General features: G+C 70.2%; 55 protein-coding genes, 1 pseudogene and 1 riboswitch (1 of these 57 only partly in view). Of the genes and pseudogenes, 34 read left to right on the forward strand and 22 right to left on the reverse strand.

Features of this window, described 5'->3' with window-relative positions; all coding sequences use genetic code 11:
• The 3 genes and pseudogenes from AB0J91_RS04570 to AB0J91_RS04580 all read left to right on the forward strand — a co-directional run.
• Positions 1-166 (forward strand): annotated as a pseudogene (locus AB0J91_RS04570) (Crp/Fnr family transcriptional regulator); the annotation flags it as partial.
• A 62-nt stretch (positions 167-228) separates the two neighbouring features.
• Positions 229-1,608 carry a family 2B encapsulin nanocompartment shell protein gene (locus AB0J91_RS04575; protein ID WP_363864129.1) on the forward strand — a complete coding sequence of 460 codons (1,380 nt, stop codon included), beginning with the start codon at positions 229-231 and terminating at the stop codon, positions 1,606-1,608.
• A gap of 16 nt (positions 1,609-1,624) precedes the next feature.
• Entirely contained in the window at positions 1,625-2,668 is a 1,044-nt protein-coding gene (locus AB0J91_RS04580) for a family 2 encapsulin nanocompartment cargo protein polyprenyl transferase (protein WP_363864131.1), read from the forward strand.
• Between the two features lie 103 nt (positions 2,669-2,771).
• On the opposite strand, the gene AB0J91_RS04585 is transcribed toward AB0J91_RS04580, so the two are convergent.
• Both AB0J91_RS04585 and AB0J91_RS04590 read right to left on the reverse strand, forming a co-directional pair.
• A complete protein-coding gene (locus tag AB0J91_RS04585) occupies positions 2,772-4,100 on the reverse strand; it encodes a cytosine permease (RefSeq protein ID WP_363864132.1) in 1,329 nt (442 codons plus the stop codon).
• A riboswitch (TPP riboswitch) is annotated at positions 4,091-4,204 on the reverse strand. Its footprint overlaps the gene before it by 10 nt.
• Before the next feature lie 36 nt (positions 4,205-4,240).
• The gene (locus AB0J91_RS04590) at positions 4,241-5,758 is read right to left on the reverse strand and encodes a helicase HerA-like domain-containing protein (RefSeq protein WP_363864134.1); all 1,518 of its coding nucleotides are present in this window, start codon (positions 5,756-5,758) and stop codon (positions 4,241-4,243) included.
• Positions 5,759-5,999: 241 nt separating this feature from the next.
• Here AB0J91_RS04590 and larE point away from each other — a divergent pair, with 241 nt between their 5' ends.
• The 4 genes from larE (at position 6,000) to AB0J91_RS04610 (ending at position 9,122) form a co-directional block, all read left to right on the forward strand.
• A complete protein-coding gene (gene larE, locus AB0J91_RS04595) occupies positions 6,000-6,818 on the forward strand; it encodes an ATP-dependent sacrificial sulfur transferase LarE (protein WP_363864136.1) in 819 nt (272 codons plus the stop codon).
• Positions 6,815-7,477, forward strand: coding sequence for a nickel pincer cofactor biosynthesis protein LarB (gene larB / locus AB0J91_RS04600; RefSeq protein ID WP_363864138.1), 663 nt, complete (start codon positions 6,815-6,817; stop codon positions 7,475-7,477). Before larE ends, larB begins: the two co-directional genes overlap by 4 nt.
• Positions 7,474-8,610, forward strand: a complete 1,137-nt coding sequence (gene larC, locus AB0J91_RS04605) for a nickel pincer cofactor biosynthesis protein LarC (protein ID WP_363864140.1) — start codon at positions 7,474-7,476, stop codon at positions 8,608-8,610. The genes larB and larC overlap by 4 nt, the downstream gene beginning before the upstream one ends.
• Before the next feature lie 77 nt (positions 8,611-8,687).
• Positions 8,688-9,122 (forward strand): VOC family protein, encoded by a 435-nt coding sequence (locus AB0J91_RS04610; protein WP_363864142.1) that lies wholly within the window; start codon positions 8,688-8,690, stop codon positions 9,120-9,122.
• Positions 9,123-9,176: 54 nt separating this feature from the next.
• On the opposite strand, the gene AB0J91_RS04615 is transcribed toward AB0J91_RS04610, so the two are convergent.
• From AB0J91_RS04615 to ligD, 4 genes are all read right to left on the reverse strand, one after another.
• Positions 9,177-11,270: a xanthine dehydrogenase family protein molybdopterin-binding subunit gene (locus AB0J91_RS04615; RefSeq protein ID WP_363864144.1), complete on the reverse strand. Its 2,094-nt coding sequence runs from the start codon at positions 11,268-11,270 to the stop codon at positions 9,177-9,179.
• Positions 11,267-12,253 (reverse strand): xanthine dehydrogenase family protein subunit M, encoded by a 987-nt coding sequence (locus AB0J91_RS04620; RefSeq protein ID WP_363864146.1) that lies wholly within the window; start codon positions 12,251-12,253, stop codon positions 11,267-11,269. Before AB0J91_RS04620 ends, AB0J91_RS04615 begins: the two co-directional genes overlap by 4 nt.
• Complete coding sequence (locus tag AB0J91_RS04625) at positions 12,250-12,735, reverse strand: 2Fe-2S iron-sulfur cluster-binding protein (protein WP_363864148.1); 486 nt, start codon at positions 12,733-12,735, stop codon at positions 12,250-12,252. The genes AB0J91_RS04620 and AB0J91_RS04625 overlap by 4 nt, the downstream gene beginning before the upstream one ends.
• Before the next feature lie 64 nt (positions 12,736-12,799).
• Positions 12,800-13,651 carry a non-homologous end-joining DNA ligase gene (ligD, locus tag AB0J91_RS04630; RefSeq protein ID WP_363864150.1) on the reverse strand — a complete coding sequence of 284 codons (852 nt, stop codon included), beginning with the start codon at positions 13,649-13,651 and terminating at the stop codon, positions 12,800-12,802.
• A gap of 163 nt (positions 13,652-13,814) precedes the next feature.
• On the opposite strand from ligD, the gene AB0J91_RS04635 reads away from it, so the two are divergent.
• The 3 genes from AB0J91_RS04635 (at position 13,815) to AB0J91_RS04645 (ending at position 16,352) form a co-directional block, all read left to right on the forward strand.
• Positions 13,815-14,039, forward strand: coding sequence for a hypothetical protein (locus tag AB0J91_RS04635; RefSeq protein ID WP_132624037.1), 225 nt, complete (start codon positions 13,815-13,817; stop codon positions 14,037-14,039).
• A 38-nt stretch (positions 14,040-14,077) separates the two neighbouring features.
• Positions 14,078-14,878: an exodeoxyribonuclease III gene (locus AB0J91_RS04640; RefSeq protein ID WP_363864152.1), complete on the forward strand. Its 801-nt coding sequence runs from the start codon at positions 14,078-14,080 to the stop codon at positions 14,876-14,878.
• Positions 14,879-14,939: 61 nt separating this feature from the next.
• Positions 14,940-16,352: an amidase gene (locus AB0J91_RS04645; RefSeq protein ID WP_363864154.1), complete on the forward strand. Its 1,413-nt coding sequence runs from the start codon at positions 14,940-14,942 to the stop codon at positions 16,350-16,352.
• Between the two features lie 19 nt (positions 16,353-16,371).
• Here the strand turns inward: AB0J91_RS04645 and AB0J91_RS04650 are convergent, their stop codons facing one another.
• Positions 16,372-17,031 carry a hypothetical protein gene (locus tag AB0J91_RS04650; RefSeq protein WP_363864156.1) on the reverse strand — a complete coding sequence of 220 codons (660 nt, stop codon included), beginning with the start codon at positions 17,029-17,031 and terminating at the stop codon, positions 16,372-16,374.
• Positions 17,032-17,267: 236 nt separating this feature from the next.
• Between AB0J91_RS04650 and AB0J91_RS04655 the strand changes: the two genes are divergently transcribed.
• Complete coding sequence (locus tag AB0J91_RS04655) at positions 17,268-18,719, forward strand: MFS transporter (protein WP_363864158.1); 1,452 nt, start codon at positions 17,268-17,270, stop codon at positions 18,717-18,719.
• 10 nt (positions 18,720-18,729) lie between these two features.
• The gene (locus AB0J91_RS04660) at positions 18,730-19,305 is read left to right on the forward strand and encodes a TetR family transcriptional regulator (RefSeq protein ID WP_363864160.1); all 576 of its coding nucleotides are present in this window, start codon (positions 18,730-18,732) and stop codon (positions 19,303-19,305) included.
• 213 nt (positions 19,306-19,518) lie between these two features.
• On the opposite strand, the gene ssuE is transcribed toward AB0J91_RS04660, so the two are convergent.
• The gene (ssuE, locus tag AB0J91_RS04665) at positions 19,519-20,079 is read right to left on the reverse strand and encodes an NADPH-dependent FMN reductase (protein ID WP_363793695.1); all 561 of its coding nucleotides are present in this window, start codon (positions 20,077-20,079) and stop codon (positions 19,519-19,521) included.
• Between the two features lie 311 nt (positions 20,080-20,390).
• On the opposite strand from ssuE, the gene AB0J91_RS04670 reads away from it, so the two are divergent.
• From AB0J91_RS04670 to AB0J91_RS04685, 4 genes are all read left to right on the forward strand, one after another.
• Positions 20,391-21,641, forward strand: coding sequence for an aspartate aminotransferase family protein (locus tag AB0J91_RS04670; protein WP_363864162.1), 1,251 nt, complete (start codon positions 20,391-20,393; stop codon positions 21,639-21,641).
• A gap of 375 nt (positions 21,642-22,016) precedes the next feature.
• Positions 22,017-22,526, forward strand: a complete 510-nt coding sequence (locus tag AB0J91_RS04675) for an ATP-binding protein (RefSeq protein WP_363793699.1) — start codon at positions 22,017-22,019, stop codon at positions 22,524-22,526.
• A gap of 144 nt (positions 22,527-22,670) precedes the next feature.
• A complete protein-coding gene (locus AB0J91_RS04680; RefSeq protein ID WP_363864525.1) occupies positions 22,671-24,536 on the forward strand; it encodes a transketolase in 1,866 nt (621 codons plus the stop codon).
• Positions 24,537-24,593: 57 nt separating this feature from the next.
• A complete protein-coding gene (locus AB0J91_RS04685; RefSeq protein ID WP_363793703.1) occupies positions 24,594-24,794 on the forward strand; it encodes a DUF2795 domain-containing protein in 201 nt (66 codons plus the stop codon).
• Between the two features lie 4 nt (positions 24,795-24,798).
• Here AB0J91_RS04685 and AB0J91_RS04690 read toward each other — a convergent pair whose 3' ends face one another.
• Positions 24,799-25,077 carry a DUF3040 domain-containing protein gene (locus AB0J91_RS04690; RefSeq protein WP_363864164.1) on the reverse strand — a complete coding sequence of 93 codons (279 nt, stop codon included), beginning with the start codon at positions 25,075-25,077 and terminating at the stop codon, positions 24,799-24,801.
• Positions 25,078-25,254: 177 nt separating this feature from the next.
• A complete protein-coding gene (locus AB0J91_RS04695) occupies positions 25,255-26,271 on the reverse strand; it encodes an MBL fold metallo-hydrolase (protein WP_363864166.1) in 1,017 nt (338 codons plus the stop codon).
• A 201-nt stretch (positions 26,272-26,472) separates the two neighbouring features.
• Between AB0J91_RS04695 and AB0J91_RS04700 the strand changes: the two genes are divergently transcribed.
• The 5 genes from AB0J91_RS04700 to AB0J91_RS04720 all read left to right on the forward strand — a co-directional run bounded on the left by AB0J91_RS04700 (position 26,473) and on the right by AB0J91_RS04720 (position 32,538).
• Positions 26,473-27,126, forward strand: a complete 654-nt coding sequence (locus AB0J91_RS04700) for a FadR/GntR family transcriptional regulator (protein WP_363864168.1) — start codon at positions 26,473-26,475, stop codon at positions 27,124-27,126.
• A gap of 49 nt (positions 27,127-27,175) precedes the next feature.
• Positions 27,176-29,029 carry a CocE/NonD family hydrolase gene (locus AB0J91_RS04705; RefSeq protein WP_363864170.1) on the forward strand — a complete coding sequence of 618 codons (1,854 nt, stop codon included), beginning with the start codon at positions 27,176-27,178 and terminating at the stop codon, positions 29,027-29,029.
• A complete protein-coding gene (locus AB0J91_RS04710) occupies positions 29,026-29,871 on the forward strand; it encodes an arpA protein (RefSeq protein WP_363864172.1) in 846 nt (281 codons plus the stop codon). The genes AB0J91_RS04705 and AB0J91_RS04710 overlap by 4 nt, the downstream gene beginning before the upstream one ends.
• A gap of 103 nt (positions 29,872-29,974) precedes the next feature.
• Entirely contained in the window at positions 29,975-31,738 is a 1,764-nt protein-coding gene (locus AB0J91_RS04715; protein WP_363864174.1) for a choline/carnitine O-acyltransferase, read from the forward strand.
• Positions 31,735-32,538: a class I SAM-dependent methyltransferase gene (locus AB0J91_RS04720; RefSeq protein WP_363864176.1), complete on the forward strand. Its 804-nt coding sequence runs from the start codon at positions 31,735-31,737 to the stop codon at positions 32,536-32,538. Before AB0J91_RS04715 ends, AB0J91_RS04720 begins: the two co-directional genes overlap by 4 nt.
• 276 nt (positions 32,539-32,814) lie before the next feature.
• Here AB0J91_RS04720 and AB0J91_RS04725 read toward each other — a convergent pair whose 3' ends face one another.
• The 4 genes from AB0J91_RS04725 to AB0J91_RS04740 all read right to left on the reverse strand — a co-directional run bounded on the left by AB0J91_RS04725 (position 32,815) and on the right by AB0J91_RS04740 (position 37,956).
• The gene (locus AB0J91_RS04725; protein WP_363864526.1) at positions 32,815-34,578 is read right to left on the reverse strand and encodes an acetyl/propionyl/methylcrotonyl-CoA carboxylase subunit alpha; all 1,764 of its coding nucleotides are present in this window, start codon (positions 34,576-34,578) and stop codon (positions 32,815-32,817) included.
• Positions 34,579-34,648: 70 nt separating this feature from the next.
• The gene (locus AB0J91_RS04730) at positions 34,649-34,888 is read right to left on the reverse strand and encodes an acyl-CoA carboxylase subunit epsilon (RefSeq protein WP_363864178.1); all 240 of its coding nucleotides are present in this window, start codon (positions 34,886-34,888) and stop codon (positions 34,649-34,651) included.
• 23 nt (positions 34,889-34,911) lie between these two features.
• Complete coding sequence (locus AB0J91_RS04735; RefSeq protein WP_363793721.1) at positions 34,912-36,552, reverse strand: acyl-CoA carboxylase subunit beta; 1,641 nt, start codon at positions 36,550-36,552, stop codon at positions 34,912-34,914.
• Between the two features lie 222 nt (positions 36,553-36,774).
• Positions 36,775-37,956, reverse strand: coding sequence for a TetR family transcriptional regulator (locus tag AB0J91_RS04740; protein WP_363864180.1), 1,182 nt, complete (start codon positions 37,954-37,956; stop codon positions 36,775-36,777).
• A gap of 306 nt (positions 37,957-38,262) precedes the next feature.
• On the opposite strand from AB0J91_RS04740, the gene AB0J91_RS04745 reads away from it, so the two are divergent.
• Positions 38,263-39,609, forward strand: a complete 1,347-nt coding sequence (locus tag AB0J91_RS04745) for a DUF2252 domain-containing protein (protein WP_363864182.1) — start codon at positions 38,263-38,265, stop codon at positions 39,607-39,609.
• 79 nt (positions 39,610-39,688) lie between these two features.
• On the opposite strand, the gene AB0J91_RS04750 is transcribed toward AB0J91_RS04745, so the two are convergent.
• The 3 genes from AB0J91_RS04750 to AB0J91_RS04760 form a co-directional block, all read right to left on the reverse strand.
• On the reverse strand, positions 39,689-41,068 hold the full coding sequence (locus tag AB0J91_RS04750) for a glutamine synthetase family protein (protein WP_363864184.1): 1,380 nt from the start codon (positions 41,066-41,068) through the stop codon (positions 39,689-39,691).
• Positions 41,069-41,170: 102 nt separating this feature from the next.
• Positions 41,171-41,773: an FMN reductase gene (locus AB0J91_RS04755; RefSeq protein ID WP_363864186.1), complete on the reverse strand. Its 603-nt coding sequence runs from the start codon at positions 41,771-41,773 to the stop codon at positions 41,171-41,173.
• Entirely contained in the window at positions 41,770-42,876 is a 1,107-nt protein-coding gene (locus AB0J91_RS04760) for an LLM class flavin-dependent oxidoreductase (protein ID WP_363864188.1), read from the reverse strand. Before AB0J91_RS04760 ends, AB0J91_RS04755 begins: the two co-directional genes overlap by 4 nt.
• 197 nt (positions 42,877-43,073) lie before the next feature.
• On the opposite strand from AB0J91_RS04760, the gene recQ reads away from it, so the two are divergent.
• Positions 43,074-44,939 (forward strand): DNA helicase RecQ, encoded by a 1,866-nt coding sequence (gene recQ / locus AB0J91_RS04765; RefSeq protein ID WP_363864190.1) that lies wholly within the window; start codon positions 43,074-43,076, stop codon positions 44,937-44,939.
• An 89-nt stretch (positions 44,940-45,028) separates the two neighbouring features.
• Positions 45,029-45,796 (forward strand): SAM-dependent methyltransferase, encoded by a 768-nt coding sequence (locus AB0J91_RS04770; protein ID WP_363864192.1) that lies wholly within the window; start codon positions 45,029-45,031, stop codon positions 45,794-45,796.
• Between the two features lie 7 nt (positions 45,797-45,803).
• Here AB0J91_RS04770 and AB0J91_RS04775 read toward each other — a convergent pair whose 3' ends face one another.
• Positions 45,804-45,935, reverse strand: a complete 132-nt coding sequence (locus AB0J91_RS04775) for a hypothetical protein (protein WP_363864194.1) — start codon at positions 45,933-45,935, stop codon at positions 45,804-45,806.
• A 555-nt stretch (positions 45,936-46,490) separates the two neighbouring features.
• On the opposite strand from AB0J91_RS04775, the gene AB0J91_RS04780 reads away from it, so the two are divergent.
• Positions 46,491-46,682, forward strand: coding sequence for a hypothetical protein (locus tag AB0J91_RS04780; RefSeq protein WP_363864195.1), 192 nt, complete (start codon positions 46,491-46,493; stop codon positions 46,680-46,682).
• Positions 46,683-46,749: 67 nt separating this feature from the next.
• Here AB0J91_RS04780 and AB0J91_RS04785 read toward each other — a convergent pair whose 3' ends face one another.
• Positions 46,750-46,911: a DUF4236 domain-containing protein gene (locus tag AB0J91_RS04785; protein ID WP_363793745.1), complete on the reverse strand. Its 162-nt coding sequence runs from the start codon at positions 46,909-46,911 to the stop codon at positions 46,750-46,752.
• Between the two features lie 318 nt (positions 46,912-47,229).
• On the opposite strand from AB0J91_RS04785, the gene AB0J91_RS04790 reads away from it, so the two are divergent.
• Positions 47,230-47,847 carry an acyltransferase gene (locus AB0J91_RS04790; RefSeq protein WP_363864197.1) on the forward strand — a complete coding sequence of 206 codons (618 nt, stop codon included), beginning with the start codon at positions 47,230-47,232 and terminating at the stop codon, positions 47,845-47,847.
• A 59-nt stretch (positions 47,848-47,906) separates the two neighbouring features.
• On the opposite strand, the gene AB0J91_RS04795 is transcribed toward AB0J91_RS04790, so the two are convergent.
• Positions 47,907-49,142: a DUF445 domain-containing protein gene (locus AB0J91_RS04795; protein ID WP_363864199.1), complete on the reverse strand. Its 1,236-nt coding sequence runs from the start codon at positions 49,140-49,142 to the stop codon at positions 47,907-47,909.
• Positions 49,143-49,221: 79 nt separating this feature from the next.
• Entirely contained in the window at positions 49,222-50,037 is an 816-nt protein-coding gene (locus AB0J91_RS04800; protein ID WP_363864201.1) for an Abi-alpha family protein, read from the reverse strand.
• Between the two features lie 357 nt (positions 50,038-50,394).
• Between AB0J91_RS04800 and gvpJ the strand changes: the two genes are divergently transcribed.
• The 8 genes from gvpJ to AB0J91_RS04840 are packed head-to-tail and all read left to right on the forward strand — an operon-like array spanning position 50,395 to position 53,987.
• Positions 50,395-50,814 carry a gas vesicle protein GvpJ gene (gene gvpJ, locus AB0J91_RS04805; protein WP_363793753.1) on the forward strand — a complete coding sequence of 140 codons (420 nt, stop codon included), beginning with the start codon at positions 50,395-50,397 and terminating at the stop codon, positions 50,812-50,814.
• Positions 50,811-51,587 (forward strand): GvpL/GvpF family gas vesicle protein, encoded by a 777-nt coding sequence (locus AB0J91_RS04810; RefSeq protein WP_363864203.1) that lies wholly within the window; start codon positions 50,811-50,813, stop codon positions 51,585-51,587. The genes gvpJ and AB0J91_RS04810 overlap by 4 nt, the downstream gene beginning before the upstream one ends.
• 1 nt (position 51,588) lies before the next feature.
• The gene (locus tag AB0J91_RS04815) at positions 51,589-51,834 is read left to right on the forward strand and encodes a gas vesicle protein GvpG (RefSeq protein ID WP_363864205.1); all 246 of its coding nucleotides are present in this window, start codon (positions 51,589-51,591) and stop codon (positions 51,832-51,834) included.
• Positions 51,835-51,840: 6 nt separating this feature from the next.
• Positions 51,841-52,275 (forward strand): gas vesicle protein GvpO, encoded by a 435-nt coding sequence (gene gvpO / locus AB0J91_RS04820; RefSeq protein WP_363864207.1) that lies wholly within the window; start codon positions 51,841-51,843, stop codon positions 52,273-52,275.
• A gap of 15 nt (positions 52,276-52,290) precedes the next feature.
• Positions 52,291-52,674 carry a gas vesicle protein gene (locus tag AB0J91_RS04825; RefSeq protein ID WP_363793761.1) on the forward strand — a complete coding sequence of 128 codons (384 nt, stop codon included), beginning with the start codon at positions 52,291-52,293 and terminating at the stop codon, positions 52,672-52,674.
• Complete coding sequence (locus AB0J91_RS04830) at positions 52,667-53,446, forward strand: GvpL/GvpF family gas vesicle protein (RefSeq protein ID WP_363864209.1); 780 nt, start codon at positions 52,667-52,669, stop codon at positions 53,444-53,446. Before AB0J91_RS04825 ends, AB0J91_RS04830 begins: the two co-directional genes overlap by 8 nt.
• Positions 53,443-53,661: a gas vesicle protein gene (locus AB0J91_RS04835; RefSeq protein WP_363864211.1), complete on the forward strand. Its 219-nt coding sequence runs from the start codon at positions 53,443-53,445 to the stop codon at positions 53,659-53,661. The genes AB0J91_RS04830 and AB0J91_RS04835 overlap by 4 nt, the downstream gene beginning before the upstream one ends.
• Positions 53,658-53,987, forward strand: a complete 330-nt coding sequence (locus tag AB0J91_RS04840; RefSeq protein ID WP_363864213.1) for a gas vesicle protein K — start codon at positions 53,658-53,660, stop codon at positions 53,985-53,987. The genes AB0J91_RS04835 and AB0J91_RS04840 overlap by 4 nt, the downstream gene beginning before the upstream one ends.
• Positions 53,988-54,090: 103 nt before the next feature.
• Here the strand turns inward: AB0J91_RS04840 and AB0J91_RS04845 are convergent, their stop codons facing one another.
• Positions 54,091-55,383, reverse strand: the 3' portion of a protein-coding gene (locus AB0J91_RS04845) for an acyl--CoA ligase family protein (RefSeq protein WP_363864215.1). 195 nt of this gene lie beyond the right edge of the window; the window shows 1,293 of its 1,488 coding nt (coding positions 196-1,488); its start codon lies beyond the right edge, outside the window; the stop codon is at positions 54,091-54,093.

Genomic DNA, 55,383 nt, shown 5'->3' on the forward strand with positions numbered 1-55,383 from the left:
GACCGGCCTTCCCGACGAGTACCGACCCGGGTTGTCGGTGCGGTTCATGGGGGTCAACGAGCAGGCGGTCATCTCCTACCTGGTCAGCGCCTACTACTCGGCGGCGGTGATGGTCCCGGACGCGCTCGGCGTGCTCGAGCACGTCGAACTGGGCCGCGAGAGCTGAACGCGCGGGCCGGCCGAGCACGCCGGCCCGCACCTCTCCCCGATCAGAGGAGCTGAAACATCTTGACCGCCACCGAGAACCCTGCTCTGAGCCTGGGCACGCAGGCTGCGCGCAGGCTTTCCACGACCACCAAGACGCAGCCGCAGATGCAGGGCAAGTCCTCCCGCTGGTTGCTGAGGATGCTGCCGTGGGTCGACATCGAGGCAGGCACGTACCGGGTCAACCGGCGGCTGACCTGCGCCTCCGGCGACGGCCTGATCAACTTCACCAACGCCGGCGACCAGGTGCGCGTGATCCCCCGCGAACTCACCGAACTGCCGCTGCTGCGCGGCTACGACGACGATTCGGCGCTCAGCGCGCTCGCCGACCGGTTCGTGCAGCGCCACTACGAGCCGGGCCAGCTGATCTCGGTCCGCGGGAACCCGGCGACGGAGGTGGTGCTGATCGCGCACGGCAAGGTCGACAAGATCCGAAGCGGCGAGTACGGCGAGGACTCCGTCACCGACACGCTGGCAGGCGGCAGGTTCTTCGGCTCCCAGGTGCTGGCGACCGCGCAGTCCACGTGGGACAGCACCTACCGCGCGGTCACGCCCTGCATCGTGCTCACCCTCGACCGCGTGGCGCTGCACGAGGTCACCAGGCAGTTCGACGAGCTGCGCGCGCACGTGGCCGCCGAGTACGCCTCGCCGGCACCTCCGACCAACAAGCGCGGTGAGATCGACATCGCGCTGGCCTCCGGACATTCCGGCGAAACCGCGTTGCCCGGAACGTTCGTCGACTACGAGCTCGCACCGCGCGAGTACGAGCTCAGCGTTGCCCAGACCGTGCTGCGCGTGCACAGCCGCGTCGCCGATCTCTACAACCAGCCGATGAACCAGACCGAGCAGCAGCTCCGGCTCACCGTCGAGGCGCTGCGCGAGCGCCAGGAGCACGAACTGCTCAACAACCGCGACTTCGGCCTGCTGCACAACGCCGACCTGCAGCAGCGGCTGCACACCCGCACCGGGCCACCCACCCCGGAGGACCTCGACGAACTGCTCTCACGACGCAGGAAGTCGCGGTTCTTCCTGGCGCATCCGCGCACCATCGCCGCGTTCGGCCGGGAGTGCAACAAGCGCGGCGTGTACCCGCAGACCACCGAGGTGCAGGGGCACGCGGTCCAGGCCTGGCGCGGCGTGCCGATCCTGCCCACCGACAAGATCCCGATCAGCGGCAAGGGCACCACCTCGATCCTGTGCATGCGCACGGGCGAGGACGACAGCGGCGTCGTCGGGCTGCGCCAGACCGGGATCTCCGGCGAGCACGAGCCCGGGCTCTCGGTGCGCTTCATGGGCATCAACGAACAGGCGGTCCTCTCCTACCTGGTCAGCGCCTACTTCTCCGCCGCGGTGCTGGTCCCGGACGCGCTCGGCGTCCTGGAGAACGTCGAAGTAACCCGCTGAGCGAAGGGAACCCGCGATGACGACGTTGGAGCAGGACGAGAACCGCGCCGGTCAGGCCTTCGAGGCGCTGACCAGCAGCCGAACCATGGTCGAGCCGGCGCTGCGAGCGGCGGTGGACCGGCTTTCGGACCGGATGCGCCAGGTCGCCGGCTACCACCTGGGGTGGCTCGACGAGCGCGGAAACCCCGTGCGCGCCGACCGCGGCAAGGCGATGCGGCCGACCTTGGTGCTGCTCAGCGCCTCGGCCGTCGGTGGCGATCCGGCCGACGCGGTGCCCGCCGCGGTGGCCGTGGAATTGGTGCACAACTTCTCGTTGCTGCACGACGACGTGATGGACGGCGACGTCACGCGCCGACATCGACCGACGGCGTGGACGGTGTTCGGCAACGCCACCGCGATCCTGGCCGGGGACGCGTTGCTCACCCTGGCGGCCGATGTGCTCGCCTCGTCGCAGCACCCGGAGGCGGCGAGCGCGGTGCGGATGCTCAGCAGCGCGACGCTCGCTCTCACCGACGGGCAGAACTCGGACCTGGAGTTCGAGACGCGCGCCGACGTGGACGTCGCCGCGTGCCAGCGGATGGCCCGCGACAAGACGGGTGCCCTGCTGGGGTGCGCGTGCGCGCTCGGCGCGCTGCACGGCGGCGGCTCACCGGAGCAGATCACCAGGATGCGCAGCTTCGGCGAGCGGCTGGGACTGGCGTTCCAGCACATCGACGATCTGCTGGGGATCTGGGGCGATCCGGCGATGACCGGCAAACCCGTGTTCTCCGATCTGCGCACCCGCAAGAAGACGTTGCCGGTGGTCTCCGCGCTGACCTCGGGCTCCAGCGCGGGCCAGCGGCTGGCGTCCCTCTACTACCGGGAGCAGCCGCTGGTCAGCGGCGAGCTCGCCCAGGCCGCCGAGCTCGTCACGCTCGCCGGCGGGCGGGCGTGGAGCCAGGCCCAGGCCGATGAACTGCTCGCCGCGGCCTTGACCGATCTCCGCAGAGCGGAGCCGGAGGAGGACGCGGCGGAAGCGCTCACCGCACTGGCCCACCTGGTGACGCGCCGGGACCACTGAATCCCGGCGCCCGGAAACGACGGCTCCAGCCACCACCGCCGCCCCTCCTGGCTGGAGCCGTCCCCGGTCACCGGGTGGTTCGCCGCGAGGCGAACCACCCGGTTTAGGAGGCCTTCCGGCGGCTGCGGGCGAGCAGGCCGATGATGCCCGCGGCCAACGCGGAGATGACGAACGAGGTCAGGGCCGCGCTCATCCAGGTGGGAACGGTGAAGCCGATGGCCTCGCGGGCGCCGGTCCACAACTCGGTCCACCAACCCAGTTCGCCGGGGTTGATCAGCTGGAAGGTCGCGAAGCCCAGCAGCCAGGCGATCAGCATCCCCCAGCGGGAGGGGGCCTGCGCCGAGACGTCCCACTCGCGGTTGCGGGCGTTGTAGAAGTAGTCCACCGCCAGCACGCCGAACATCGGCACGAACACCGATCCGATCAGCAGCAGGAAGTTGGAGAACTGCTCGATGTCCATCGTCAGCGCGGCCAGGGTGCTGATCACACCGACGATCAGGCTCAGCAGCCGCCGATCCGTGCTGGGACGCAGGTTCTGGATGGACACCGCGGTCGAATAGGTGTCGGCGAAGGACTGGTCGACCTCGCGCAGCACCAGCACCGCGAAGAACAGCACGCCCAGCGGCGCCGCCAGCAGCGGGTCGAACGCCTTGTCCCCGTCGAACCCGACCAGCGCCAGACCGAGCAGACCCAGCAGGTAGCAGGCGATCTGGGTGACCGAGTAGCCGACGGTCGCCGCGGTGAACGCGCCGCTCGCCGACCGCGAGTGCCGCGAGTAGTCCGAGGCGACCGGAAGCCACGACACCGCGACGGCCAGCGCCGCGTCGGCGCCCGGCCAGAACCCCTCCCAGGACCCGTCGTTCATCGGCGGCAACGGCTGGCGCAGGAGCTGCACGAAGAAGTAGACCATCGCGATGAGCACCGCGATGCTCACGTAGCGGCGCAGCAACCGCAGCGCGCCCAGGGGGCGCAAGGTCAGCGCGGTGGTGAGGGCCCCGGCGATGAGCACGTACAGCCACTGCGGTCCGCCGCCGAACAGCGCCTCGGTTCCCTGGGCGATCACCAGCAGTTCGAAGGTCCCCCAGCCGACCAGCTGGAGGATGTTGAGCACGGTCGGCACGTAGGACAGCCGGGTGCCGAACAGGCCGCGCAGCAGCATCATCGCCGGTGCGCCCGTGCGGGCACCGGGGATGGCCGCGATGCCGACCATCAGGCTGCCCAGCACGGTCCCGACGACGGTGGCCGTCACCGCGGCCGCGAAGGACAGCTGCGGCACCCCGGCGGGCGCGAGCACCGCGAGCGCACCGCTGAAGCCCAGCAGGCTCACGCCGAGGTTTCCCCAGAAGGCTCCTTGGTCGAGCACGCCCAGCGTTCTGGGGGCCGGTTCGTCCAGGGTGTTCGGAACTTCGGACCGTTCGACGTCAAGCGCCATCGACAGCTCCCTACGCCGGCATTATCCGGACAGGTTCTGCGGTCGGTGGCGCGATGCGTGCCACCCTCTCAGCCCGATCCGCCCGAGCTCCCGCGTGGATAAGTCGGGCAGACCTTACCTGATCGAGTGAAGCGGGTCGGTCAGCGCCTCCTGTTGCCGAACAGCCCGCGGGTGACCTCGCGGCCGACGGCGCTGGCGGCGGAGCGGAAGAACGAGCGCACGGCGGGGTTCTCCATCGCCTTCTGGAACATCCCCGCTTCCTCGCGCGCACCCTTCTGCTGCGGGACCTGCCCTTCCGGGGCAGCCGGCTCGGCGACCTTCTGGGCGAGCTTCTCGTAGGCGGACTCGCGATCGATCGTCTCGGAGTACTTGGCGTGCAGGTCGGAGGACCGGGCGGAGGTGCGGACCGCGTCCTCGCCGATGGTGCCCATCAGCGAGCGCGGTGGGCGCAGCCGCGTCCAGGCCACCGGCGTCGGAGCTCCGGTCTCCGACAGCACGGTCACGATCGCCTCCCCGATGCCGAGGCTGGTCAGCGCCTCGTCGAGCCGGTAGTGCTCGGTGGTCGGGTAGGTCTTGACGGTCTTGGACAGCGCCTTCTGGTCCTCGGGGGTGAACGCGCGGATCGCGTGCTGGACGCGGGCGCCCAGCTGCGACAGCACCGCGTTGGGCAGGTCGGTGGGCAGCTGGGTGCAGAAGAAGACGCCGACTCCCTTGGAGCGGATGAGCTTCACGGTCTGCTCGATGCGGTCGAGGAACGCCTTGGAGGCGTCGTTGAACAGCAGGTGCGCTTCGTCGAAGAAGAACACCAGCTTCGGCCGGTCCAGGTCACCGGCTTCGGGCATCTCCTCGAAGAGCTCGGCCAGCAACCACATCAGGAACGTGGAGAACAGCACCGGGTTGGTCTGCACGTCGTCGAGCTCGAGCAGGTTGACCACGCCCTTGCCCTCGGACTGCCGGAGCAGGTCGGCCACTTCCAGCTCGGGTTCGCCGAAGAACTCGTCCCCGCCCTGGGCCTCCAGGTTCGACAGGGACCGCAGGATCACCCCGGCGCTGGCCGCCGAGACACCGCCGATGCCCTTGAGATCTTGCTTGCCCTCGTCGCTGGTCAGGTACTGGATGACCGACCGCAGGTCCTTGGTGTCCAGCAGCGCGAGTCCGCGCTGATCGGCCCAGTGGAAGATCAGCCCGAGGGTGGACTCCTGGGTGGCGTTGAGCCCGAGCACCTTGGCCAGCAGCACCGGCCCGAAGCTGGTGATCGACGCCCGGATCGGCACCCCGCGGCCTCCGGTGCCCAGCGAGAGGAACTGCACCGGGTAGGTCGCGGCCTGCCAGTCGTCGCCGACGTCCTGGGCGCGCGCGGTGAGCTTCTCGCCGCCCTCGCCGGGCTGGGCGAGTCCGGACAGGTCGCCCTTGATGTCGGCGAGCACGACGGGCACCCCGGCGTCGGAAAGCTGTTCGGCGAGCAGCTGCAGCGTTTTGGTCTTGCCGGTGCCGGTCGCTCCTGCGACCAGGCCGTGCCGGTTGAGCGTGGCCAGCGGGATGCGCACCTGCGCCGCGGCGTCCGCCTCGTTGTCGATGACCACCGCCCCGAGGTCGACGGCGGCTCCGCCGGAGGTGTATCCGTCCGCGATCTGCTGGGCGGCGTCGTTGTCGGTCACCGCAGTCTCCTCCCGTCGGCACGTTCCCCTCGGAAGGTAGGTCGATCCCGCCGCCGAGCTGGGGAGTGCCACTCGGTCGAGGGACAAGCGGGCGCGTCCGCACTAGCACCCCGAACGAGCCGCCAAAAGGCTCGTTGACCACCGGAAAGATCTCCTTCGACGGCATGGGATGGATCGCTCGTTGGAGTTAGAGTCTGGTCGGACCACATGGCTGTGATCGAGCGTGCGTGAGGAGTGCGTCGTGACCGGATTGGACCGCCTGCGGGCGCGCGTCAGAACCGAGGATTCCCTGGTCGTGGCGTTCTCCGGCGGCGTGGACTCGGCGCTGCTGGCCGTGGTGGCGCACCAGGAGCTGGGAGCGCGGATGCTCGCGGTCACCGCCGTGTCCCCGAGCCTGGCCGCCGAGGAGCGCAGGCGGGCCAAGCGCTTCGCCCGCGAGAACGGCCTCGCCCACGTCGAGGTCTGCACCGACGAGGCCGACCGGCCCGAGTACGCCGCCAACGACGGGAACCGCTGCTACCACTGCAAGTCCGCGCTGTTCGACGCGGTGGAGCCGCTGGCGGCGACGATGGGCGCGAGCATCGCGCTGGGCACCAATGTGGACGATCTGGGAGATCATCGGCCGGGTCAGCGCGCGGCGGCGCAGCGCGGCGCGATCGCGCCGATGGTCGACGCCGGCCTCACCAAGGCCGACGTCCGCGAGGCCAGCGCCGAGCTGGGTCTGTCCACTGCGGACAAACCGGCGGCAGCGTGCCTCGCCTCCCGCGTCGCCTACGGCGATCCGGTCACCCCGGAGGTGCTGGCCCGCATCGAGCGGGCGGAGGAAGCCGTGCACGCCCTGGGGTTCCCGGTGTGCCGGGTCCGCGCGCACGGTCAGGGCACGGTGGCGCGCCTGGAGGTGCCCGCCGAGGACATCGACCGCGCCGCAGCGCACCACGCCGAGCTCGACGCCGCGGGCCGGGAGGCGGGCTTCGAGTTCTGCGCGCTGGACATGGCCGGTTTCTCCAGCGGCCGGATGAACGTGCTGCTTCCGCTGCTGCCCACCAGGACGGCATCATGACCGGCTTCAGCGATCTCGGTTACGCCAGGGTCGACACCGACCGGGAATCCCGCCAGGGGCTTCCGGAGGTGGTCTACGGGCCCGGCAAGCGGCCGGAGGAGATCACCGGCATCGTGACCGAGCTGCTGGCGCGCAGCACGGGCCCGGTCCTGGTCACCAGGGTGGAGCCCGAGGTCGCGGCAGCGGTGCGGGTGCCCGGCGGCGACTACGACGAGACGGCGCGGCTGCTGGTGTGGCGACCGGCGGAACAGCGGGATTTCCGGTTGTGCGTGGCCACGGCGGGCACGTCGGACTGGCCGGTCGCGGCGGAGGCGGACGCGGTGGCCTCCGCGATCGGCCTGCGCACCCACGTGGTCCGCGACATCGGTGTGGCCGGCATCCACCGGCTGCTCGCCGCGAGCGAGGACCTCGAGCAGGCCGACGCGGTGGTCGTGGTGGCGGGCATGGAGGGCGCCCTGGCCAGCGCCGTCGGCGGGCTGGTGTCGTGCCCGGTGATCGCGGTGCCGACCTCGACCGGGTACGGCGCCGCGCTGGAGGGCGTGACGGCGCTGCTGGCGATGCTCACCTCGTGCGCGGCCGGGTTGACGGTGGTCAACATCGACTCGGGCTTCTCCGCCGCGATGGCCGCGCACCGGCTGGCCGCGGTGGCCCGGCGATGATCCTCTGGCTCAACCCCGCGACCGGGCTCTCCGGCGACATGCTGCTGGGCGCGCTGCTCGGACTCGGCGCCCCGCTGGAGGAGGTGCGGGCGGCGATCGAGTCCACCGGCCTGCGGGGGTGGTCCCTGGACTCCGAGCGGGTCCAGCTGGACGGGATCGCGGCGACCAAGGCGGTCGTTTCCGCCGACGACGACGTGCCCGAGCGGCACGCGGCGGACCTGATCGAGCTCGCCTCCCGCGCGCGGCCGGAACCCGTGGCGCGGATGGCGGTCTCCGCCCTCGAAGCGATCGCGCGGGTGGAGGGCCGGCTGCACGACCGCGATCCGGCGGAGGTGCACCTGCACGAGGTCGGCGGTCTGGACACCATCGTGGACACCGTCGGGGTGGCGGCGGCGTTGCACGAACTGTCGGTCACCGCAGTGCATTCCGCTCCGATCGCGCTGGGATCGGGCACGGTCCGCTGCGCGCACGGGGTGCTCCCCGCACCCGCTCCGGCGACGTTGCGCCTGCTGGAAGGCGCGGCGGTGGTCGGCGCGGACCTCGCCGGGGAAACGGTCACCCCGACGGGCGCGGCCCTGGTCTCGGCGATGGGCACCCGCTTCACCCCTCCCCCGGCGATGACGCTCGGCGCCACCGCCTACGGGGCCGGGACCAAGCGCTTCCCGCAACGCCCGAACGTCCTGTCGGCCTCGCTGGGGTCCTCCCCCTCGGAGGCGCAGACGATGGTCGTGGTGGAGTGCAACGTCGACGACGTCACCGGCGAATCCCTGGGCCACGTGGTCGAACGGCTGCTCGACGCCGGGGCCGCCGACGCGTGGACGAGCCCGGTGACGATGAAGAAGTCCCGCCCGGCCCACGTGCTGCACGTGCTGTGCGCCCCCGGTGTCGAGGCGGCGCTGACCGAGATCGTGCTGGCGGAGACCGGCACGCTCGGCACCCGTCGGCACGAGGTCCAGCGCACCGCGCTCCCCCGCCGCACCACGACCGTTTCCGTGCGGGGACATCGGATCCGCGTCAAGCACGGCCCGCACCGCAGCAAACCCGAGCACGACGACGTCGCGGCCGCGGCGAATGCCCTCGGCCTGCCGCTGCGCACCGTCACCGACATGGCCCTGGACGAGGCGCGCGACTGAGGACCCGCCCGAACCCGTTCAGTCGAATCCCGGTTCGTCACCGGAGCCTGTCGGCCCGACTCGGTACCATCCGACGCATGGCCATCAAGTTCGAGAACGTCGGCATCGCCGTGCGCGATCTCGAAGCGACGATCTCCTTCTTCACCGATCTCGGTCTCACGGTCGTCGGCCGCACCACGGTCAGCGGTGAGTGGACCGACACCGCTGTCGGCCTCGACGGCAACCACGCCAACGTCGCGATGCTCGAGACGCCGGACGGCGGGCACGTCGAGCTGTTCGAGTACATCCACCCGGAAGCGATCGAGACGGCGCCCACCCGTCCCCACGAGATCGGCATGCACCGCATCGCCTTCTCGGTCGACGACATCGACGAAGCCCTCGCGACAGCCGCGAAGCACGGATGCCATCCGCTTCGGGGCGTGGCGACCTACGAGGACGTCTACAAGCTCACCTACGTCCGCGGCCCCAGCGGCATCCTCGTGATGTTCGCCGAGGAGCTGCAGAAGAGCTGACGGCCGGGGCGATCACCGAACTGCCACTGGCACCGCCGAGCAACGCAATTGCTCCTAGAGGAGCCCGACGAGCTTGTCCGGCGTGATGGGCAGGTCCCGGATGCGGATTCCCGTGGCGTGGTGCACGGCGTTGTCAACGGCGGCCGCCGTTCCCACGATGCCGAGTTCACCGATCCCCTTGGAGCCCATGGGATTGACGTAGGGGTCCTCCTCGGTGATCCAGTCGACGTCGATGTCGCCGACGTCGGCGCAGGCCGCGACGTGGTACTGCGCCATGTCGCGGTTGAGCACGTGACCGAAGCGGGGGTCGACGTGGGCCTGCTCGTGCAGGGCCATCGACAGGCCCATGGTCATGCCTCCGAGCAGCTGCGAGGCGCCGGTCGTGGCGTTGATGATGCGACCGGCGGCGAAGATGCCGAGCATGCGCGGCACCCGGACCTCGCCGGTGTCGGCGTTGACCCGAACCTCGGCGAACTGGGCTCCGAAGCTGTGCATCGCGAAGCGCCCGCGGTGCGGGTTGTCGGGCATCCGGCCGGTCACCGACACGCCTTCCTCCGGCACCGCACCTCCGTTCGGCAGCTCCATCTTCAGCCGCCGCGCGGCGTCGACGATCGCCGAGCCCCAGCAGGTCGTTCCGCTCGACCCGCCCGCGCCGGAGGCCCACGGCAGGTCGGTGTCGCCGATGCTCAGCGTGACCCGGTCCAGTTCGGTGTCCAGGGCGTCAGCGGCGATCTGGGTCAGCGCGGTCCACGCGCCGGTGCCGATGTCGGCCGCTCCGATCAGCACCCGGTACCGCCCGTCGGGCCGCGCGTGGATGGTCGCCCGCGTGCCGGGCATGGACACGACCGGGTAGGTGGAGGCCGCCACGCCGGTGCCCACCAGCCAGGGCCCGTCGCGGTGGCTGCGCGGTGCCGGGTCGCGATCGGCCCAGCCGAACCTGCGGGCGCCTTCGCGCAGGCATGACACCAGATTCCGGCTGGAGTAGGGCAGCCCGGTCTCGGGATCGGTGTCGGGCTCGTTGCGGATGCGGAACTCGACGGGGTCCAGCCCGCAGGCGATGGCCATCTCGTCCATCGCGGTCTCCAGGGCGTACATCCCCGGGCACTCGCCGGGCGCGCGCATCCACGTGGGGACCGGGATGTCCAGCCTGGCCAGGCGATGGGTGGTCCGCCGGTTCGCGGCCGCGTACATCATCCGCGCGGGAATCCCGGCCTGTTCGGCGAACTCCTTGATCCGCGCGGTCTGGGCGACGACGTCGTGGCCGACGGCGGTCAGGCGCCCGCTGGAGTCCGCTCCGAGCCGCACCCGCTGGATCGTGGCGGACCGGTGCCCGGCGATCGGGAACACCTGCCTGCGGGTGAGCACCAGCTTCACCGCGCGCGGTTCGACCCGGCGCGCGGCGAGGGTCGCCGCCACCAGGTGCGCGTGCGCGGGCCCCTTGGATCCGAACCCGCCGCCGACGTGCGGTGCGACGACGTGGACGTGCTCGCGGTCGATGCCGAACAGCTCGGTCAGCGCGTCGCGGACCCAGTGCACTCCCTGCGTGGAGTCGTAGACGGTGAGCTCGCCCTCGGACCACGCGGCGGTGGTGGCGTGCGGTTCCATCGCGATGTGGTGCTCTTGCGGCGTGCTGTAGACGGCGTCGTGCACGATCGCCGCTCCGGCGATCCCGCTGTCGAAATCACCCTGCTCGCTGTCGGTTTCGAATCCGGCGTTGACCCGGTCGGGCCGGACCAGGTCGGTGCGGTCCGCGGACAGCACCACGTCGTGCTCGGCCTCGTCGTACTCCACGCGCACGAGACCGGCTGCGGCGCAGGCGATCTCGGAGGACTCCGCCAGCACGACCCCGATGGGTTGTCCCCGGTAGCCGATCTCGGGCGATTGCAGGACCGCGAGTTCGGCGTCGGCGGTGGAGGCCAGTGCCGGCGCGTTCTCGTGGGTCACCACGTCGAGGACACCGGGTTCGGCGAGCGCCGCCGCGGTGTCGATGGCGGTGATGCGGCCCCTGGCGACGCGCGACTGCACCAGGTGGGCGTGCACCGGCGCTTCGACGGGGTGCTCGGCGGCGTAGAGGGCGCGGCCCCGGACCTTCGAGTCACCTTCGAGGCGTTCGACCGGGGCGCCGATGATGCTGGTGGCGGTGCTCATCGCGGCACCCCCGCCAGGTCCGACAGCACCCCGGTGATCATGTTGCGCACCAGGGGGACCTTGAACTCGTTGCCGGGCAACGGGTCCGCCGCTTCCAGCTCGGCATCGGCGGCCCTGCGGAAGGACTCGGCGGTCGCGGTCGCACCGCGCAGCGCGTCCTCGGCCGCGACGGCCCGCCAGGGCTTGTGCGCGACCCCACCCAGCGCCAGCCGCACGTCGCGGACCGCTCCGCCATCGACGTCGAGGGCCGCGGCCACCGAGACCAGCGCGAAGGCGAAGGAGGTCCGGTCGCGGGCCTTGCGGTAGCGGGAGGTGGAGGCGAACCCGAGCGGCGGCACGTCCACCGAGGTGATCAGCTCGCCGTGTTCGAGCACGGTGTCCCGCTGGGGTTCGTGGCCGGGCAGGCGGTGCAGGTCGACCAGGTCGATGCTGCGGCTCCCGCTCGGCCCGACGGTGTTGACCACGGCGTCAAGGGCCACCAGCGCGACGGCCATGTCGGACGGGTGGGTGGCCACGCACTCGCGGGAGGCGCCCAGGATGGCGTGCTCGCGGTGGAACCCCTCGCGCGCCGGGCAGCCGCTTCCGGGCTCGCGCTTGTTGCACGGCGTGGTGATGTCCTGGAAGTAGCCGCACCGGGTGCGCTGCAGCAGGTTCCCGCCGGTGGTGGCGAGGTTCCGCAGCTGTGCCGAGGCCCCGGCCAGCACCGCCTGGGACAGCACCGGGAAGCGCTCCCGCACCAGCGGGTCGGAGGCCAGGGCGCTGTTGGTCACCGAAGCGCCGATCCGCAGCCGGCCGTCGCAGTCCTCGATCCGGTCCGAGGTCAACTTCCGCACGTCGACGAGGACCTCCGGCGCGGCGACCTCCAGCTTCATCAGGTCGACCAGGTTGGTGCCGCCCGCCAGGAACTCCGCGCCGGGGGTGTCGGCGAGCACGCTCACCGCCGAGTCGACGTCGCTGGCGCGCTCGTAGTGGAAAGGTCTCATCGGGTCACCACCTCGCCGACGGCGCGGACGATGTTGGCGTAGGCGCCGCAGCGGCAGATGTTGCCGCTCATCCGCTCCCGGATCTCACCGGCGAGGTCCGCGCCCTCCGCCGTGACCGCGCTGGGTTCGCCGGCCTCCAGCTCGCCGATCGCGCCGACCGCGGAGACGACCTGGCCCGGCGTGCAGTAGCCGCACTGGAAGGCGTCGTGCCGGATGAACTCGCGCTGGACCGGGTGCGGCTCACCGAGCCCGTCGGCGGTGCGCAGATGAGCGCCGTCGTGCGCCACGGCGGGCATCAGACAGCTGTTGACCCGCCGGTCCTCCAGCAGCACGGTGCAGGCGCCGCACTGGCCGTGGTCGCAGCCCTTCTTCGTGCTGGTGATCCCGAGTCGTTCGCGCAGCGCGTCGAGCACGGTCGTGCGGGTGTCCACGGTGAGCCGGTGCTCGGTGCCGTCCACGAACAGGGTGATGTCGGCGTCCACGATCCCTCCAACGTCGTGCGTCCACCTCGCTTACCCGAACCCGCACCGACCCATGCACGACCGATCAGTGCAGGTCGCGCCACGGGTCGGATTTCTGGGCGAGGCGGCGGGCCATGTTGCTCAACCCGTACGAGCGCGGGTTCGCCCGGCCGAGCTCGTCGAGGTCGAGCGGGGTCGCCGCCGGCGCTCCGGGGCGTGCCCGCAGCGAGTAGGGGGCGATCATGGTCTGGCCGTAGGCGTTGCGGTTGGTGTCCAGGAAGATCCGGTCGCCGCGCTTGTTCTTGCGCTGCTCGGTGGTCAGCCGCTGCGGATCGTCGCGCGCCGCGCGTTCGGCCATCTCGCGCACCTGGGAGCGGACCTCGTCGAACCCGCGGTCCCCGTCCAGCGGTGCCGCGACGTGGAATCCCTTGCCGCCGGTGGCCTGCAGGTGCGGAGCGAATCCCTCGTCGGCGAAGCACCGGCACATCGTGCGCACCACGTCCCGCAGCGCGGCGATGCCGACGTCCTCCGGCGGGTCGAGGTCGAGCACCGCGAGCACCGGGTGTTCCAGGTCTTCCACTGTGGACAGTGCGATGTGGAGTTCCAGGCACGCCTGGTCGGCGAGGTAGAGCAACGTCTCCTCGTCGTCGACGAGCACGTGGTGCACCGGAGGCTCGCCGCTGCGCTGCGGAACCGAAGCGCGCGGGATCCGGTCCGGGAAGTGCCTCGACGCCTCCTTCTGGAAGAAGCCCTCCGCCCCGATCCCGTCCGGGAACCGGCGCAGCGTCACCGGCTTGTCCCGCGCGTGCGCGATCAGCTGACCGGACACCGCCCGGTAGTAGTCGAACACGTCCTGCTTCTTGAAGGAGTCCTGCGGGTAGAGGACCTTGTCCGGGTTGGACGGTCCGGTGCGGTCCTGCGTGTCGTTTCGCGGCATGGCAGTGCTGTACCCAGGCATCGGAACCCCTATTCACCTGGACGTGAGCAGCGTTCGCAGCACGCCGTTAAAACATTCGGGTGACAACGGGAACCGGCGGCCGTTGTTTTTGTTCCTATTGGCTGTAAGCGAGTTGCGGCGAACGCCGAGCAAGGAGATCTCGATGGAGCAACACGTGCACGCAGAGCTCATCGGCGGCCCGGAAGACGGCCGGTCGTTCATCATCCCCGCCGTCGACGCGGACTTACCCATGGGCGAGTTCGCCTTCCCCTCGCCCCGCGACGGAGAAGACCCCTGCTCGCCCTACGCCTGCTACAACCGGCGTGACCAACGCGCCGACGGCGTGTGGCGCTACCAATACGCCGGCGAGCAGAACGTCGCCCCCTAGCCCGTCCGGCCGTCAGAGGGCTGTGCCAAGCTGCCGCCATGCGGATCGCCACGTGGAACGTCAACTCGGTAGGAGCCCGGCTGCCCAAGCTGCTGGACTGGCTCGGCACGGCCGAGCCGGACGTGCTGTGCCTGCAAGAGCTCAAGTGCGCCGAGGACGCCTTCCCGTTCGACGAGGTCGGTGAGCTCGGCTACGAGATCGCCGCGCACGGGACCGGCCGCTGGAACGGCGTCGCCGTGCTCTCCCGCGTCGGCCTGACCGACATCCGCCGAGGACTGCTCGACCAGCCCGGCTTCCAGTCCGACGGCTCCCTGTTCGAGGCGCCCGAACCCCGCGCGGTCGCCGCGACCTGCGGCGGGGTCCGCGTCTGGTCTGTCTACGTGCCCAACGGTCGCGAGGTCGGGCACGCCCACTACGACTACAAGCTGCGCTGGCTGGACGCGCTGCGCGCCACCGCGGTCGAGGAGCTGGCCGCCGACCGCCCGTGGGCGGTGCTGGGCGACTTCAACATCGCCCCCCACGACGAGGACGTGTGGGACATCGCCGCCTTCGAGGGCAGCACCCACGTCACCCCGGAGGAGCGCAAGGCGCTCACCGCGCTGACCGAGTCCGGCCTGACCGAGGTGTACCCGCGGGCTCTGAAGTACGACGTACCGTTCACCTACTGGGACTACCGGGCGCTGCGGTTCCCGAACAACCAGGGCATGCGCATCGACCTCGCCTACGGCAACGAGGCGTTCACCAGCGCGGTCACCGACTCCTACGTCGATCGCAACGCGCGCAAGGGCAAGGGCACCTCCGACCACGCCCCGGTGGTCGTCGACCTCGACCTGGGCTGATCCACCCGGCACGTCCGGGCGGCTATCTTGCGTGGCGAACCACGCCGAGGAGGAGCCAGACGTGCCGGAATCGCTCTGCCACCGCACCGCCACCGACCTGTCCGCGCTGATCCGGGCGCGGGAGGTCTCGGCGCGCGAGGTGATGCAGGCCCACCTGGACCGCATCGAGCTGCTGAACCCGAAGGTCAACGCCCTGGTCTCGCTGGACCCCGAACGGGCGCTGGCCGCTGCGGCCTCCGCCGACGAGCGGCTGGCCTCCGGCGCCCCGGTCGGTCCGCTGCACGGGTTGCCGATCGCGCACAAGGACACCCACGACACCGCGGGCCTCCGCACGACCTACGGCTCGCCGCTGCTGGCCGATCACGTCCCGGACCGCGACGAGCTCGTCGTGGAACGGCTCAAGGCCGCGGGCACGATCGCGATGGGCAAGACGAACGTGCCCGAGTTCGCGGCCGGTTCGCACACCTTCAACCCGGTCTTCGGCACCACCGCCAACCCCTACGCGCTCGACCGCTCGGCGGGTGGCAGCAGCGGTGGCGCGGCGGCCTCGCTGGCCTGCCGGATGCAACCGCTGGCCGACGGCAGCGACATGGGCGGCTCGCTGCGCAACCCGGCGTCGTTCTGCAACGTCGTGGGCCTGCGACCGGCACCGGGCCGGGTGCCGACGTGGCCGGACCTCGCGGCGTGGTCGACGCTGTCGGTGCAGGGCCCGATGGCGCGCACCGTCTCCGACGTGGCGCTGATGCTCTCGGCGATCGCCGGGCCCGACGACCGCAGCCCGATCGCGATCAGCGAGCCCGGCTCGGTGTTCCAGGGCTCCCTGGATACCGACCTGGCCGGGCTGCGGGTGGCGTTCTCGATGGACCTCGGCGGCGAGCTGGCGGTGGACCCGCAGGTGCGCGCGGTGCTCGAACCGGCCGCGCAGGTGCTCACCGACATCGGTGGCGTCGTGCAGGAGGCCGCGCCCGACCTGACCGGCGCGGACGAGGTCTTCCGGACGTTGCGCGCCTGGCAGTTCGAGCTTGCCCTCGGCGAGCTCCGCGACGCCCACCCGGACCGGATCAAGCCGAGCCTGCGCGACAACATCGACGCAGGACGAGCGCTGACCGGTGCCGACGTGGGGCGCGCCGAACGGCTCCACACCGAGCTCTACCACCGGGTCCGCGAGTTCTTCGGCCGCTTCGACGTGCTCGCGCTCCCGGTGAGCCAGGTGCCGCCGTTCGACATCGACCTGGAGTTCCCCACCGAGATCGGTGGCGTGACCATGCCGTCCTACCTCGACTGGATGCGCTCGGCGTACTGGATCTCGGCCACCGCCTGCCCGGCGATCTCGGTCCCGGCCGGATTCACCCCGCAGGGCCTCCCGGTCGGCCTCCAGCTGGTGGCCCCGCACCGCGGCGAACGCCGGCTGCTGGAGATCGCCCACGCGTTCGAGCGAGCGACGCAGCACGCCGCCGTCCTCCCCCAGCTCTGACCCGGCCACGGCCGCCGCATCAGTCGCGGTCGGCGGCCGTGGCGTGGTCGTAGTAGCCGAGGACGCCGGTGGCGCCGTGCAGGGCGAAGCCCGCTTCGGGCGTGGCGGGCTCGCCCGCGGTCTCGATGATCCGTCGCATCGTGGTCCCGACGAGCGCGTCGAGGTCCCGCCAACGTCGCGCCGGGTCGCCGCCGGCCGTTGCGTCCTCGGCGAAGTCCTCGGCGCACCGGTCGAGCCCTTCGCGCAGAAGCTGCGCGTGCTTCATGAACTCACCCCGACCCCAGCCCGGAGCCAGGTCCTCGGCGTGCGCGGCGAGCAGACCCACCATGTGGGCGATGTCATCGACGTGGTTGCCGAGCCACTTGCGGCGCCGGTGGATCGATCCCAGCTCCGGCCACCTCTTGCGCGCGGCCTGCCGGGTCCTCCCGGTCACCGCGCTCAGATCGGCCAGGCTCGCGCCCAGCCATACGCTCTCGGCCGACGCCGCCTCGGTCTGCTGAGCCGCGGCCTCGGCCACGAGCTCTTCGGTGGCCAGCGCCGCCTGCAACCGCGCGAGCGATGCCGCCCGTCGCTGCTGCTCATCGCCCACGTCGGAGCCCTTGGGGCCGGGATCGTGGACCTCCACGCTCGCCTCTGCAGCCAAGCGCTCGACGAGCCGAGCGGCTTCCTGTGCCGACATGATTCCGCCTTCCTGTAAACCGTTGGTTCACAGTAGCAGTGTGAACCTGAGGTTTACAACCTGGAGTCCTCAGGGCTCGACCGGGAGGCGCTGCATTAGCTGTCCACTGTGGACTTCAGGCGGGTGAATTTTCGTGACTACCACGCAAAATCGGACATACGGCGCCTTGCATCCAGTGGTGAACACAGGTTTACTCATGTGGTGAACACGAGTTCACGCTGGGAGTGAGGAGTCTGATGAGCGTCGCCGGGTCCGCTTCGTCCGCAACGCGCAGTTCGAAAGTGGTCATCCTCGTGCTCGCCTCGTGCGGGATCGCGGTATCGCTGATGCAGACCCTGGTCGTCCCACTCCTCCCCGAGTTCCCCCACCTGCTCGGCACCACGGCCGCCAACGCGGGCTGGCTGGTCACCGCCCCGCTCGTCGCCGGCGCGGTGTGCGCGCCGGTCACCGGACGACTGGGCGACATGTACGGCAAGCGCCGGATGCTGCTGTTATCCCTGGCCACGATGGCGGTGGGCAGCGCGATCGGAGCGGTCAGCGACGACTTCACCGCGGTGCTGGTCGGCCGCGTGCTGCAGGGCGCGGCCGTCGGCGTGGTGCCGCTGGGCATCAGCATCATGCGCGACGAGCTGCCCGAGGAGCGCGTGGGCTCCGGAGTGGCGCTGATGAGCGCGACGCTGGGCATCGGCGGTGCGGTCGGACTGCCGATCACCGGCGTGGTCGCCCAGGAGCTCAACTGGCACTGGCTGTTCGCCGGGGCGATGGTCTTCGCCCTCGTCGAGATCGCCCTCATCCTGCGGGTGGTGCCCGAATCGTCCCTGCGCACGGGCGGGAAGTTCGACTTCGTCGGCGCGCTGGGGCTCTCGGCTGCGCTGACCTGCCTGCTGCTGGCCATCTCCAAGGGCAACGAGTGGGGCTGGTCGAGCGCCCTGGTGCTCGGCCTGCTCGCCGGAGCGGTCGTCGCCCTGCTGCTGTGGGGCGCCTACGAGCTGCGGACCGCCGCTCCGCTGGTGGACCTGCGGGTGTCGGCCCGGCCGACCGTGCTGCTGACCAACATCGCGTCCGTGCTGGTGGGCATCGCGATGTTCACCGGCTTCCTGGTCGGTTCGCAGCTGCTGCAGGCCCCTCCGGAGACCGGCTACGGGTACGGCCTGTCGCTGGTGGTCGCGGGCCTGGTCCTGCTGCCGATCGGTGCCGCGATGGGCCTGTTCTCCCCCGTCTCGGCCCGGATCTCCCGCCGCTACGGTCCGCGCACCACGCTCATCCTCGGGGCCTGCGTGCTGGCGGTGGGCAACCTCGGCGGTTCGATGCTGCACGACCCGCTGTCGGTCGTGGTGGTGAACCTGACGATCTCCTCGATCGGTGGCGCCCTGGCCTACGGCGCGCTGCCCGCGCTGATCATGCGTTCGGTGCCCACCACCGAGACCGCCGCCGCCAACGCGCTCAACAGCCTCGCCCGGTCGATCGGCACCTCCGGGTGCAGCGCAATCGTGGTCGCGCTGACCACCGGTTCCCTGGTGCACGTGGCCGGCGGGACCTACCCGTCGATCAACGCCTACTCCTGGGTTTTCGTGGTCGCGGGCGGCGCGGGTCTGGTGGCCGCGCTGATCGCCGCGGCGACCCCGGCACCACCTCGGTACGAGGCTGTTACCCATCGGGTGGCCTTCGCGGTGGGGGGCTCGCGCTAGCCTGAGGTGCATGCCCACCACGGGGTCGATCGAGGAGCAGCGCCGCGATGCGTGCGCCACGCGGGAAACCATCCTGAAGATGGCGAGGCGGCGCTTCTCCTCCTGCGGTTACGCCGACGTGACGTTGCGCGACATCGCCGCGGACGCCGACGTCAGCGCAGCGCTGGTGGTCAAGTACTTCGGCAGCAAGGAGGACCTGTTCGCGCAGGCCTCGGGTTTCGAGCACGACGCCGAGAGGCTGCTGGACTGCGAGCTGCCGCACCTCGGCGAGCACCTGGTGCGCACGCTGCTGGACTACCACGATCGCACCCAGGGCGATCCGCTCGTGCGCGCGGTGTTCACCTCGTCGCGCCCGGCGGGCGGCCGCTTCCGCGACAACTTCGAGTCCCAGCTGGTCACCCGGCTCGCCGATCGGCTCGACGGGCCCCGGGCGCGACTGCGCGCCGAGCTGGTGTGCAGCCACCTGATGGGGCTCGGCGCCGCGCGCCTGGTGCTGCGCACCCAGGCGATCAGCGCCGAGCCCACCGAAGAGCTCGTGGCCCTCACGGCACCGCTGATCCAGCGGTGGATCGACGGTCCGCTCTAGGGACTGTTGAGGAATTGCTCTTGCGTAGCGGTGCGGGTAGCAGAACCTGAGCGGTTCCGTGGACTCCGTGCGCCACGACTTATGTATTCCGCTTACCCAGGGGGTGGACATCGGCGTCGCGGCGTACTCGCCACGAAACCGCTCAGAACCTGCGGCGGTGCCAACTGAGTCCCACACCTGGAACAGCGGCTCCGCCGCATTCCTGAACAGCTCCTAGGCCGAGCGCCCCAGCACCGTGGCGTGCGGGATGCCGTCGAGCGCCTTGCTGAACTGCTCGATGACGTCGGCCAGCGGTCCCGCGCTGTCGTCGTGCACGGCGAGCTCCTCATCGACCAGCGAGAGGTGCTTGTCGAGCAGGAAGAAGCTCTGCACCGCGTGCCGGGCGCCCAGCGAGTGCACCACCGGACGCAGCGCGTAGTCGATGGCCAGCACGTGCGCGACGCTGCCGCCGGTGGCCAGCGGCAGCACGGCCTTGCCCGCGAAGCCGAACTGCGGCAGCAGGTCCAGGAACGACTTCAGCAGACCCGAGTAGGCGGCCTTGTAGGTGGGCGTGGCCAGCACGATGCCGTCGGCCGCCGCCACCTGCTCGACCGCCGAGGAGATGGCCGGGTCGGAGACGTCGGCGCTCAGCAGCGCCTCGGCGGGCAGGGTCCGAACCCGGAGGTGTTCGGTGGTGCGCCCGGCCGCGGCCAGCCGCTGCGCGATGTGCTCGCCGATCTTCTCCGTCTTCGAGGTGCGCGACGGGCTTCCGGAAATGACCAGGACGGTGGACACGAGCTGCTCCCTGAATCTGGTCCGCTGCGGACCGTTACCGGGTTCGGCCGGATGCGGCGTCACCCCTGACTTCGTGGTTTCGTCAGGAGCGACAGCCCTGCGCCGTCACGCGCCGCAAGTCGACGTGCATCCGCCTGCTGAGTCTCGGAGTGGTCACGGATCCCATCGTCTTGGCGGTGCGCTCGCGGTGTCAACGAACGGTCGCCGGATCTCATCTGGCGGACGCCGGGAGCCGAACTCCCCGTTGCGCAGCTCTGGCCATCGAGGTGTCCGGAAGACGAAGCTGTCGGATGAACAACGAAGGAGGATTCATGTCATCAAGCCAGACCGCGCTGTGGCACCCGTTCGCGGACATGTTCGAGGTCAAGAGCAGCAGCTTCTGCGTCACCAAGGCCGAGGGAGTCTGGATCTACGACGACTCCGGACGCCGCTACCTCGACGGCACCGCGAGCCTCTGGTACGCCAACGCCGGGCACGGCCGCACCGAGATCGTCGAGGCCGCCGCCGCGCAGATGCGGGAGCTGGAGTCCTACTTCGTCTTCAACGACTACACCAACCCGCCCGCCGAGGCGCTGGCCACGCGGCTGTCCGAACTCGCCCCGATGCCGGGCGCCAAGATCTTCCTGACCACCGGTGGCGGTGAGGCCATCGACACCGCCGCGAAGCTCGCGCGGCAGTACTGGGCGCAGCGCGGGCAGCCGCAGCGCACCCACATCCTCAGCCGGGGCAACGCCTACCACGGCACCAACGGCCTGGGCACCAGCATCGGCGGCATCGAGGCCAACCAGGCCGGGTTCGGTCAGCTGGTTCCCGAGACGGGCCGCGTCGCGCACGACGACGCCGAAGGCCTGCGCGAGGCCATCGAGCGCATCGGCGCCGAGAAGATCGCGGCGTTCTTCGCCGAGCCGGTGATGGGCGCGGGCGGTCTCTACCCGCCGGAACCGGGCTACCTGGAGGCCATCGCCAAGATCTGCGCCGAGCACGGGATCCTGTTCGTCGCCGACTCGGTGATCTGCGGCTTCGGCCGGGTGGGCACCTGGTTCGGGGTCGAGCGCTGGGGCCTGCAGCCCGACATGATCACCTTCGCCAAGGGCGTGACCAGCGGTTACCTGCCGCTGGGCGGTGTGGTCGTGGCCGAGCACGTCGCCGAGCCGTTCTGGGAGGAGCCGGGCCGGGTGTTCCGCCACGGCGCCACCTACTCGGGCCACCCCACGGTCGCGGCTGCGGCCATGGCCAACCTCGACATCCTGGAGCGCGAGAAGCTCATCTCGCGCTCCGATGAGCTGGAGCAGCCGCTGCACGACGCGCTCAGCAGCGTCGCCGACCACCCGGCGGTCGCCGAGGTTCGCGGTGGTGTCGGCCTGCTCGGAGCCGTCGAGCTCACCGCGGAGGCGCTGCAGGCGGGCGGTCTGCCCAAGCTGCAGAAGAAGATCCGGGAGCTCGGTGTGATCGTCCGCCCGCTGGGCAAGGCCCTGGCCGTCTCGCCGCCGCTGATCATCACCGAGGACGAGATCGGCCTCATCGGCAAGGCGTTCGCGGAGGGCCTCGACGCCCTGGCCTGACGCGCGGGCGTCGTCGGAGCGGCCTCGACACGCGCGGCCGCTCCGACACGCGCGGCGCCCGATCGCCGTTCATCCCCTCGGCTATTACAGAGGCCATCCGTCTGGAACTTCCCCGTTGTGGAACCGATACGTCCGGAGGTGGTCCCGACCTGCTTTCGTCACGTACGTTTTTCACCAGATCGTGCGTCGTCGCAGATGGAGAAGGCTGTCGACGGCGGTTGCGATGTTCGCGGCGGCCCGCCGATCCCGGGCCGATCGGTGAACGGCAAGGCCGAAAGCAAAAGGGGCCCCTGCGCACAAGCCACCCAGTAGAGTTGGCAAAATACGGCTTCCGGGTGATCGACGCAGTGGGGGCGGACGGAGGAACTCAACCAGGTGAACACTCAGACCGCACAAGTCGACGACCTTCGACTGATCGCGCTTCCGAGCGCGGTGAACTGCACCGAGATGTTCGTGCGGTTCTCCCTGGCCGAGTGGTCTCTGCGCGAGATGACCGACATCGCCACGCAGCTCACCGGCGCCCTGGTGACGGCGGCCGTGGACGCCGCCGACCAGAAGAACCCCGGTTTCATCACCGTCCGCCTGCGCTTGAGCGGTGAGAGCCTCGTCGCCGAGGTCCAGGACGAGCAGGCCACGGTTCCCCCGCAGCTCGCGCCCGGTTTCGCCGAAGGCCGCTGCGGTGCGACCGCGCTGCGCACCGGCGGCACCCTGGTGTGGTGCGAGATGCCGCTGCCCAGCGGTGTGAAGGCCGATTCCGTCCCGCTCCCCCGCCGCTCCCGCAAGAAGAACGCGATGGCACCGCAGAACACCGAGGAGACCGCCGAGGTCGACCCCGAGGTCATCAAGCGCCTGCTGTCCGGACTGAGCAACGGCGGCTTGGACTGAGAACCGCCGAGTGGTCACCCTGCTCGGCGGTGCGGTAGCGGAAACCCGCGGTCAAGGCGCAGCGGCGGTGTGCCGGCCGAGACGCACGCCTGAAACGACGGCTCCGCCGCGCTCCTGAACCGGCTCCGGCGCAAGCAGGGTGACCTGGGCCTTGTTTCGCACGCCCGCACCCCGGGCACCTTCCGGGGCATGGACCAGGCAATGTTCCGCTCCGAACTGGCGCAGCAGCTGCGGGTGGACTCGGTTCGGGCCAGCACGGCCGCCGGTTCCGGGCACCCCACCTCGTCGATGTCGGCGGCCGACCTGCTGGCGGTGCTGCTCGACGGACACCTGCGACTGGATTTCGACCGTCCGGACAATCCGGCGAACGATCACCTGATCTTCTCCAAGGGCCACGCCTCGCCGCTGCAGTACGCCGCGTTCAAAGCGGTCGGCGCCATCGAGGACGACGAGCTGCTGACCTTCCGCAAGTTCGGCAGCCGGCTCGAAGGCCACCCGACCCCGGTCCTGCCGTGGGTGGACGTGGCGACCGGCTCGCTGGGCCAGGGCCTGCCCATCGGGGTGGGCCTGGCGCTGGCGGGCAAGCGGCTCGACCGGCTGCCCTACCGGGTGTGGGTGCTCTGCGGCGACAGCGAGATGGCCGAGGGCTCGGTGTGGGAAGCCCTGGAACACGCCGGGCACGAGCAGCTCGACAACCTGACCGCGCTCATCGACGTCAACCGCCTCGGCCAGACCGGACCCACGATGCACGGCTGGGACCTGTCCTCCTACTCCGCCCGAGCGCAGGCGGCGGGCTGGCGCACCATCGAGATCGACGGGCACGACCTCGACGAGATCGAATCAGCGCTGACCCAGGCCGAGGACGGCGACGGCCGCCCGGTCGCGATCCTGGCCGCCACCCAGAAGGGCAAGGGGGTCGCCGAGGTCGCCGACAAGCCCGGTTTCCACGGCAAACCGCTGGCGCACGCCGAGGAGTCGATCGCCGAGCTCGGCGGTCTGCGCGACCTGCGGGTCACACCCGCCAAGCCCGACGCCGACGCCAAGCCGCACGTGTTCGACACCGGAAGCGGCGGACTGCCCGCCTACGAGCAGGGCACCGAGCTGGCCACCCGCAAGGCCTACGGGCAGGCGCTGGCGGCGCTGGGCGACCGGCGCGGGGACGTGGTGGCGCTGGACGGCGAGGTGTCGAACTCGACCTTCGCGGAGCTCTTCCGCGATGCCCACCCGGACCGCTACTTCGAGATGTACATCGCCGAGCAGCAGCTGATCGCCGCAGCGGTGGGCATGCAGGTGCGCGGTTGGTGCGCGTTCGCCTCGACCTTCGCAGCGTTCCTCTCCCGCGCCTACGACTTCATCCGGATGGCCGCGGTGAGCCGGGCCGATCTGCGGCTGATGGGTTCGCACGCCGGCGTGGCGATCGGCGAGGACGGCCCGTCGCAGATGGCGCTGGAGGACTTGGCCGCGTTCCGCGCCGTGCACGGCAGCACGGTGCTCTACCCGTGCGACGCCAACCAGACCGTGCAGCTGGTGACGGCGATGGCGGATCTGCCCGGCATCAGCTACCTGCGCACCAGCCGCGGTGTGATGCCGGTGATCTACCCGCCCGGCGAGCAGTTCCCGATCGGCGGCTCCAAGGTGGTCCGCGACGGGAACGACGTGACGTTGGTCGGCGCCGGGGTCACGCTGCACGAGGCGGTCAAGGCCGCGGACGTCCTGGCGCACGAGGGAATCGAGGCCCGGGTCATCGACCTGTACTCGGTCAAACCCGTCGACTCCGGCACGCTGCGGCGCGCCGCGACCGAGACGGCGGGGCTGGTCACCGCCGAGGACCACTGGCCCGAAGGCGGTCTCGGCGAAGCGGTGCTCAGCGCGCTGACCGACCACCCCGCGCAGGTGCGCACGCTCGCCGTGCACGAGATGCCCGGTTCAGGTCAGCCCGCGGAGCTGCTCGGCCAGGCCCGCATCGACGCCACGGCCATCGCCGAGAAGGCCCGCGAACTGGCGTCCTGAGGTTTCCGCGCGTTCGGCCCGGGTAAGCGGTGGGCGAAGTGCTCGAACGGAGGAATCATGGTTCTGGCCGATCGCGCGGAGATGCTGCAGGTGCTCTGCCACGTCCGGTTCCCGGCGACCAAGCGGGAGATCGTGCAGCAGTGCGCGGAGCTCGGGGCCGGTCCTGAGCAGATGGACCGCCTCGACGAGTTGCCCGAGGGCACCTTCGTCGAGGCCGACACGGTGCTGCAGGCCCTGCCGCACCCGATGCACGACTGACGAGTCACGTCTCCTTGTGCCGGCGGCCGGTGAAGCAGACCGCGATCGCGCCGGCGGCCGTGATCATGCCCAGCGCGGCCGAGGTCCACACCAGGCCGCTGGCCAAGGACAGCAGCGACAGCATCGCGGTCAGCGTGAGCGCGGTGAACACCAGGACGCGGCGCATCATGCCCCAGCCCCGGTCACCTTCGAACCGCTCGAACTTCTCCGCGAGCTGAGGGTCTGCGGACTCCAGCGCCGTTTCGATCTCGGCGAGCATGTCCCGCTCGTGCTTGCTCAACATGACGAGCTCCTAGTGACGTCCCCTTTGACCCCAACGAGGTACTCGCTCCTCAACTGCCGCACGCGGCCCGTGGAGCTCATCCAGGCTCGCACGTGATCGCCTGCCGCCCCTACTCTGCAGTCGGGTGAATTTCGGCCCGCCGATGACCACCCGGTGATCACGCTCCGTCGCCGAAGACTACGAGTAGTGCAGAACTCCTTCGACGCGCTGCGCGCCGAGCTCGCCCTGCAGCACCAGGACGTCCAGGTGCGCGGCGGTTTCCAGCACCGCCATCATCTGGTTGAACACGTCGAGGTCGTCGAAGGCGCGCTCGCGACGGGTCCAGGTCAGCGCACGAGCGGCCTCGTAGGCCGTGCTCGCTCCGGCCGCGACGACCGCGGCGGTGGCCACCAGCCGAGCGTCGTGGTGGGCCAGCAGCTCGTCGACCCGGTCGTGGACGCTGTCGGTGACGGGCCCGTGGGCGGGCAGCAGTCGCATGTCCGGCAGGCCGCGCACCAGCCGCAACGAGGCCAGGTAGTCCCGCAGCGGGCTCGCGGTGGGCGCCTGCTCGAAGCCGATGGACGGGGTGATGTGCGGCAGCACGTGATCACCGGCGAACATCAACCCGGCCTGCTCCTCCAGGAACACCAGGTGGCCGCGGGTGTGCCCGGGCGTGGGCAGCGCGCGCAGCTGCCGGTCGGTCAGCCCGAGGTCGGTGGCGGCGTTGATCCACGTGTCGGGCTTCTCCCAGACGTGGTGGCGCGGCTCATCGGATCGCAGGCCCAGCAGCGCGTCGCGGACCGGTTTGGCGCCGTGCTCGGCCAGCAGTTCCAGCTGGCTGTCCATGGACCGGTGGTCCGGGGACATCAGCTGGTCGAGGGTGTCCCGCTCCTCCTCGCCGAGCATCACCTCGGAGCCGAACTCGCGGCGCAGGGTGAGCGCCTGCGTGTAGTGGTCGCGGTGCGCGTGGGTGACCAGGAAGCGGGTGATGTCGCCCGCGCCGGCGCCGATCCGGGCGAGGGCGGCGTCGAGCTGCTGGCGGGACTCCTCCAGGGCCCAGCCGCCGTCGACGAGGGTCAGCGAGTCACCGTCGGCGATGGCGTAGACGTTGACCGCGCGGAGGCCGTCGTTGGGCAGCGGCAGCGGGATCCGGTGCACGCCCGGAGCCACTTCGAACGCCCCCGGTTCCATCCACTCGTACCGCGACTCATCCATGCGACACCTCCAGAGACCCGATCTACCAGCTCTACCACACATACCAACCGGTTGGTGTGTGGCAACGCTCACTGGTGCAGTACACTCCCCGGATCCGGATCACCCGCGCGTCCACTGTGGACACGGGAGCGGACCTTGACCTTGTCGGCGCGAGAACCGCGGGTTCTCGCGGTGTGCAGATCGCGAACGGGCGGAGACCGCGTGTCGTTGCCGGAAGAGCTGTCCGAACAGCTTCTCGGGTCGATCATCGACGGGACCTACCCGCCCGGCGCCTGCTTGCCCTCCGAACCCGAGCTCGCCGAGCTGTTCTCGATCAGCCGGTTGACCGTGCGCGAGGCCGTCAAGGCGCTGCGGGTGCAGAACGTCGTGCGCATCGAACGCGGACGCGGCACCTACGTCAATCCACCGGCCGAGTGGACCTCGCTTCACCCGATGATCCGCGCCGCGACCTCCCCCGGTGCCGATCCCGAGGTCGTCGCCGGAATCCACGAGGCGCGGCGGATGCTGGAGTCCGGAATCGCCGAGCTCGCCGCGATCAAGCGCACCGACGCCGATCTGCGGCGCCTGCGCGAGCAGCTGCGGAACATGCGCGAGGCCGGCACCCCCGAAACGCGTGCCAACGCCCACATCGCGTTCCACCAGGCGATCGTGCGCGCCACCGGCAACGCCTTCGTCCCGCTGCTCTTCGAACCGTTCATGCGGCTGCTGTCCGAGCTGCCGGTGGAGACCGACCGCGGGGCGGTCGTCCGCCACGAGCGGCTGCTCGCCGCGATCGAAGCCGGTGACCCGACCGAGGCGCGCCGAGTCATGGCCGCTCACCTGCGTTCTCAGCAGAATCGCCCGCGAACCGCGTAACCTCGGCTGCGCATGATCGTTGATCTCCCGGAATTCCCGGGAGGTCTGAATGCGTCGCTCATTGCTGGCCCTGCTCCTCGCGCTGTTGACCGGGCTCGCCGGTCTCACCGCGGCCCACGCCGCACCGACGTCCGGGTGGACGGCCCGAGCCGAGGACCACCCGAGCTCGGTGACCGAGACCGACGTCGAGGTCCCTATGTCCGACGGCACCGTCCTGCGCGCCGACGTGCGGCGCCCGGCCGACGCCGCGGGCAACCCGGTCGAGGGCCGGTTGCCCGTGCTGCTGACCATCACCGCCTACAACAAGTCGGCCATCAGCGGCCCTGGCGCCGCGGCGATCGGCGGTGAACCGGACTTCTTCGTCGAGCGCGGCTACGTGCACGTCACGGTCGACGCGCGCGGCACCGGCTCCTCCGGCGGCGACTGGCAGGCGTTCAGCGCGCGGGAGAACACCGACTCCGGCGAGATCGTGAACTGGGCGGCTTCACCGGAACGGCCGTGGAGCAACGGCTCGGTCGGCATGCACGGCGCCTCGTACATGGGCATCAGCCAGCTGTTCGCGGCGGGCAACCGGCCGCCCGGCCTCAAGGCGATCTTCCCGCAGGTCCCGGCGGTGGACACCTACCGCGACGTGGTCGCCTCCGGCGGTGCGCTGGACGTCGGCTTCATCCCGCTGTGGATGGGCCTGGTCACCGGAACCGGGCTGATCCCACCGGATTACGGCCCCGCCGAGCCGGACAACGCGCTGCAGATGTACCTCGACCGCGTTCAGGGCACCACGAGCTTCACCGCGCCGACACTTCTGGAGGCCACCCTCGGCCTCAACGCCGCCTTCGACGGCCCCTTCTACGCCGAGCGCTCCCCCGCGAGCGTCCTCGACCGCATCGACGTCCCGACCTTCCTGGTCGGCGGCGAGTACGACCTGTTCCAGCGCGGTACGCCGATGGTGTTCGACCACCTGCGGCAGCGCGGCGTCCCGGTGAAAATGATCTTCGGTCCGTGGGACCACCTGCAGGGCAGCGGGGACGGCGTCGCCGAGGCCGGGTACGGCACGCTGCAGGAGCTCCAGCTGCGCTGGTTCGACCACCACGTGCGCGGACAGGCCGATCCGTCGCTGGACACCGACATCCCGCCGCTGACCTACCACGAGATCGGCTCCGGGCAGTGGTTCAAGACCGACCAGTGGATCGGCGAGCAGCGGGCCCGCAGCTTCCAGCTCTCCGGCACCTCGCTGCCCGGACTGCCCGGCGGGCTCGTCGATTCCGACCCGCAACCGGGCCGGAGCACCGTCGCACCGCTGCCGGTCTCCGGGCTGTGCACGCGTTCGACCAACCAGTGGACCGCGGGAATGCCCAACGCCATCGGCATCGCCCAGCTGTGCCACGACAACCGGTGGAACGACCTCTCCGGCGCGGTCTTCGAGACCGAACCGATGACCGAGGCGATGCGGATGCGCGGGCCGATCAACGCCCACCTCCACGCCTCCACGCCGACCGGCAACGGGATGCTGTCGGTGTCGGTGTCCTCGGTGGCACCCGACGGAACGGTCGACCGGCTCACCGGGGGTTGGCAGGTGCTCTCGCACCGGGCCCTGGACGAGTCCCGCTCGCGCTACCTCGACGGCGAGCTGATCCAGCCGTTCCACCCGTTCACCAAGGAAGCGCAGCGCACGATGGAGCCCGGCGAGGTCGAGCCGGTCGACGTCGAGGTGTTCCCGACCGGCGCGGTCATCCCACCCGGCCACAGGCTGCGGATCTCGGTGCAGGCGTTCGACGTTCCGCACCTGCTGCCCACGGTGCGCGACCTTCCCGCCGCGCTGTCGCCCGTTGCCATCCACAACTCCCCGGAGCATCCTTCGGAGATCACGCTGCCCGTCATCCCGGCCACGGAGGGAACCCGATGACCGTTGCGGTCACCGACATCGTCGACACCGCCCGCTACCCGCTCCACGATCCAGGCGGCGCCGGCTGGGTCCGGGCGGTGGAGTCCGTGCGCGCGGAACTGCGCGACTCCGGGTGCAGCGTGCTGCGCGACTTCGTGGCCGCCGAGCACCGGGAGGCGCTGCGCGCCGAGTGCGCGAGCATCGCCGATCGCGCCTACTACGAAGAGCAGACCGTCAACGTCTACAACACCGCGCCCGACGACGCGCTGCCCGAATGGCACCCGGCGAGGCGGACCACGTTGCGCGGCAACGCCTTCGTGGCGCGCGAGGACATCCCGGCCGAGCACCTCATCCACCGGCTCTACACCGACGAGCTGTTCCAGCGCTTCCTCGCCGACTGCCTGGAACGGCCCCGGATCCACCCGCTGGAGGACCCGCTGGCCGGACTCGTGGTCAACATCGTCAACCCCGGCAAAGAGCACCCGTGGCACTTCGACACCAACGAGTTCGCGGTCAGCATGCTCACCCAGCAGCCCCGGTCCGGCGGGGTCTTCGAGTACTGCCCGCACATCCGCTCGGCCGAGTCGGAGAACTTCGCCGACGTCGCTGAGGTGATCACCGGCGGCGGGCGGGACCGGGTGCGCGAACTCCCGCTGCGACCGGGTGATCTGCAGCTGTTCCACGGCCGGTACGCGTTGCACCGGGTCAGCGCCGTCGCAGGGGAAGTGGCCCGGCATTCGGCGATCTTCGCCTACAGTGATCGTCCAGGGGTGGTGGGATCCGCGGAACGCACCCGGCAGCTGTTCGGCCGGGTGACCGCGGCTCACGGGACCACCGCCCGCACCGACGACCTGCTCGACTGAGGCGTTCGTCGAAGCCCCGGCGGTGCGAGCCGCCCGGGGCTCACCAGGACGAGGAAGTGGCTCCGCCACTTCGAAACAGGACCTAGAGACGATCGAGGTTGCTTTGCGCACCAGCACTTTCGGCAACGAGGACGCGCTCCCCCGGGTTCCGCTGCCCACGCTCGAGGACAGCGGTGCCCGGTTCCTGCAGTGGTGCGCGCCGCTGCTGAGCGAGGACGAGCTGTCCGCCACCCGGCAGGCCGTCGAGGAGTTCCTCGACTCCGGCGCGGCCAAGGAGCTGCACGCCTCCCTGACGGCCTACGCGGGCCAGGACGACGTGCACAGCTGGCTGGACGAGTTCTGGCGCGACCGCTACCTGGGCCGCCGGGACCGGATCGCGCTCAACGCGAACTTCTTCTTCCTGTTCAACGACACCGACGACGACCAGATCGGCCGCGCCGTGCGGCTCATCGCGGCGTCGGTGGACCACAAGCTGGCGTTGGACACCGAGTCGGTGCCTCCGACGGCGCGGCGCGGACAGCCGCTGTCGATGCAGCAGCACCGCTACCTGTTCTCCACCACCCGCATCCCCCGCGCCGAGCGCGACGGGGTGCGGGCGCCCAACACGCCCGAGCAGCCCGGGCCCAGCCAGGCCCGGCACATCGTGGTGTTCTTCCGCGGCAACGCCTTCCGCCTCGACGTGATCGGGCAGGACGGCGTCCCGCACACCCTCGACGAGCTCGCCGAAGCGCTTCGCCAGGTCATCGCCACCACCGACCGCGGACCCGGCGTCGGTGCGCTGACCAGCCACGACCGGGCTCGCTGGGCGGCCAACCGGGAGGCGCTGCTGGTCGACAACACCGGCTCGGTCGACGTGATCGAGACGGCGCTGTTCTGCCTGGCGCTGGAGCACGAGCTGCCCGGCGACACCGACGGCAAGTGCAAGCAGCTGCTGGCCGGAGACCCGACCGACCGCTGGTTCGACAAGGGCGTCACGCTCATCGTGTTCCCCGACGGCTCGGCGGGCATCAACGGCGAGCACTGCCTGCTGGACGGCACCACCATCGTCGAGTTCGTCGACTCGCTGATGGCGGGTACCGCCGAATCGCACTCGCAGGCCTCGGGGGCGGCACCGCAGGGCGCGCCGGAACCCCGGGCGCTGGAATTCCGCCTCTCGCCCGAGCTCTCCGGCGAGGTCGAGGCGGCGGCCAAGGACTACCTGGCCTACGCCGACGCCACCGCGACCCGCACCGTGCGCTTCGACGACTTCGGCTCGGAGCGCTCCAAGGAGCTCGGGGTCTCGCCGGACGCGTTCGTGCAGATGGCCTTCCAGCTGGCGCACCGGCGTTCCAAGGGCTTCACCGGGGCGACCTACGAGTCCATCGCGACCCGCCACTTCCACCACGGCCGCACCGAGGCGATGCGGGTGGTGACCCCGGAGATCCTCGAATTCGTCGCCGCGATGGAGGATCCCGACGCCGACCGGTCCGCCCGCGAGCAGGCGTTCCGGCGCGCGGCCGACGCGCACGTCACGCGTGCCAAGGAGTGCCAGGCCGGGGACGCCCCCGAGCAGCACCTGTGGGAGCTGCAGCTGATCGCCGGCCGCCGGGGACAGGACTTCACCCCCGCGCTGTACTCCTCGCCCGGCTGGCAGAAGATGCGCGACGACTACCTGAGCACCAGCGCCGCACCGTCGGTGAACATCCAGTACTTCGGATTCGGCGCCACCAGCGAGCACTGCATCGGAGTCGCCTACGTGCTGCTGCCGCAGAGCTTCAACGTGCACCTGAGCACGCCGCGCACGGTCGGCGAGCAGATGACCGCCTTCGCCGACCAGCTCGCCCGCGCGATCGACGAGCTCACCGACCTCGTCGGCTCCGGATCATGAGCCTGACCGGAGAGCGCAAGGCCGACTTCAGCGACATCTACGCCCAGCCGGACCCCCGGGCGTACGTCTCGACGCTGGAGCGGTTCGAGTACCAGATCCCGCAGCGCGCCACCCCGATCTTCCGCGAGGTGATCGGGGCGGCGCGCCCCGGGCGCGTCTTGGACGTCTGCTGCTCCTACGGCATCAACTCGGCGCTGCTGAAGTCGGCTCAGGACCCGCGCGAGGTCCTCACCCGCTACACCGATCCGTCGGTGGCTCGGTGGTCGGCCGCCGAACTGGCCGCGGCCGACCGGGAGGAGTTCACCGGCGACTTCGACGTCGTCGGCTTGGACGTGTCGGAACCGGCGATCGCCTACGGCCGCGAAGCGGGCCTGCTGACCGACGGGTGGGCCGAGAACCTCGAAACCACCGACCCCTCCCCCGATCTCGTCAAGGGGGTCGCCGACACCGGCCTGATCATCTCCACCGGGGGCGTCGGCTACGTCGGCCTGCCGACCTTCGAACGGCTCCTCGGCGCGGTCGACCGGCCGCACGAGCTGTGGCTGGCGATCTTCGTGCTGCGCGTCTTCGACTACTCCGACATCGCCGGGCTCCTGGCCGACCACGACCTGGTCACCGAGCGATTACCCGGAACCTTCCCGCAACGCCGCTTCGCCGACACCACCGAGCAGCAGGCGGCCGTCCACGACGTCGAACGCCGAGGCCTCGACCCCGAAGGCCTCGAAGCAGCCGGCTGGTACCACGCCCACTGCTACCTCACACGTCCCCGCAACGCCGAAGCCCCACTCACCTCCACCTGAACCCGCCCCTGCTCAACCCGGTCGAGGGCCACCTTTTCGAATTTCGCGCGAAATTCGAGTCCTGAGCTCCGCGGTCAAATTTCGCGCGAAATTCGAATTGCACCCCGCACCCGGGCGTGTCTCAGCAGGTCACGGCCCCGGGAGCCGGGCTGGGTTCGAACTTCGCGCGAAATTCGAGGCCTGAGGTTCGCGGTCGAAATTCGCGCGAAATTCGAATCGGTGGACCGTGTTGTCGGCCCCTGGGTGGTTGCTCGGGGCCGACGACGCGATTCCGGGTTACTTGATCTCGCAGATGGTGACGCCCTGGGTGACGGAATCGCCGGGCTTGGCCGTGAGGCCGGTGACCGTGCCCGACTTGTGCGCGGTGACCGGGTTCTCCATCTTCATGGCCTCCAGGACGGCGATCTGGTCGCCCTCGGCGACCTCCTGACCGTCCTCGACCGCCACCTTCACGATGGTGCCCTGCATCGGCGCCGCGACCGCGTCGCCGGACGCCGCACCACCGGCCTTGCCCGCGGCCCGCTTGCGCGGCTTGGCCTTCGCCGCCGGGGCCGCCGAGGTCGCCGCGAACGCGGCGGGCAGCGAGACCTCCAGGCGACGGCCGCCGACCTCGACGAGGATCGTCTGCCGCTCCTCGGACTCCTCGCCGGCTTCAGCGGCACCCGTGTGGGGCTCGATGGTGTTGTCGAACTCGGTCTCGATCCACCGGGTGTGCACGGTGAAACCGTCGGTGCCGACGAACGCCGGGTCGCGCACGATCGCGCGGTGGAACGGCAGGACCGTGGCCATGCCCTCCACCTGCATCTCGTCGAGGACGCGACGAGCGCGCTGCAGCGCCTGCTGCCGGTCCGCGCCGGTGACGATGATCTTGGCCAGCAGCGAGTCGAACTGGCCGCCGATGACGCTGCCGGTCTCCACACCCGCGTCCACGCGGACGCCCGGTCCCTGCGGGGCGACGAACTTGGTCACGGTGCCCGGCGCGGGCAGGAAGTTGCGGCCGGCGTCCTCGCCGTTGATGCGGAACTCGATGGAGTGGCCGCGCGGTTCCGGGTCGGCGCCGAGATGCAGCTTCTCGCCGGAGGCGATGCGGAACTGCTCGCGGACCAGGTCGATGCCGGTGGTCTCCTCGGAGACCGGGTGCTCGACCTGCAGCCGGGTGTTGACCTCCAGGAACGAGATCGTGCCGTCCTGGCCGACGAGGAACTCCACGGTACCGGCGCCGTAGTAGCCGGCCTCGGAGCAGATCGCCCGCGCGGCCTCGTGGATCCGGCTGTGCTGGTCCTCGGTCAGGAACGGCGCCGGGGCCTCCTCGACGAGCTTCTGGTGGCGGCGCTGCAGCGAGCAGTCGCGGGTTCCCACCACGACGACGTTGCCGTGCTGGTCGGCGACCACCTGCGCCTCGACGTGACGCGGGCGGTCCAGGTAGCGCTCGACGAAGCACTCACCGCGCCCGAAGGCGCTCTCGGCCTCGCGGACCGCGGAGGCGAACAGCTCCGGGATCTCCTCGATGGTGCGCGCGACCTTCAGGCCGCGACCGCCACCGCCGAAGGCGGCCTTGATGGCCACCGGCAGCCCGTGCTCCTGGGCGAAGGCCACGACGTCGTCGGCGCCCGGGACCGGGTCCTTGGTGCCGGGCACCAGCGGCGCCCCGGCGCGGGTGGCGATGTGCCGGGCGGTCACCTTGTCACCGAGGTCGCGGATGGCCTGCGGCGACGGGCCGATCCAGATCAGACCGGCGTCGAGCACGGCCTGGGCGAAGTCGGCGTTCTCCGACAGGAACCCGTAGCCGGGGTGCACCGCGTCCGCGCCGGAGCGCTTGGCGGCGTCGATGATCTTGTCGATGTTCAGGTAGGACTCGCCGGGCGTGGAACCGCCCAGGGCGAAGGCCTCGTCGGCCAGCCGCACGTGCTGCGCGTCGGCGTCCGGCTCGGCGTAGACCGCGACGGAGGCGATTGCCTCGTCCTGGCAGGCGCGGATGACCCGCACCGCGATCTCACCGCGGTTGGCGATCAGGACCTTGCTGATCGGCGTCACGTCCACAGTGGTCAACTCCTCATGTACCCGGCGCGACGCCGGAGCAGGCGGAAAACGTCAAGTCTGGAAACGAGGTTCAGCCCGGCAGGGCCGAGGCCCGCCACCCGTGCGGTCCCGGCCGGAGCGGGCGGCGGCCCGCCGGGTGGCGCACCGCCGCGATCGGGTCACCCCACAACGACATGGGCTCGGGCGCGTCCTCGGGAGTCCGGGCGGCGGCCGCGCCGGCCAGCGCCGCGGCCACGGCGGCGATCTCGACGTCGTCGGGATCGCCGCGCACGATGCGCAGCACCGGCCGCTGCGGGGATTGCTCGCTCATCGGATAGCTCCTTGCTTCGCCGATTACAGCGGGATGTTGCCGTGCTTCTTGGCCGGCAGGCTCGCTCGCTTGTCGCGGAGCATGCGCAGCGACCGGGCCACGTAGCCGCGGGTGAACGACGGCGGGATGACCGAGTCCACGTAGCCGCGCTCGGCGGCCGTGTAGGGGTTGCACAGGGTGTCCTCGTACTCCTGCTGCAGCTGGGCGCGCAGCGCCTCGACGTCCTCGCCGGCAGCGGCGGCGTCGGCGAGCTGGCGCCGGTAGAGGATGTTGGCCGCTCCCTGCGCGCCCATGACCGCGATCTGCGCGGTCGGCCACGCCAGGTTGATGTCGGCTCCGAGGTGCTTGGAACCCATCACGTCGTAGGCGCCGCCGTAGGCCTTGCGGGTGATCACGGTGACCAGCGGGACGGTGGCCTCGGCGTAGGCGTAGAGCAGCTTGGCTCCGCGCCGGATGATGCCGTTCCACTCCTGGTCGGTGCCGGGCAGGAACCCCGGCACGTCGACGAAGGTGAGCACCGGGATGTTGAAGGCGTCGCAGGTCCGCACGAAGCGCGCGGCCTTCTCGCTGGCGCCGATGTCGAGCGTGCCGGCGAACTGGGTGGGCTGGTTGGCCACGATGCCCACCGGCTGGCCCTCGACTCGCCCGTAGCCGGTGATGATGTTCGGCGCGAACAGCGAGGAGACCTCCAGGAACTCCCCGTCGTCGACGACGGTGGAGATCACCTGGTGCATGTCGTAGGGCTGGTTCGGCGAGTCCGGGACCAGCGTGTCGAGCGCGCGGTCGTCGTCGGTGATCGCGTCCGCGATCGCCCCGGCACCGGTGTCGGCGCCCTCGAAGACCGGCGCCTCGGAGAGGTTGTTGCTCGGCAGGAACGACAGCAGTTCCTTGACGTAGCCGATGGCGTCGTCCTCGTCGGAGGCGAGGTAGTGCGCGTTGCCCGAGCGCGAGTTGTGGGTGTGCGCGCCGCCGAGCTCCTCGAAGGTGACGTCCTCGCCGGTGACGGTCTTGATGACGTCCGGGCCGGTGATGAACATGTGCGAGGTCTTGTCGACCATGACGGTGAAGTCGGTGATGGCCGGCGAGTACACCGCACCGCCCGCGCACGGTCCCATGATCAGCGAGATCTGCGGGATGACACCGGAGGCGTGGGTGTTGCGCTTGAAGATCTCGGCGTAGAGGCCCAGCGCCGCCACGCCCTCCTGGATGCGGGCGCCGCCGGAGTCGTTGATGCCGATCAGCGGGCAGCCGGTCTTGAGCGCCAGGTCCATGACCTTGACGATCTTCTCGCCGAAGACCTCGCCGAGCGAACCGCCGAAGACGGTGAAGTCCTGGGAGAACACGCACACCTTGCGGCCGTCGACGGTGCCGTAGCCGGTCACCACGCCGTCGCCGTAGGGGCGGTTCTCCTCCATCCCGAAGTTGGTGGAGCGGTGCCGCGCGTGCTCGTCGAGCTCGACGAACGAGCCCTCGTCCAGCAGCATGTCGATGCGCTCGCGGGCGGTCTTCTTGCCCTTCTCGTGCTGCTTGGCCACCGCGCGAGCCGAGCCGGCGTGCACCGCCTCGTCGTTCCGCCGGTACAGATCCGCCAGCTTGCCCGCGGTCGTGTGGATGTCGGGCACATCAACCGGCGGCTGACCGACCGGCTCCGTCGCGCTGCTCATGCAACCAACCTGTCCTCGTTACCTGCTCGGTTCCAGTATCCGCAGGTCTGCGCGCAGCCTGTCGCCGTCGGTTCGGCGGGCGGATCTGTCTCGCCGGAGATTAATAGCCCGGGGTTGATCGAGTCAAACCCACAAGTGACCGACCACTAGCCGCGCCGAGGCGGTTCAGCTGGCTTCTCCTGCCCTTTCTCCCTCTAAGTGAACGGCGGGTAGCGCGCCGGCTCAGGCCTCGACCGGTGTTTCCAGCATCAGCGCCGAGCCCAGGCGCAGCACGGCGACGGCGTCGCGGATCGGGCCGGTGCGGGCCATGTCGTTGGCGGCGGTCAGCGCCGCCTGCACCAGGATCCGGGAGCGCACCGGGTCCAGCTCCGGGCGCGCCTCGCACAGCAGTCCGACCCACTCGGCGACGTAGGCGTGCTGGGTCTGGCGTGCGCGGTGGCGTTCGGCGGCGGGCAGGTGGCCGACCTCGCTGACCAGGATGTCGATGAACCCGCCGTGGTCGAAGGCGAAGCGGATGTAGGAGCGCAGCAGGGCTCGCAGCGCCTCGGCGGGGTCGGCCTTGGTGGCCAGGGTGCGCTCCAGCTCCACCTCCAGCCACGCGTTGCCCCGGGTGATCACCGCGCTGAGCAGCTCCTGCTTGCTGGCGAAGTAGTTGTACAGGCTGGGCCCGGCGATCCCGGCCGCAGCGCCGACGTCCTCGGTGGTGATCTTGGTGTAGCCGGCGTCGGCGAACAGCCGGGTCGCCGCGGCCAGCAACAGCCTCCGCCGCGAGGCTCGCCCGGAGAAGCGTTCCAGCTGGTCGGGGCGGGCTTCCGGGCGCGGGGCGAGCTCCTGCGGCGGCCGGGTGCCGATGATCACCACCATCTCGCCGAGCAACCGTTCGAACTCCCGCCTCCCCAGCTGCACCTGGTGGTAGGAGGGGCTGGTCAGGACGCTGAACATGCACCAGGCGCGGAACCGCGCATCGGCGTCGCCGAGTTCGGGGCGGAACGCCCGGGCCAGGCGGGTGAGCCCGCGCGCGACCTCGCGCAGTTCACCGCGCAGCACGTCACGACGCTCCTCGGGCAGCCGCCGGGACTCCCGCTGCCAGAGCACCCCGAGCTGCCGGTGGTCGAGCGCGGTCGCGGCCAGCCGGGCCACCACGTCCTCGACGTCGCCCGGCTCGGCGGTGATCTCGACGAACGGGTGCAGCTCGTCGAGCACGACGTGGGTCAGCAGCTGCTGCTTGCCCGCGAAGTGCCGGTAGAGCGCGGAGGACCCGACGCCGACGGCCTCGGCGATGTCGCTCATGCCGACCTGGTCGAAGCCGTCGCGGTGGAACAGCTCGGCCGCGGCTGCGGTGATCAGCGCTCGCCGGTTCCGGGGCCGCGTGTTGCGCGCGGGAGGACTTCCCACCTCGGCCATCACCACCTCCGTTCGCTCCGGGTGCCGTGTCCGGCCGAGGCTATTTCGCCTCGCGAAGCGGAACAACCTCGGCTCATCTCCGCGACGAGAACCGCGGTCTTCGCCCGCACGTCTCCCGCTGTTCCCGCTCTCGTTGCGCCGGGGCGGTTGCGGGCTGATACTCGCCGTGCCAATCCGGGCGATCGGTATCGCACCGGGGGTCCGTTTTGTCCTACGTGGAGGGCTTGTCGTCGTCGAAAACCGCAGAATCTTCGGATAATCTGCGATCGCCTCTTTGTCACTACTGTTCACAGTGGACGGAACCACATGTCCGAGCTCGCTCGAAGCCTCGGCGTCACCGACACCGACGCCCGCCGCCGATGGATCGCCGACATCCTCGTCGACTCCTTCTCGGAACTCATGGAACGCGACCCGGCGGCGTTCCGCACCAAGTTCCGCAAGATGGCGGCCGACCCGTTCGCCTTCTACCGGGGCAGCGCGTGCCTGTTCTACTCCGACGTCAACCGGCTGACCGACCCGTGGGCCGACGAGCGCACCAGCAGGGTGTGGATCCAGGGCGATCTGCACGCGCAGAACTTCGGCACCTACATGAACGCCTCCGGAGTGCTGGTCTTCGACGTCAACGACTTCGACGAGGCCTACCTCGGGCACTTCACCTGGGACCTGCAGCGCTTCGCCGCGAGCCTGGCGCTGCTGGCCTGGAGCAAGGCGCTGCCCGACACCGACATCGTGGCGTTCGTGCGTCGCGCGGCGACCTCCTACCTCGACCAGGTCCGGTCCTTCGCCACCCAGAGCGGCGATTCCGACTACTCGCTGCGGCTGTCGACCACCGACGGCACGATCCACGACCTGCTGCAGCAGACCCGGCTGCGCAGCCGCACCGGACTGCTCGACCGGCTCACCGAGGCCGAGGGCTACGACCGGCGGATGCGGCGAGGTCCGAACATCCGGCAGCTCGACGACGCGGAGCGAGGCAGGGTCGAGAAGGCGTTCGCGCGCTACCTGGAGACCATCCCGCAGGAGAACCGGATGCGGGAGGTCGCCTACACGGTCAAGGACATCGTCGGTTCCAGCGGCTTCGGCATCGGCAGCGCGGGACTTCCCGCGTACAACGTGCTCATCGAGGGGCCGACCGAGGCCCTGGAGAACGACATCGTGCTCTCGATGAAGCAGGGCAACGTGGCCGCGCCGTCGCGGGTGGTCACCGACCAGCGCATCCGCGACCACTTCGAGCACCACGGGCACCGCACGGCCCTGTCGCAGCGCGCGTTGCAGGCCCACGCCGACCCGATGCTCGGCCACACCGAGATCGGCGGGGTCGGCTACCTCGTCGATGAGCTCTCGCCGTACGAGTCGGACCTGGAGTGGAACGACCTGACCGAGCCGAGCGACATCGTGCCGGTGCTGGACTACCTGGGCCGCGCGATCGCGAAGATCCACTGCGTGTCGGACGCGCAGTCGGACACCCAGCTGGTCGACTTCCAGGTCGAGGAGGCGATCCTCAACGCCGTCGGCGACCGGGAGAAGGAGTTCGTCGACTGGCTCGTGGAGTTCGCACTGCACTACGCCGACGTCGTTCGCGACGACTACCGCCTGTTCGTCGACGCCTTCCGCAACGGCGAGATCGGTCGGGTCACCGCCACCGCGGACTGAGCCTCACCCGCCCGCCCGCAGGGCCTGGAACATCAGGCGGTGGACCCCCTCGGCTCGTAGAGGGCGATGGCGCCGTTCCCTACCAGGTCCAGCGGGTGGCGGCGGCCAGCTCGTCAGGGGTGGCCTCGCCGAAGCGGGCTGCTTCACCCCTGCGGACGGTGAGGATCGCGTCGTGCAGTTCCGGCTCCAGCGCTTCTGCGAGCACCTCCGAGCCGGCGAGGGCGTCGGCGGCCTCCTCCGGCCCGGCCGGGAGGCGTTCGATCCCGGCTTCGGCGCGGTCTGATTCGGTCAGCAGCGCCGGATCGCCGGTGATCTCGTCGGGCAGCGTGAGTTCCTCGCGCACACCGGCGAGCCCGGCGGCGACCACCGCTCCGACGGCCAGGTAGGGGTTGGAAGTGGCGTCGAAGCACTTGATCTCGGCGTTGGCGGCCCAGGACTGGGTCCCTTCGGTGCCGGTGATCAGGCGCAGCGCGGCCTCCCTGGTCTCGCGCCCCCAGACCTGCCAGATGCCGGCCCAGCGGGACGGACCGAGTCGCAGGAAGCTCGCCGGGTTGCCGGCCCCGATGGCCACCAGCGCGGGCAGTTCGCGCAGCACACCGGCCAGGAACGCCTCGCCGCGCGGCTGCAGGCCGTAGCGCCCGCGACCGCCGGCGAACAGGTTCCCGCGCGAGTCGTGCACCGACAGGTGCAGGTGCGCGCCGGAACCGGCTCCCTCCGGGACGAGGCAGGGGGCGAAGCTCGCGCGCCAGCCGTGGCGGCGGGTGACCGCGCGGATGGTGTGCCGGGTGAGCACCGCGTCGTCGGCGGCGCCCACCGGGTCCTTGGCCGCCACCGACACCTCGGCCTGCCCGAGCGCGTACTCGGGGTGGAACTGGAGCACGTCCAGACCCTGCTCGTGCAGGGTCCGCACCAGCCCCAGCCCGTAGTCGGCGAGCGCTTCCAACCGCACCTGCCCGTAACCGGATCCGGTGACAGCGGGCACGAAGTCGTCGGCACCGGGCTCGGCCAGGGCCCACTCGTGCTCGAAGGCGGCCGAGACCGTCAGACCCATCGAGGCGGCCGCGGCGACCTGCCGGGCGGCGAAGGCCCGCTGGCAGGCCACGAACCGCGACCCGTCCTGGGTGTACTTGTCCGCGGGCGCCCACGCCCACCCCGGCATGGCCACCAGCCTGGTGAGCCGCGCGATGTCGGGGATCAGGCGCAGGTCGCCGTCGGGACCGCCGAGGTGGGTGCCGCGCAGCATCACGTCGTCGAAGGTGAAGGTCTCGAAGCACGGCGAGGCGCCGAGCCCGTAGCGGGCGAGCTCGGACAACCGGTCCAGCGGTGCGGTCTTGACCCGCACGATGCCCGCGTTGTCCACGAAGGACAGTTCCAGCAGCTCCACGCCCTCGGCCCGCAGTCGCGCCGAGGCGGGCACCAGCTCGGCCGGCTCCGATGCCGGAATCCGATCACCGCTCATCCACCCACGGTAGTCGCCGGAGCGCACCGACCGCAGCGGATTTCAGCGCGCGCACGCCAGCGCCCCCACGATCGGTGGTGGGAGCGGGCGTGCGCGGTGCTTCTAGTTCTGCTGTTGGGCCAGGAGTTGTTCGAACGGGACCGGCTCGTCGAACGGATCGGCGGCCTGGACCGCGGGTCGCTGCTCGATGAGCGCGGCCAGCTCGCCGGCCGCGCGCTCGACGCGGTCGGCCAGGGTGCTCTCACCACCGGTGGCCCAGTCCTCCGAGGCCGCGTAGACCGAGGTCGGCGCGACCACGGCGTGCAGGTAGGCGAACATCGGCCGCATCGCGTGCTCCAGCGCCAGCGAGTGCCGGGCCGAACCACCGGTCGCACCGATGACCACCGGTTTCCCCGCAAGGGCGTCCTTGTCGAGCACGTCGAAGAAGGACTTGAACAGCCCGCTGTAGGACGCCTGGAAGATGGGGGTGATCGCGATCAGCCCGTCGGCGGCGCGGACCGCTTCGAGCACCTCCTCCAGCTCCGGGCCGGCGAACCCGGTGACGAAGTTGTGGGCGATGGCCGTGGCGTGATCCCGCAGCTCCACGACCCGGACGTCGACCGGGGTGTTGTGCGCGGTGGCCGCGGCCAGCCGGTCGGCCAGCATCCGCGTCGAGGACGGGGTGCTGAGCCCGGCGGAGATCACGACGATGTCGCGCTCGCTCATTTCGCGACCTCCTGCTTCTGCTCCTCCTGCTGCTGCTTGGCCGCGAGCAGGGACTGGTGGGTCGGGGCGTCCGGCACGTGCGCGGGCTTGAGCTTGGCGAACTCCTCGCGCAGCACCGGCACGACCTCCTCGCCGAGGATGTCGAGCTGCTCCAGCACCGTCTTGAGCGGCAGACCGGCGTGGTCCATCAGGAACAGCTGGCGATGGTAGTCGCCGACGTTCTCGCGGAAGCTCAGCGTGCGGTCGATGACCTGCTGCGGGCTGCCGACGGTGAGCGGGGTGGCCTGGCTGAAGTCCTCCAGCGACGGTCCGCCGCCGTAGACCGGGGCGTTGTCGAAGTAGGGCCGGAACTCGCGGACGGCGTCCTGGGAGTTCTTGCGCATGAACACCTGGCCGCCGAGTCCGACGACGGCCTGGTCGGCCTTGCCGTGCCCGTAGTGCTCGTAGCGCTGCCGGTAGAGCCGCACCATGCGCTTGGTGTGCTCGGCCGGCCAGAAGATGTTGTTGTGGAAGAACCCGTCGCCGTAGTAGGCGGCCTGCTCGGCGATCTCGGGCGAGCGGATCGAGCCGTGCCACACGAACGGAGCCACTCCGTCGAGCGGACGCGGGGTCGCGGTGAACGACTGGAGCGGGGTGCGGAACTTGCCCTCCCAGTCCACGACGTCCTCCCGCCACAACCGGCGCAGCAGCGCGTAGTTCTCGATGGCCAGCGGGATGCCCTGCCGGATGTCCTGGCCGAACCACGGGTAGACGGGCCCGGTGTTGCCGCGCCCCATCATCACGTCCACCCGGCCGCCCGCCAGGTGCTGCAGCATCGCGAAGTCCTCGGCGATCTTCACCGGATCGTTCGTGGTGATCAGCGTGGTGGAGGTCGACAGGATCAGGTCCTCGGTCTGGGCCGCGATGAAGCCGAGCATCGTCGTCGGCGAAGAGGCCACGAACGGCGGGTTGTGGTGCTCGCCGGTGGCGAAGACGTCGAGCCCGACTTCTTCGGCCTTGAGCGCGATCCGCACCATCGCCTGAATCCGCTCGGCCTCGGTCGGGGTACGGCCGGTGGTCGGGTCAGTCGTCACGTCACTGACCGAGAAGATCCCGAACTGCATTGTGAACTCCCTGCTGAACCCGAGCCCGCGCCTTTTTGTACGAGCTTCAACTACTTGCGTGAACGAGTCTTCCCTACGAAGTATTCCAGGGAACCACGGCACGCCGCCAAGGCGACGCAGGTCACATTCGAGCCGGCTCCAGGGCCGACTCACCGGTGGCGTGTGGGCACCCGGGGACGTCCGGCCCGCTGCGTAAGATGCCCGCCGTGGCGTCTCCTGAAACCGCGACCGACCAGACCACCGAACCTCTCCAGGTGCTGCGACGAGTCTTCGGCTACGACTCCTTCCGGGGTACGCAGCAGGAGATCATCGACCACGTGGTCGCAGGTGGCGACGCCCTCGTGCTCATGCCCACCGGCGGCGGCAAGTCGCTGTGCTACCAGGTCCCGGCGCTGGTGCGCCCCGGAGTCGGGGTCGTCGTCTCACCGCTGATCGCCCTGATGCAAGACCAGGTCGACGCGCTCGCCGCGCTGGGCGTGCGCGCGGGATTCCTCAACTCCACGCAGAGCTACCAGCAGCGCCGCGAGACCGAGGACGCCTACCTCAACGGCGAGCTGGACCTGCTCTACCTCGCCCCCGAACGCCTCCGGCTCGACTCGACGCTGGAGCTGCTCGCGCGCGGCGAGGTCGCGGTGTTCGCCATCGACGAGGCGCACTGCGTGGCCCAGTGGGGTCACGACTTCCGGCCCGACTACCTGGCGCTGTCCGTCCTGCACGAGCGCTGGCCCGACGTGCCGCGCATCGCGCTGACCGCCACCGCGACCCCGGCCACCCGGCAGGAGATCGCCACCCGGTTGCAGCTGACCGAGGCGCGGCACTTCGTCTCCGACTTCGACCGGCCCAACATCCAGTACCGGATCGCGCCCAAGAGCGACGCCCGCAGGCAGCTGCTGCAGCTGCTGCAGACCGAGCACCTGGGTGAGTCCGGCATCGTCTACCGGCTCTCCCGGGCCGAGGTGGAGCGCACCGCCGAGTTCCTCACCACCAACGGCGTCACCGCGCTGCCCTACCACGCGGGCCTGGACAAGGCGGTGCGCGCGAAGCACCAGTCCCGGTTCCTGCGCGAGGACGGGCTGGTCATGGTCGCCACGATCGCCTTCGGCATGGGCATCGACAAGCCCGACGTGCGGTTCGTGGCGCATCTGGACCTGCCCAAGTCCATCGAGGGCTACTACCAGGAGACCGGTCGCGCGGGCCGCGACGGACTGCCCTCGACCGCGTGGATGGCCTACGGCCTGCAGGACGTGGTGCAGCAGCGCAAGCTCATCGACAACTCCGAGGGCGACGAAGCGCACCGCCGCACCCAGAGCAGGCACCTGGACTCGATGCTGGCGCTGTGCGAGACGGTGGAGTGCCGCCGTTCGCGGCTGCTCGACTACTTCGGCCAGCCGGATTCGAACCCCTGCGGCAACTGCGACACGTGCCTGAACCCGCCAGCCTCCTGGGACGGCACGGTCGCCGCGCAGAAGCTGCTGTCGACCGTCGTGCGGTTGCAGCGGGAGCGCAACCAGAAGTTCGGGGCCGGGCAGATCATCGACATCCTGCGCGGCAAGAAGACGCCGAAGGTCGAGCAGTTCCGCCACGAGGAGCTCAGCGTCTTCGGCGTGGGCGCCGACATCAGCGACAACGAGTGGCGCGGGGTGATCCGCCAGCTGCTGGCCCAGGGCTTGCTCGCGGTCGAAGGCGACTACGGCACGCTGGTCCTCACCGACAGCAGCTCCGAGGTGCTGCGCCGCGAGGACCCGCGGCAGGTGTGGCTGCGCACCGAACCCGCGAAGAAGCCCGCGGCCAAGGCGAAGGCCAAGGATTCCAAGCGGGTGCCGCAGGACATGCCGCCCGAGGCCGAGCCGGTCTTCCAGAAGCTGCGAGCGTGGCGGATGGAGGTGGCCCGCGAGGAGGGCAAGGCGCCGTTCATCATCTTCCACGACTCGACCCTGCGGCAGATCGCCGTGGTCGCACCGTCGACGTTGGACGAACTGGCGACGATCAGCGGTGTCGGCGAGGGCAAGCTCAACCGCTACGGCCAAGGCGTGCTCGACGCCTTGGCCGCCCCGGACGAGTGATCGGGCGTCTAGACTTCGCGCGGGAGAGCGGGTTTTCAACGGAAGCGGAGCAGATGAGCGACTGGACGGCCGGGACTCCACTTCGGGGCGTGAACACCACGGTCGCGCACAACGCGCGGGTGTGGAACCACTGGCTGGGCGGCAAGGACAACTACGAGGTCGACCGCAAGGTCGGCGACCACATCCAGGGCATGTTCCCGCTGATCGCCGACGTGGCGCGCGCCGACCGCGCGTTCCTCAAGCGCGCGGTCGCGCACCTGGCCGGTGAGGCGGGCATCCGCCAGTACCTCGACATCGGGACGGGGTTGCCGTCCGCCGACAACACCCACCAGGTGGCGCAGCGGATCGCCTCGGACTCGCACATCGTCTACGTCGACAACGATCCGCTGGTGCTCACCCACGCCCGTGCGCTGCTGACCAGCTCGCCGCTCGGCCGCACCGACTACGTCGAGGCCGACGCCCGGCATCCGAACGAGATCCTGCGGGCGGCCTCGCGGACGCTGAACTTCCAGAGCCCGGTGGCCGTGATGCTGCTGGGGATCCTCAACTTCATCCCCGACACCGCCGAGGCCACCGACATCGTCAAGCAGCTGGTGGAGGCGATCCCCTCCGGCAGCTACGTGGTGATCAGCCATCCGACGACCGAGCTCGACGGCGAGGCCAACCGCGAGGCGATGGCGTTCTGGAACGACAACGCCACTCCCCCGATCACCGCCAGGAGCGGGGACGAGATCGCGGCGTTCGTCGACGGCCTGGAGGTCATCGAACCGGGGATCGTCTCCTGCGCCCGCTGGCGCAACCCGGACGAGTCCGAGCCGAGCGTTCCCCAGTACGGCCTGGTCGCCCGCAAGCCCTGACGGCAGGTCACTTCTCGCTGCCGAGCTGAGCCATGAACGCGGCCGGATAGCGGTCGCCGCGCACCGAGCCGCGCGGGATGAGTTCGTCGATCCTCGCGAGGTCGTCCGCGTCGAGGGCGACGGCGTTGCTGCCGATCATCGAGTCGACCTGCTCCCGGCGTCGCGCGCCGACGACGGCTCGAGATCGACTGCGAAACGCTGCTCACCCCCGACGCGGACCTCAAGCTGCTCGCCTACTTCCCTGCTGAGGGCACCGACGCCGGGGAGAAGCTCGACCTCCTCCGGGCCATCGGCACCCAGGACCTGCACCCGAGCCCCTGACCCGCGCGGTGACCCCGCTCACGCGGACAACGCGTGCAATCGAACACCGACGCGACCGAAAAGGCGCTCTGACCAGGGACTTCTTGCTCTTGTGGTTGACGTCACGAGCACTCGCGCGCGCAGGCGTTTTCGCTGGTCGCACATGAACACCATCGGTTACGCTACGCAATCGATCACGGGGTGCAGGCCTGCTGACCACCTATTCGCGTGAAGACATCTTGAAGCTGCGACTACCCATGGTTACCTTCGGTTGGGCGAGTTACGGAACGGTCACGGCGGCAGCCGTCCCCGACGCAGCCGGAGCCCCCGAACGGTTGGGACCGCTTCCGTCTCGCACCCCCCGGACAATCCCTGCGCTCCCGAAAGGAAGGTCGTGTTCCGCCGCCGTCTTCTCCAAGCACTCCCGGAGTCCGTCCGCGAGGACCCCACCCGCCTGACGCATGGTCTCGCCGCTGCCGCGGTCCTGGCCATGGCCACCATCGCCCCGACCACTCAGGCGCTCGCAGCACCCGCCCCCGAGTCTGCGCCCGCCGCCCCCGCGGTGGTGTCGCAGGCCTCCCCGTAGAAACCCCACGATCTGAGGTGGACCGGAATGCGACCCCAACTTCCGGTCCACCTCTTCCCAACTCAACTCATCGACGCCGCCGCTTGCCGCCGAACGTGTAGCGCCCCGGACCCGGGGTGTCGATGGTGTTCTTGCCGTGCGTCATGTTCCGGCTGAACCGGCCGAGCTTGAACCCCCACGACGTGATGCGCGTGTTGTGGACGTTGAGGTAGATCGGCCCCAGTCTCACCCTCCTGTGCAGGTGAAATCCCATTTCTCGCACCTCCGCAGTACGTCACTTCCACCGCTCGCGAGCCGAACCCGCGGCGAGCCGGGCACAAACCCCAGCAAATCACACATCGGACACCTCCAGCCACAAAGTCGATCTTCGACGGCCACTCGCCCACCCCGAGCGCGAACGACGGTCGGCGGATTCGGCGACGAGGTCCGGCCCCGGAACACCGCGACAGGCGTTCGAGGGCCGGGGCGGGGCCGGTTACGGTAGCTTTCCTACCGCTGGGTAGGGCTTGCTCGTTGTTGGAACGCAGGGTTGGTTCGAGGTCGACAGATGAACCGTTGGATGGGCCGGCTGACGCGGGCTTGGTGGCAGTGGGCGCGCAACGGCGCCGCCATTACCGCGCGGACCCGGGAAGGCCGCCGGTTCGGGTCGATGGGGCCCCGCAGCCATCTGGCGTTCCCGCAAGGAGCGCTGACCGGGGCCGAACGCATCCACGTCGGCGCGGACTGCATCATCAACGAGCACTCCGTGCTCTCGGCGGGTTTGCCGGGAGCCGACCTGGGCGACGGTGAGCCGGTGATCGTGCTGGGCGATCGCTGCGTGCTCGGCCGCAACTCCGAGATCCTGGCGATGTCGTCGGTGGTGCTCGGTGACGACGTGTGGACCTCCAGCCGCGTGACGATCGTCGATCATCACCACCGCCACGACCTCACCGACGTACCCGTGGCCGCGCAGTGGCCGCTGCCGGTGCGGCCGGTGACCATCGGTTCCGGGACCGTGATCAGCACCGGATCGGTCATCCTCGCCGGAGCTCAGATCGGTGAGAACTCCATCGTCGCCTCCGGAGCCCAGGTGACGGCCGGGGTGTACCCGCCCAACAGCGTGCTGGCCGGGGTCCCCGCGCGCGTGATCCGCACCCACACCGCGGTCGAGGCCGACGCCGTCTGAGCGCTGTTCGAGCGGATCCAGGTGCGGGACTCGGTTCGCACCGCCGCGCGAAGCGGCTCCTAGCTCGCGAGGAACTCCAGCGCGAGGACCTGCACCTCGCCGACGGCGAAGCCGAGCAGGGCGCCGGTGGCGATGAGCATCCACTCCTCCTCGCGGAACGCCGGGCGCAGCAGCTCCTCGAACTCGTCGGCCTCCAGCTCCTGCATCTTGCTGACCAGGGTGTTGCGGATGTCCATGGCGTCGGCGGCGTAGTCCTCGACGTAGCTCATGGTCTCCGGCAGCTTGCTCATCACCATCTCGGCGATGCGGCCCTTGAGGTCCTGGTAGCGGCGCCCGCCGACGGCGAAGACCACCAGCGGTTTGGCGATGCTGGTGCGCCTGCTGAGCTCCTCGTCGACCTTGCGCGTCACCAGCGCCAGCACCTTGTCCGACAGCGGTCCGCGCATCACCTCTTCGATGACGTTGCGGGGCGTCACGATCTCCTTGGCGATCAGTTCGCCGTAGGCCTCGGAGACCTCCTTGCGGCGCTTGAGGAACAGGCCCTGCCACTCGAAGAGGCCGAAGTAGGTGGTCGGCTGCTGCGGCCGGAAGATCATCTTCAGCGCGAGCCAGTCGGTGAACCACCCCGTGAACAGGCCGAACAGCGGCATCAGGATCGGCGCCTTGAACAGCACCCACGCCGACATCTGCACCAGGCCGATGACGAAGCCGAACACCGCGCCGGAGCGCCGGATGAACTGGAACTCCTTGTCCCCGGCCTCCAGGAAGATCCGGTTCAGCAGCTCCTTGTCCCGCACCAGCGCGGAGACGACCATCGACTTGAGGTCGAAGACGTTGTCCACATCGGACTTGATCTCGTCCATGATCTCGGCCAGCATGCGCGGTGCGTCGTTCTGCACCCGCTGGATCATGGCCCGCCGCACGATCTTCGGCATCGCCTCCCACACGCCGGGCTGGTAGGTGGAGCCGACCTCCTCGACGATCTCCTCGATCGCGTGCCGGAGCGGCTTCTCGACCTCGGCGACGATGCGTTCGGGATCGAGCCGCTCGACGACCTCCTGCGGGCTCAGGAGCTGTTCGGTGAGCGTGTCGCAGGCGATCCCGGCCATCTTCGCCGCGTGCTTGGGGACGATGCCCTGCCAGCCCAAGAACGGCTTCTTCCCGCGGAAGTCCACCGGGTAGAACATCATCTTGATCGCGAGGATCTTGGTGACGTAACCGATCAAGGCGGCCACGAGCGGGATGGAGAGGTAGAGCATCCAGTGCTCCCCGAAGTCCTGGAGGATCGCTCCCATCGCACACCCTTCTTCCCCGGAAAAACCCCGAAACCGCCTGCACACCCCGCCGCAGTGGCTGCGACCATACCCGCCGCGGCTACGCGTTCAACGCGTCGCCGGTGGCCGGTAGCACCGTCGGATCGCATCGCTGCCAGAACCGCGCTCCCAGCTCGGAGATCCGCACGCTGCGGCGCACCACCTTCGTCGACTTCGCCGAGCGCAACGCTTCCCGGATCCGCGACTCGGTCTGCAGGATCTCGTACTGGTCGTCCATGCCCTCCAGCTCTGAGCCGATCTCGACCAGTCCCAGCGCGTGCAGGTGGCTCAGGTAGAGCGGAACCTCGTCGTGCAGCGCCACTCCCACCGCGCGACCGACGGTCGAGCCGTTGCGGAGCACGAACCTGCTGGTCCCGCCGATGCCGGCGCGCTCGGCGACGTGCACCACGGGATAGGCGGCTCCGTCACCGAGACCCGCGAGGATGCGGGCTTCGTCCGGGGTGATCAGCCGCAGGATGCCGGCGTAGAGGAATTCGCGGGCCTCGGCCTTGCTCTCGGTCGCCGAGCGGAACAGCAGCTCGGACATCGCCTCGCGCAGCCCGTCGTGGACGCTCACGACGTCCTCGTCCTCGGGAACCTCCGGGGCCGGCTCCTCCGCCTCGGCCTCCTGGCGTTCGTCGACCGAGTCCAGCCAGACCCGCACGCCGGAGGACACGGCCTTCTCGATGGCCTGCACCTGGCGTTCCACCTCGACGCCACCGGGCAGTTCGCGGACCAGGTCCATGCCGGTGCGCGCCACATCGCGTCCGACCCGGCTCGCCAGCCCCAGCAGCCCGCCGATCACGTTCGAGCCCGTCGCCTCCTCGGCCTCGTGGTGCTCCTCGGCGTGCCGACTGAGCTCGATCTCCCCTGTCACGCGGCCCCCTACCGTTACCCCGACTCATCGCGACCCGTTCCGACGTGGATCAGCGACGTGCGGAGTATGGCCTGACCAACCCCGCGCGGACCAGACCGGGGTCCCGTCGTTCTCAGGATGCGGCCTTGGCACGCGCCACGTTCTTCTGCAGCTCACCGAGCCCGCTCGCCTGATCGGAGCGGTCGATCCCGGACAGCGCTTCCGGGGGTCGAGGAATGTTGTCCCGAAGAGGTGTGGCCTGCGAAGACCCGGGTAGCCCTTTGCTATCCGTTCGGATGAGTAGACGAGCAAGGTCTTCCTCAACGAAGCGATCGAAGCCGGTGAGGCTGTGGAGCGGCCCGAGGAGGGGTGGTTTTCGTGACGGTGGCGAGTAACCAACAGAGCCAGGGTTCCGCCGTTTCCAAGCAACAGGCGAGCAGTCTCGCCGACGTCGTGGATCTCATCTTGGAGAAGGGCCTGGTGATCGATGCGTTCGTCCGCGTGTCGCTGGTCGGCATTGAGCTGATCACCATCGACGCGCGCGTGGTCATCGCCAGCGTGGACACCTACCTGCGTTTCGCCGAGGCGACCAACCGCCTCGACCTGCACGAGAAGGGCGGCAAGGACCTGCCCGAGCTCGTGGAGGGCGTCACCGAGAGCGGCTCGCAAGGCAAGACGAAGGGAATGATCGAGGCGGCCAAGGACACCGTCGACGAGTTCCGCGACAGCAGCCGCGAACGGGAAGCGGAGCCGGCGCGACCGAAGCGAAGCGCCAAGCGGAGGGAGCGGGAGGAATGACCGCCGAGACCGACCACCAGCAGAGCCGCGCGGAAACCACGCACGGCACGTACGTGTACGGGGTCACGCGAGCCCGAGAAGACGCCCCGAGCGACCTCCCTGCTGTCGGGGGCGATTCCGAGGTGCGCGCGGTGTCACGCGGCGGGCTGTCGGCGTTGGTCAGCGACCTGGAGATCAGCCGCCCGCTGGGCACGCCCGAGGACCTGCTGGCGCATGAGCGGGTGCTGGATGCCGTCGCAGCCGATACGACTGTGCTGCCGATGCGGTTCGGTTCGGTCCTCACCGATGTCGACGCGGTCACCGACGAACTGCTCGAGCCCCATCGCGACGAGTTCGAATCGGCGCTGGCCGAGCTGGACGGCGCGGTCCAGTACACGGTCCGCGGCACCTACCTGGCCGATGCGCACCTGCGCGAAGTCGTTGAGGAGGAACCCGCGATCGCCGAGCTGCGCGAGCAGCTGCGCGGCGTCGCCGAGGACGTCGGCTACGAAGAACGAGTTCGGCTGGGAGAACTGGTCCACGAGGCGGTTTCGGCCAAGCGCCAGGCCGACGCGGAGCACTTGGTCCGAGCGACCGAAGCGGCCGCGCTGCGCTCCCAGGTCCACGACGTGGTGGGCGAAGCGGAAGCGCTGCACGCGTCCTTCCTCGTCGATCGGGATCAGGTCCCGGACTTCGAAGCCGCGCTCGAGGAGCTCGCGCTGCGATGGACCGAGCGCGTCGGCCTGCGCCAGATCGGCCCGCTCGCACCGTATGACTTCGTGGGTGGGGACTGACATGGGTTTGATCACGGAGTTCCTCGACCTCCCCTTGAAACCGGCCCGAGCCGCGGTGTGGGTGGCGGAAAGGCTCAAGGAGGCGGCGGAGGCCGAGTACTACGACCCCGCAGTGGTGCGCAACGAACTGGCGAAGGTTGAGGACGCGCACGCCGCAGGGGAGTTGACCGACGAGCAGCGGGACGACCTCCAGAAGGCGCTGCTGGACCGCCTGATGCAAGCGCAGAACCCGACTGAGGAGACGTGATCCGCCGTGGCCGGTGATGCGAGGGACGAAGCTCAGCCGCGCCGGGAACGCCCGCGGCAGCGCCGGGCATCGGAGCCCACCGAGCGCCGACGTCGCCGACGCGAAGAGGACCAGGAGAAAGGCGCAGCGCAGCGGGAGGAAGCCGGCAGCCGGGAGGCGCCTGCCGGCGAGCGGACGGGCCGGCAGCTCGGGGCCACGGAGGCTGCGAAGCTCGCGGTGGACCACGTCACGGCGCTCACCGGGCGTGACTCGGAGGGAGTCACCTCGCTGGAACGCACCGACGATGGCTGGCTCGTGGGCGTCGAAGTCGTCGAAAGCCACCGAGTACCGGACAGCACGGATGTCCTGGCGGTGTACGAGGCGGAATTGGACCACAGCGGCGAGCTCGTCTCCTATCGCCGCCGCGACCGCTACGCGCGGGGGCGTGGAAACGAGCGCTGATCGAGGAGGACCCGGATGACAGAGCCGAACGGTGGAAGGACGGGACCCCCCGCGAGGTCCGGGCAGGCGGGGGCCCTGTCCGCCCGGCCCGAGTCCGCGAACCTGGCCGACATCCTCGAACGCGTGCTGGACAAGGGCATCGTGATCGCCGGTGACATCCGGGTCAACCTGCTCGACATCGAGCTGCTCACCATCAAGCTCCGCCTCGTCGTCGCCTCCGTGGAACGCGCGCGGGAGATGGGCATCGACTGGTGGGAGCACGACCCGTCGCTGTCCTCGGGGCAGCGGGACCTCGTCCACGAGAACCGACGTCTGGAGCGGAAGGTGCGCGAGCTCGAGTCCGGTTCCGCTGAGACTCCCCCGGACGTCGACGAGCACGAGGAGCGCCGTGGTGGCTGAATCGTTGACCTACGTCTACGCGATCACTCGCGGACAGGAAGCGAGCCTCGTGCGCGAGCTGCGAGGGATCGCTGGGGCGGCCCTGCGTTGGATCGAGGTCGCGGACCTGAGCGCCCTGGTCAGCGACGTCGACGAGGACGAGTTCGGCGAATCGGCGCTGCGCCGCAACTTGGAAGATCTCGACTGGCTGGGCACCGCGGTCCGCGACCACAACAGGGTCGTCGAGGCCGCCTCCAACCTCCTGCCGGTGGCGCCGATGGGGTTCGCCACCGTCTACTACAGCGACGGCCGCGTCCGCGAGTGCCTCGCGAACCGGGCGGAGAAGTTCGCGACCGTGCTCGACAAGGTCTCCGGCAGAACGGAGTGGGGTGTCAAGGCGTATGCGGACATCTCAGCAGGTCAAGCCGACTCGAGCGAGCTCGGCAGCGACCGGCCCGGCGCCGCGTACTTGCAGCGGGTTCGCAACCGCAAGAGGACCCGGGAGGAGGCGAAGCAAGAGGCGCTGCGCCACGCGGCCGACGTGCACGCGTCGCTCGTCGAGCTCGCGGAAGAATCGCGCTCCCACCCGCCGCAAAGCCGCGAGCTCGCGGGCTACGAAGGCGTGATGGTGCTCAACGGCGCTTACCTGGTCGACAACGCACGCGCAGATCGCCTCAAGGGGAAGCTCCGAGAACTGGCGCACGGCCACCCGAAGCTCAGGTTCGAACTCACCGGGCCGTGGCCTCCGTACTCCTTCGCCACGATCCTGGAAGACGAGCAGGAACAGCGATGACGCACGAGGAACGCGACTTGACGCCGGTGGAGCTGCGCGGACCCCAAGAGGTCGCGCTCGTCGACCTGCTGGACCGGCTCCTGGCAGGGGGCGTCGTCATCACCGGCGACATCACGATCTCGCTCGCGGACGTCGACCTCGTCAAGATCTCCCTGCGGGCGCTCATCACCTCCGTCCGCGCGGAGATCCCGGGCCAGGAGGCACCACCGACATGACCGAGCCGAACGACGACACGCACGTGCCCTCCCGACGTTTGCAGAATCGGGTCGAAGCGGACTCCGAGTCGATCAAGCGCGACCTCGTGCGACTGGTTCTCACGATCGTCGAGCTCGTGCGTCAGCTCATGGAACGACAGGCACTGCGCCGGGTCGACGAAGGCGATCTGTCGGAGGAGCAGGTCGAAGAGATCGGCCTCGCGCTCATGCAGCTCGCGGAGGCGATGTCCGAGCTCCAAGATCATTTCGATCTCTCCCCGGAGGATCTGAACCTCGACCTCGGGCCACTCGGGTCATTGCTTCCCGACGATCGGAAGCAGCCTTGAGCGGTGTCGTGCATCGGCTCTGGCACTGCGTGATCCGGTGATCAACCCACGCCGGCATCGCGGTTGCCCCCGAACACCGGACGGGATCGGGACCATCTCGTTCTCATCCGGACGCGGCCGTGGCACGCAGGACGTTCTTCTGCAGCTTCCCGGTGGAGGTCTTGGGCAGCTCACCGAAGACGATCTTCTTCGGCGCCTTGAACGCGGCGATGCGAGCGCGGACGAAGTCGATCAGCTCGGCCTCCCCGGTGCTCGACCGCTCCCGCAGGCTGACGAAGGCGACCGGGACCTCGCCCCACTTCTCGTGCGGTGCCGCGACCACGGCGGCCTCCAGCACGTCGGGGTGGGCGGTGAGGGCGTTCTCGACCTCGATGGAGGTGATGTTCTCGCCGCCGGAGATGATCACGTCCTTGAGGCGGTCGCGCAGCTCGACGTAGCCGTCGGGGTGACGAACACCGAGGTCACCGCTGCGGAACCAGCCGTCGAGGGTGGCGTTCTCGGTGGCCTCGGGGTCGCGGTAGTAGCCGAGCATGACGTCGTTGCCGCGCAGCAGGATCTCGCCCGGCGTCCGCCCGTCGGCGGGGACGTCGTGGCCTTCGGGATCGGTGACCCGGACCGGTTCTGCGACGACGTTGGCGATGCCCTGGCGGGCGATCAGCCACGCGCGGTGCTCCGGGTCAGCGCTGTCCCACTCCGGCTGCCACTCGCAGACCACGGCGGGGCCGAAGGTCTCGGTGAGCCCGTACAGGTGGCGGATGTCGAACCCGAGCTCGCCCATCCTCTCCAGCAGCGCCGGCCACGGCGGTGCGCCGCCCGCGAAGACGCGCAGCACGTGGTCCAGCGTCCGCGCGTCGGGGTGTTCGGCGAGCATCGCCAGCACGGTCGGCGCTGCGCAGAAGTGCGTGATGCCCTCGGCGTCGATCGCGCGCCAGATCTCGCCGGGATCGACCTTGCGCAGGCAGTGGTGCACCCCGCCGGCGGCCGTCACGGCCCACGGGAAGCACCAGCCGTTGGTGTGGAACATCGGCAGCGTCCACAGGTACTGCGAGGACGTGTCGAGCTTGGCGTGGTACGCCATCGCCAGGGCCTGCAGGTAGGCGCCTCGGTGGTGGTACATGACGCCCTTGGGGCGGCCGGTGGTGCCGCTGGTGTAGTTGATCGACAGCAGCGACCGCTCGTCGGCCACCTCGACGCGGTGCGGTTCGGCCGCGTCGACCAGGTCGTCGTAGGACTCCGAGTCGATCACCGGGATCGACTGCTCCCCCAGCACCTCTCGGTACTCGGCGTCGAGCAGGACCAGGCTCGCCCCGCTGTGCTCCACGATGTAGGCGATCTCGGGCGGCGAGAGGCGGGTGTTGAGCGCGACCAGCACCGCACCGGCCAGCGGGACGCCGTA

Origin of the sequence: Saccharopolyspora sp. NPDC049357 (assembly GCF_040677225.1) — a bacterium.
Taxonomy (GTDB): Bacteria; Actinomycetota; Actinomycetes; order Mycobacteriales; family Pseudonocardiaceae; genus Saccharopolyspora.

Bases quoted from the DNA above. Each gene is read 5' to 3' on its own strand.
- AB0J91_RS04775 (WP_363864194.1), bottom strand. From the start codon at position 45,935: ATGATCGGCAGCAACGCCGTCGCCCTCGACGCGGACGACCTCGCGAGG.
- larB (WP_363864138.1), top strand. From the start codon at position 6,815: ATGACCGGCTTCAGCGATCTCGGTTACGCCAGGGTCGACACCGACCGG.
- AB0J91_RS04695 (WP_363864166.1), bottom strand. From the start codon at position 26,271: ATGGATGAGTCGCGGTACGAGTGGATGGAACCGGGGGCGTTCGAAGTG.
- AB0J91_RS04580 (WP_363864131.1), top strand. From the start codon at position 1,625: ATGACGACGTTGGAGCAGGACGAGAACCGCGCCGGTCAGGCCTTCGAG.
- larC (WP_363864140.1), top strand. From the start codon at position 7,474: ATGATCCTCTGGCTCAACCCCGCGACCGGGCTCTCCGGCGACATGCTG.
- AB0J91_RS04735 (WP_363793721.1), bottom strand. From the start codon at position 36,552: ATGAGCAGCGCGACGGAGCCGGTCGGTCAGCCGCCGGTTGATGTGCCC.
- AB0J91_RS04740 (WP_363864180.1), bottom strand. From the start codon at position 37,956: ATGGCCGAGGTGGGAAGTCCTCCCGCGCGCAACACGCGGCCCCGGAAC.
- AB0J91_RS04705 (WP_363864170.1), top strand. From the start codon at position 27,176: ATGCGTCGCTCATTGCTGGCCCTGCTCCTCGCGCTGTTGACCGGGCTC.
- AB0J91_RS04795 (WP_363864199.1), bottom strand. From the start codon at position 49,142: ATGGGAGCGATCCTCCAGGACTTCGGGGAGCACTGGATGCTCTACCTC.
- AB0J91_RS04585 (WP_363864132.1), bottom strand. From the start codon at position 4,100: ATGGCGCTTGACGTCGAACGGTCCGAAGTTCCGAACACCCTGGACGAA.
- ligD (WP_363864150.1), bottom strand. From the start codon at position 13,651: ATGCCGCGAAACGACACGCAGGACCGCACCGGACCGTCCAACCCGGAC.
- AB0J91_RS04760 (WP_363864188.1), bottom strand. From the start codon at position 42,876: ATGCAGTTCGGGATCTTCTCGGTCAGTGACGTGACGACTGACCCGACC.
- AB0J91_RS04640 (WP_363864152.1), top strand. From the start codon at position 14,078: ATGCGGATCGCCACGTGGAACGTCAACTCGGTAGGAGCCCGGCTGCCC.
- AB0J91_RS04810 (WP_363864203.1), top strand. From the start codon at position 50,811: ATGACCGCCGAGACCGACCACCAGCAGAGCCGCGCGGAAACCACGCAC.
- AB0J91_RS04790 (WP_363864197.1), top strand. From the start codon at position 47,230: ATGAACCGTTGGATGGGCCGGCTGACGCGGGCTTGGTGGCAGTGGGCG.
- AB0J91_RS04835 (WP_363864211.1), top strand. From the start codon at position 53,443: ATGACGCACGAGGAACGCGACTTGACGCCGGTGGAGCTGCGCGGACCC.
- AB0J91_RS04730 (WP_363864178.1), bottom strand. From the start codon at position 34,888: ATGAGCGAGCAATCCCCGCAGCGGCCGGTGCTGCGCATCGTGCGCGGC.
- AB0J91_RS04685 (WP_363793703.1), top strand. From the start codon at position 24,594: ATGGTTCTGGCCGATCGCGCGGAGATGCTGCAGGTGCTCTGCCACGTC.
- AB0J91_RS04750 (WP_363864184.1), bottom strand. From the start codon at position 41,068: ATGAGCGGTGATCGGATTCCGGCATCGGAGCCGGCCGAGCTGGTGCCC.
- AB0J91_RS04840 (WP_363864213.1), top strand. From the start codon at position 53,658: ATGACCGAGCCGAACGACGACACGCACGTGCCCTCCCGACGTTTGCAG.
- AB0J91_RS04610 (WP_363864142.1), top strand. From the start codon at position 8,688: ATGGCCATCAAGTTCGAGAACGTCGGCATCGCCGTGCGCGATCTCGAA.
- recQ (WP_363864190.1), top strand. From the start codon at position 43,074: ATGCCCGCCGTGGCGTCTCCTGAAACCGCGACCGACCAGACCACCGAA.
- AB0J91_RS04745 (WP_363864182.1), top strand. From the start codon at position 38,263: ATGTCCGAGCTCGCTCGAAGCCTCGGCGTCACCGACACCGACGCCCGC.
- AB0J91_RS04815 (WP_363864205.1), top strand. From the start codon at position 51,589: ATGGGTTTGATCACGGAGTTCCTCGACCTCCCCTTGAAACCGGCCCGA.
- AB0J91_RS04660 (WP_363864160.1), top strand. From the start codon at position 18,730: ATGCCCACCACGGGGTCGATCGAGGAGCAGCGCCGCGATGCGTGCGCC.
- AB0J91_RS04825 (WP_363793761.1), top strand. From the start codon at position 52,291: ATGACAGAGCCGAACGGTGGAAGGACGGGACCCCCCGCGAGGTCCGGG.
- AB0J91_RS04615 (WP_363864144.1), bottom strand. From the start codon at position 11,270: ATGAGCACCGCCACCAGCATCATCGGCGCCCCGGTCGAACGCCTCGAA.
- AB0J91_RS04670 (WP_363864162.1), top strand. From the start codon at position 20,391: ATGTCATCAAGCCAGACCGCGCTGTGGCACCCGTTCGCGGACATGTTC.
- AB0J91_RS04650 (WP_363864156.1), bottom strand. From the start codon at position 17,031: ATGTCGGCACAGGAAGCCGCTCGGCTCGTCGAGCGCTTGGCTGCAGAG.
- AB0J91_RS04690 (WP_363864164.1), bottom strand. From the start codon at position 25,077: ATGTTGAGCAAGCACGAGCGGGACATGCTCGCCGAGATCGAAACGGCG.
- AB0J91_RS04755 (WP_363864186.1), bottom strand. From the start codon at position 41,773: ATGAGCGAGCGCGACATCGTCGTGATCTCCGCCGGGCTCAGCACCCCG.
- AB0J91_RS04720 (WP_363864176.1), top strand. From the start codon at position 31,735: ATGAGCCTGACCGGAGAGCGCAAGGCCGACTTCAGCGACATCTACGCC.
- AB0J91_RS04635 (WP_132624037.1), top strand. From the start codon at position 13,815: ATGGAGCAACACGTGCACGCAGAGCTCATCGGCGGCCCGGAAGACGGC.
- AB0J91_RS04655 (WP_363864158.1), top strand. From the start codon at position 17,268: ATGAGCGTCGCCGGGTCCGCTTCGTCCGCAACGCGCAGTTCGAAAGTG.
- AB0J91_RS04710 (WP_363864172.1), top strand. From the start codon at position 29,026: ATGACCGTTGCGGTCACCGACATCGTCGACACCGCCCGCTACCCGCTC.
- AB0J91_RS04620 (WP_363864146.1), bottom strand. From the start codon at position 12,253: ATGAGACCTTTCCACTACGAGCGCGCCAGCGACGTCGACTCGGCGGTG.